At 46.0% G+C, this 54,788-nt stretch carries 46 protein-coding genes and 2 pseudogenes; 28 read left to right on the top strand and 20 right to left on the bottom strand.

What is annotated here, in order from left to right; genetic code table 11:
- The 3 genes from RIE73_RS19870 to RIE73_RS19880 all read left to right on the top strand — a co-directional run.
- The coding region (locus tag RIE73_RS19870; RefSeq protein WP_446402821.1) for a beta strand repeat-containing protein at nt 1-3,116 on the top strand (3,116 nt) is incomplete at its 5' end.
- A 208-nt stretch (nt 3,117-3,324) separates the two neighbouring features.
- Complete coding sequence (locus RIE73_RS19875) at nt 3,325-3,474, top strand: hypothetical protein (protein WP_446402822.1); 150 nt, start codon at nt 3,325-3,327, stop codon at nt 3,472-3,474.
- A 275-nt stretch (nt 3,475-3,749) separates the two neighbouring features.
- Nucleotides 3,750-6,536 (top strand): CHAT domain-containing protein, encoded by a 2,787-nt coding sequence (locus RIE73_RS19880; protein ID WP_446402823.1) that lies wholly within the window; start codon nt 3,750-3,752, stop codon nt 6,534-6,536.
- Nucleotides 6,537-6,896: 360 nt separating this feature from the next.
- Here the strand turns inward: RIE73_RS19880 and RIE73_RS19885 are convergent, their stop codons facing one another.
- The 4 genes from RIE73_RS19885 to RIE73_RS19900 form a co-directional block, all read right to left on the bottom strand.
- Nucleotides 6,897-7,487, bottom strand: coding sequence for a hypothetical protein (locus RIE73_RS19885; RefSeq protein ID WP_446402824.1), 591 nt, complete (start codon nt 7,485-7,487; stop codon nt 6,897-6,899).
- Nucleotides 7,488-7,601: 114 nt separating this feature from the next.
- Nucleotides 7,602-8,636: an ATP phosphoribosyltransferase gene (gene hisG / locus RIE73_RS19890; RefSeq protein ID WP_446402825.1), complete on the bottom strand. Its 1,035-nt coding sequence runs from the start codon at nt 8,634-8,636 to the stop codon at nt 7,602-7,604.
- A 52-nt stretch (nt 8,637-8,688) separates the two neighbouring features.
- Nucleotides 8,689-10,257: an ATP phosphoribosyltransferase regulatory subunit gene (gene hisZ, locus RIE73_RS19895; protein WP_446402826.1), complete on the bottom strand. Its 1,569-nt coding sequence runs from the start codon at nt 10,255-10,257 to the stop codon at nt 8,689-8,691.
- A gap of 152 nt (nt 10,258-10,409) precedes the next feature.
- The gene (locus tag RIE73_RS19900) at nt 10,410-11,600 is read right to left on the bottom strand and encodes a histidine kinase (protein WP_446402827.1); all 1,191 of its coding nucleotides are present in this window, start codon (nt 11,598-11,600) and stop codon (nt 10,410-10,412) included.
- A 248-nt stretch (nt 11,601-11,848) separates the two neighbouring features.
- On the opposite strand from RIE73_RS19900, the gene RIE73_RS19905 reads away from it, so the two are divergent.
- The gene (locus RIE73_RS19905) at nt 11,849-13,438 is read left to right on the top strand and encodes a glycoside hydrolase family 57 protein (protein ID WP_446402828.1); all 1,590 of its coding nucleotides are present in this window, start codon (nt 11,849-11,851) and stop codon (nt 13,436-13,438) included.
- Between the two features lie 193 nt (nt 13,439-13,631).
- Here RIE73_RS19905 and RIE73_RS19910 read toward each other — a convergent pair whose 3' ends face one another.
- Nucleotides 13,632-14,066 (bottom strand): Fur family transcriptional regulator, encoded by a 435-nt coding sequence (locus RIE73_RS19910; RefSeq protein ID WP_446402829.1) that lies wholly within the window; start codon nt 14,064-14,066, stop codon nt 13,632-13,634.
- 97 nt (nt 14,067-14,163) lie between these two features.
- Between RIE73_RS19910 and purS the strand changes: the two genes are divergently transcribed.
- Genes purS through RIE73_RS19925 form a run of 3 tightly spaced genes read left to right on the top strand, consistent with a single transcriptional unit; the run spans nt 14,164 to nt 15,463 of the window.
- Nucleotides 14,164-14,445, top strand: a complete 282-nt coding sequence (gene purS, locus RIE73_RS19915; RefSeq protein WP_446402830.1) for a phosphoribosylformylglycinamidine synthase subunit PurS — start codon at nt 14,164-14,166, stop codon at nt 14,443-14,445.
- Nucleotides 14,442-15,152 (top strand): phosphoribosylformylglycinamidine synthase subunit PurQ, encoded by a 711-nt coding sequence (gene purQ, locus RIE73_RS19920; RefSeq protein ID WP_446402831.1) that lies wholly within the window; start codon nt 14,442-14,444, stop codon nt 15,150-15,152. Before purS ends, purQ begins: the two co-directional genes overlap by 4 nt.
- A 59-nt stretch (nt 15,153-15,211) precedes the next feature.
- Nucleotides 15,212-15,463 carry a hypothetical protein gene (locus RIE73_RS19925; protein ID WP_446402832.1) on the top strand — a complete coding sequence of 84 codons (252 nt, stop codon included), beginning with the start codon at nt 15,212-15,214 and terminating at the stop codon, nt 15,461-15,463.
- A gap of 198 nt (nt 15,464-15,661) precedes the next feature.
- On the opposite strand, the gene RIE73_RS19930 is transcribed toward RIE73_RS19925, so the two are convergent.
- Both RIE73_RS19930 and dapF read right to left on the bottom strand, forming a co-directional pair.
- Nucleotides 15,662-16,081 carry a secondary thiamine-phosphate synthase enzyme YjbQ gene (locus tag RIE73_RS19930; protein WP_446402833.1) on the bottom strand — a complete coding sequence of 140 codons (420 nt, stop codon included), beginning with the start codon at nt 16,079-16,081 and terminating at the stop codon, nt 15,662-15,664.
- Nucleotides 16,082-16,187: 106 nt separating this feature from the next.
- On the bottom strand, nt 16,188-17,033 hold the full coding sequence (gene dapF, locus RIE73_RS19935; protein WP_446402834.1) for a diaminopimelate epimerase: 846 nt from the start codon (nt 17,031-17,033) through the stop codon (nt 16,188-16,190).
- 27 nt (nt 17,034-17,060) lie between these two features.
- Here dapF and RIE73_RS19940 point away from each other — a divergent pair, with 27 nt between their 5' ends.
- Nucleotides 17,061-17,405, top strand: a complete 345-nt coding sequence (locus tag RIE73_RS19940; RefSeq protein WP_446402835.1) for an Hfq-related RNA-binding protein — start codon at nt 17,061-17,063, stop codon at nt 17,403-17,405.
- Nucleotides 17,406-17,565: 160 nt separating this feature from the next.
- Here RIE73_RS19940 and RIE73_RS19945 read toward each other — a convergent pair whose 3' ends face one another.
- Nucleotides 17,566-19,914, bottom strand: coding sequence for a cation:proton antiporter domain-containing protein (locus RIE73_RS19945; protein ID WP_446402836.1), 2,349 nt, complete (start codon nt 19,912-19,914; stop codon nt 17,566-17,568).
- Nucleotides 19,915-20,252: 338 nt separating this feature from the next.
- Between RIE73_RS19945 and RIE73_RS19950 the strand changes: the two genes are divergently transcribed.
- Nucleotides 20,253-20,807, top strand: a complete 555-nt coding sequence (locus RIE73_RS19950) for a Uma2 family endonuclease (protein ID WP_446402837.1) — start codon at nt 20,253-20,255, stop codon at nt 20,805-20,807.
- Nucleotides 20,808-21,142: 335 nt separating this feature from the next.
- The gene (locus RIE73_RS19955; protein WP_446402863.1) at nt 21,143-22,123 is read left to right on the top strand and encodes a M23 family metallopeptidase; all 981 of its coding nucleotides are present in this window, start codon (nt 21,143-21,145) and stop codon (nt 22,121-22,123) included.
- 231 nt (nt 22,124-22,354) lie between these two features.
- On the opposite strand, the gene RIE73_RS19960 is transcribed toward RIE73_RS19955, so the two are convergent.
- Nucleotides 22,355-23,098, bottom strand: a complete 744-nt coding sequence (locus RIE73_RS19960) for a hypothetical protein (RefSeq protein ID WP_446402838.1) — start codon at nt 23,096-23,098, stop codon at nt 22,355-22,357.
- A gap of 231 nt (nt 23,099-23,329) precedes the next feature.
- Here RIE73_RS19960 and RIE73_RS19965 point away from each other — a divergent pair, with 231 nt between their 5' ends.
- Nucleotides 23,330-23,884: a late competence development ComFB family protein gene (locus RIE73_RS19965; RefSeq protein ID WP_446402839.1), complete on the top strand. Its 555-nt coding sequence runs from the start codon at nt 23,330-23,332 to the stop codon at nt 23,882-23,884.
- Nucleotides 23,885-24,144: 260 nt separating this feature from the next.
- Here RIE73_RS19965 and RIE73_RS19970 read toward each other — a convergent pair whose 3' ends face one another.
- Nucleotides 24,145-24,894, bottom strand: coding sequence for a L,D-transpeptidase (locus RIE73_RS19970; protein WP_446402840.1), 750 nt, complete (start codon nt 24,892-24,894; stop codon nt 24,145-24,147).
- Nucleotides 24,895-25,290: 396 nt separating this feature from the next.
- Nucleotides 25,291-25,461: a PEP-CTERM sorting domain-containing protein gene (locus RIE73_RS19975; RefSeq protein ID WP_446402841.1), complete on the bottom strand. Its 171-nt coding sequence runs from the start codon at nt 25,459-25,461 to the stop codon at nt 25,291-25,293.
- A gap of 78 nt (nt 25,462-25,539) precedes the next feature.
- Here RIE73_RS19975 and RIE73_RS19980 point away from each other — a divergent pair, with 78 nt between their 5' ends.
- From RIE73_RS19980 to RIE73_RS20000, 5 genes are all read left to right on the top strand, one after another.
- Nucleotides 25,540-26,274 (top strand): POTRA domain-containing protein, encoded by a 735-nt coding sequence (locus tag RIE73_RS19980; RefSeq protein ID WP_446402842.1) that lies wholly within the window; start codon nt 25,540-25,542, stop codon nt 26,272-26,274.
- Nucleotides 26,250-26,597 carry a BamA/TamA family outer membrane protein gene (locus tag RIE73_RS19985; RefSeq protein ID WP_446402864.1) on the top strand — a complete coding sequence of 116 codons (348 nt, stop codon included), beginning with the start codon at nt 26,250-26,252 and terminating at the stop codon, nt 26,595-26,597. Before RIE73_RS19980 ends, RIE73_RS19985 begins: the two co-directional genes overlap by 25 nt.
- An 11-nt stretch (nt 26,598-26,608) precedes the next feature.
- Nucleotides 26,609-29,416: a two-partner secretion domain-containing protein gene (locus RIE73_RS19990; protein WP_446402843.1), complete on the top strand. Its 2,808-nt coding sequence runs from the start codon at nt 26,609-26,611 to the stop codon at nt 29,414-29,416.
- Nucleotides 29,417-29,750: 334 nt separating this feature from the next.
- Nucleotides 29,751-30,407, top strand: coding sequence for a sigma-70 family RNA polymerase sigma factor (locus tag RIE73_RS19995; protein ID WP_446402844.1), 657 nt, complete (start codon nt 29,751-29,753; stop codon nt 30,405-30,407).
- A gap of 406 nt (nt 30,408-30,813) precedes the next feature.
- On the top strand, nt 30,814-31,335 hold the full coding sequence (locus RIE73_RS20000) for an anti-sigma factor family protein (protein WP_446402845.1): 522 nt from the start codon (nt 30,814-30,816) through the stop codon (nt 31,333-31,335).
- A 231-nt stretch (nt 31,336-31,566) separates the two neighbouring features.
- Here RIE73_RS20000 and RIE73_RS20005 read toward each other — a convergent pair whose 3' ends face one another.
- Nucleotides 31,567-31,968 carry a gamma-glutamylcyclotransferase family protein gene (locus tag RIE73_RS20005; RefSeq protein WP_446402846.1) on the bottom strand — a complete coding sequence of 134 codons (402 nt, stop codon included), beginning with the start codon at nt 31,966-31,968 and terminating at the stop codon, nt 31,567-31,569.
- Nucleotides 31,969-32,275: 307 nt separating this feature from the next.
- Between RIE73_RS20005 and RIE73_RS20010 the strand changes: the two genes are divergently transcribed.
- The 5 genes from RIE73_RS20010 (at nt 32,276) to RIE73_RS20030 (ending at nt 35,467) form a co-directional block, all read left to right on the top strand.
- Nucleotides 32,276-33,070 (top strand): LmeA family phospholipid-binding protein, encoded by a 795-nt coding sequence (locus tag RIE73_RS20010; protein ID WP_446402847.1) that lies wholly within the window; start codon nt 32,276-32,278, stop codon nt 33,068-33,070.
- Nucleotides 33,071-33,179: 109 nt separating this feature from the next.
- Nucleotides 33,180-33,809, top strand: coding sequence for a MotA/TolQ/ExbB proton channel family protein (locus tag RIE73_RS20015; RefSeq protein ID WP_446402848.1), 630 nt, complete (start codon nt 33,180-33,182; stop codon nt 33,807-33,809).
- Between the two features lie 97 nt (nt 33,810-33,906).
- Nucleotides 33,907-34,329: a CdiA C-terminal domain-containing protein gene (locus tag RIE73_RS20020; RefSeq protein WP_446402849.1), complete on the top strand. Its 423-nt coding sequence runs from the start codon at nt 33,907-33,909 to the stop codon at nt 34,327-34,329.
- Between the two features lie 12 nt (nt 34,330-34,341).
- Nucleotides 34,342-34,788, top strand: a complete 447-nt coding sequence (locus tag RIE73_RS20025; protein WP_446402850.1) for a hypothetical protein — start codon at nt 34,342-34,344, stop codon at nt 34,786-34,788.
- 109 nt (nt 34,789-34,897) lie between these two features.
- On the top strand, nt 34,898-35,467 hold the full coding sequence (locus tag RIE73_RS20030; RefSeq protein WP_446402851.1) for a hypothetical protein: 570 nt from the start codon (nt 34,898-34,900) through the stop codon (nt 35,465-35,467).
- A gap of 23 nt (nt 35,468-35,490) precedes the next feature.
- On the opposite strand, the gene RIE73_RS20035 is transcribed toward RIE73_RS20030, so the two are convergent.
- The gene (locus RIE73_RS20035) at nt 35,491-38,319 is read right to left on the bottom strand and encodes a phospholipid carrier-dependent glycosyltransferase (protein WP_446402852.1); all 2,829 of its coding nucleotides are present in this window, start codon (nt 38,317-38,319) and stop codon (nt 35,491-35,493) included.
- 217 nt (nt 38,320-38,536) lie between these two features.
- On the opposite strand from RIE73_RS20035, the gene RIE73_RS20040 reads away from it, so the two are divergent.
- The 4 genes and pseudogenes from RIE73_RS20040 to RIE73_RS20055 all read left to right on the top strand — a co-directional run bounded on the left by RIE73_RS20040 (nt 38,537) and on the right by RIE73_RS20055 (nt 42,299).
- Nucleotides 38,537-40,150: a serine/threonine protein kinase gene (locus RIE73_RS20040; protein ID WP_446402853.1), complete on the top strand. Its 1,614-nt coding sequence runs from the start codon at nt 38,537-38,539 to the stop codon at nt 40,148-40,150.
- An 11-nt stretch (nt 40,151-40,161) separates the two neighbouring features.
- The gene (locus RIE73_RS20045; RefSeq protein WP_446402865.1) at nt 40,162-41,610 is read left to right on the top strand and encodes a protein kinase domain-containing protein; all 1,449 of its coding nucleotides are present in this window, start codon (nt 40,162-40,164) and stop codon (nt 41,608-41,610) included.
- Between the two features lie 55 nt (nt 41,611-41,665).
- Nucleotides 41,666-41,956, top strand: coding sequence for a nucleotidyltransferase family protein (locus tag RIE73_RS20050; protein WP_446402854.1), 291 nt, complete (start codon nt 41,666-41,668; stop codon nt 41,954-41,956).
- 25 nt (nt 41,957-41,981) lie between these two features.
- Nucleotides 41,982-42,299 (top strand): annotated as a pseudogene (locus tag RIE73_RS20055) (HepT-like ribonuclease domain-containing protein).
- Nucleotides 42,300-42,482: 183 nt separating this feature from the next.
- Here the strand turns inward: RIE73_RS20055 and RIE73_RS20060 are convergent.
- Complete coding sequence (locus RIE73_RS20060) at nt 42,483-42,923, bottom strand: GNAT family N-acetyltransferase (RefSeq protein WP_446402866.1); 441 nt, start codon at nt 42,921-42,923, stop codon at nt 42,483-42,485.
- 129 nt (nt 42,924-43,052) lie between these two features.
- The gene (trpD, locus tag RIE73_RS20065; RefSeq protein ID WP_446402855.1) at nt 43,053-44,096 is read right to left on the bottom strand and encodes an anthranilate phosphoribosyltransferase; all 1,044 of its coding nucleotides are present in this window, start codon (nt 44,094-44,096) and stop codon (nt 43,053-43,055) included.
- A gap of 310 nt (nt 44,097-44,406) precedes the next feature.
- Between trpD and RIE73_RS20070 the strand changes: the two genes are divergently transcribed.
- Both RIE73_RS20070 and RIE73_RS20075 read left to right on the top strand, forming a co-directional pair.
- On the top strand, nt 44,407-46,374 hold the full coding sequence (locus RIE73_RS20070; protein WP_446402856.1) for a PAS domain S-box protein: 1,968 nt from the start codon (nt 44,407-44,409) through the stop codon (nt 46,372-46,374).
- Nucleotides 46,375-46,439: 65 nt separating this feature from the next.
- Complete coding sequence (locus tag RIE73_RS20075; RefSeq protein ID WP_446402857.1) at nt 46,440-47,120, top strand: HAD family hydrolase; 681 nt, start codon at nt 46,440-46,442, stop codon at nt 47,118-47,120.
- Nucleotides 47,121-47,155: 35 nt separating this feature from the next.
- Here the strand turns inward: RIE73_RS20075 and RIE73_RS20080 are convergent, their stop codons facing one another.
- Together RIE73_RS20080 and RIE73_RS20085 are read right to left on the bottom strand one after the other, a co-directional pair.
- On the bottom strand, nt 47,156-47,293 hold the full coding sequence (locus RIE73_RS20080) for a hypothetical protein (protein ID WP_446402858.1): 138 nt from the start codon (nt 47,291-47,293) through the stop codon (nt 47,156-47,158).
- 144 nt (nt 47,294-47,437) lie between these two features.
- Nucleotides 47,438-48,007, bottom strand: a complete 570-nt coding sequence (locus RIE73_RS20085; protein ID WP_446402859.1) for a hypothetical protein — start codon at nt 48,005-48,007, stop codon at nt 47,438-47,440.
- 381 nt (nt 48,008-48,388) lie between these two features.
- Here RIE73_RS20085 and RIE73_RS20090 point away from each other — a divergent pair, with 381 nt between their 5' ends.
- On the top strand, nt 48,389-49,933 hold the full coding sequence (locus tag RIE73_RS20090; protein ID WP_446402860.1) for a phytoene desaturase family protein: 1,545 nt from the start codon (nt 48,389-48,391) through the stop codon (nt 49,931-49,933).
- 272 nt (nt 49,934-50,205) lie between these two features.
- Here the strand turns inward: RIE73_RS20090 and RIE73_RS20095 are convergent, their stop codons facing one another.
- The 3 genes and pseudogenes from RIE73_RS20095 to RIE73_RS20105 all read right to left on the bottom strand — a co-directional run.
- Nucleotides 50,206-51,351: a YbjN domain-containing protein gene (locus RIE73_RS20095; protein WP_446402861.1), complete on the bottom strand. Its 1,146-nt coding sequence runs from the start codon at nt 51,349-51,351 to the stop codon at nt 50,206-50,208.
- A 57-nt stretch (nt 51,352-51,408) separates the two neighbouring features.
- A complete protein-coding gene (locus tag RIE73_RS20100) occupies nt 51,409-52,296 on the bottom strand; it encodes a hypothetical protein (protein WP_446402862.1) in 888 nt (295 codons plus the stop codon).
- A 13-nt stretch (nt 52,297-52,309) separates the two neighbouring features.
- Nucleotides 52,310-54,788, bottom strand: a pseudogene (locus tag RIE73_RS20105) (hypothetical protein); the annotation flags it as partial.

Genomic DNA, 54,788 nt, shown 5'->3' on the forward strand with positions numbered 1-54,788 from the left:
CCTCTTCAATTGAGGGGAATGGGGGGAATATTTGGCTCAGTGCTAATGGGACGATTAACACCGCCGATATTTTGGCTCCTTCCTTCTCCTCCAATAGTGGTCAAATTCGTCTCATCAGTAACAGTGATGCTATTGACACGAGTGCTGGGTTTATTGCTTCGGCTTCCACTGATGGCAAAGGCGGAGATGTTACGTTCATTGCTCAAGAGAATATCACGACAGGAACTATCCAGTCTTTTTCTCGCTTTTCCAATAGTGGTGAGATTAGTCTTACTAGCAATAATGGGAGAATTGATACAACGGCTGGGGAGCTAGATTCTGCTTCAACTGAGGGAAATGGGGGGAATATTTGGCTCAGTGCTATTGGGACGATTAATACCGCCGATATTTTGGCTTCTTCCTTCTCCTCCAATAGTGGTCAAATTCGTTTCACCAGTAACAGTGATGCCATTGACACGAGCGCTGGGTTTATTGCTTCGGCTTCCACTGATGGCAAAGGCGGAGATGTTACGTTCATTGCTCAAGAGAATATCACGACAGGAACTATCCAGTCTTTTTCTCGCTTCTCCAATAGTGGTGAGATTAATTTTACCAGTAACAACGGGGAAATTGACACCACCGCCGGCTTGCTAGATTCTTCTTCAACTAGGGGAAATGGGGGAGATATCTTCCTCAGTGCTAATAGCAATATTTATACCACAGATATCTCCTCTTTTTCTGGTCGTTATCATGGGGGTCAGATTAATTTTACCAGTAACAACGGGGAAATTGACACCACCGCCGGCTTGCTAAATTCTGCTTCAACTCAGGGAAATGGTGGGAACATTTTCCTCAGGGCTAATGGGAATATTTATACCGCAGATATCTCTTCTGTTTCTGAATTTTTTCAGGGTGGTGAGATTAATTTTACCAGTAACAACGGGGAAATTGACACCACCGCCGGATTGCTAGATTCTGCTTCAACTGTGGGAAATGGGGGAGATATTACATTGATGGCTCTTGAGCAGATTACAACAGGAGAAGTCGAGACGTCTAGTGTGTCCCGTAATAGCGGCAGGATCAGTATGATTAGTACCCAAGGAGGAATTGATACGACTGGAGGTTCTCTGAGTACCTTCTCTCTTTATGGTTCGGCAAGTTCTATTCACCTTGAGGCTCAAAACGAAATCACGACAGGAAATATCAGCACCTCTGGTTCCTTTTCTTCTGGTGATATTATCCTGAAAACTCGCGCCTCTATTTCTACAGCAAATAGTTTGATCAGCAGTACAACGACGGGTTCAGGAAAGGGAGGTAATATCTATGTTCGAGCCAGATCACTCTCTTTAACTGATGGTGCTACCATAAATAGTAACACTTCGGCAACAGGAGATGCTGGCAGTGTGTTTGTGATGACTGATGATCGGATAGATTTGAATGGTGGTAGCATTTTCGCTAGCTCCGACTCCACAGCGACAGGTAAGGGGGGTAACATTACGATTGAAACTGACTCACTTTCGTTAAGCAATGTGGCTTTTGTGGCAGCTAGAGCCATTGGGCAAGGAGATTCTGGAAATATAACAGTTACGGCTCAGGGTGAAGTTTCCCTATCCGATTTTAGCGCTATTGAAGCAAGTGTTGACTCGGGCAAAGGTGGAAACATTACCCTCACCGCTGATTCACTCTCCTTAAATAATCATTCTAGTATTGGTACTGACACTATTGTCCGAGGAGAGGCAGGGAATATATCCATATTTACCGATGGCACTGTCTCTTTGGCAAATACCAGCCTAATATCAAGTAGTCTTTTCCCTGAAGCTGTCGGTAAGGGGGGTGAAATTACCATTGCGGCTGACTCGCTTTCCCTCACGAATACCGCTTCCATATCGGTTAATACGTCGGGACAAGGAGATGCTGGCAACATTGTTATAGACACGAATGACGCCGTTTATGTGGAAAACTTTTCTGGAATTTTCAGTACTGTTGAACCTGAAGCTGTCGGCAATGGGGGGGAAATTCGTCTCAAAACTGGTTCATTGTCCTTAAGGGATAGCGCCTCCATAGACACTAGCACTAATGGACAAGGAAACGCCGGTGATATCATTGTCCAAGTTGATGATCAAATCCAGCTCATAAATAACGCTTTGATCAATAGCAGCGTAAATGATAATGCTGTCGGTCAAGGTGGCGAAATTAACCTAGCCTCTGACTCCCTGTATATCGCCGATAACGCTGGTATTTTGAGCGGCACCATCGGACAAGGAAATGGCGGCAGAATTGTGGTTAATGTTGATGACTCAGTTTCAATCATGCAGAATGCTGCCATCGTTACATCAAGTTTGCACGGGGATGCGGGTGACATTGAAATAACAACCCCGACTATCTTTCTTAACGATGGAGGTATTGTAACTGAAGCCTTTTCCGGTGAGGGTGGCAATATTCGGCTTCAGAACCTGGATTTGTTACTGATGCGCCACAACAGTCTAGTATCTGCAACTGCAGGTCGAGCTAATGCCGGTGGAAATGGTGGTAACATTACCATTGATGCGACTGACGGCTTCATTATTGGTCCGGCTTATGAAGACAATGATATTACTGCCAATGCCTATGAAGGGAATGGCGGTAATATTAATATCACCGCTCAACGCATTATTGGTTTAAGAGAACGCCCCAACCTGACTCCCAAAAGCGATATTACCGCGAGTTCAGAATTTGGATTACAGGGGACTATCGAAACCACTGAATTAGCCGTTGACCCCAATAGTGGATTAGTGGCGTTACCCGCACAACCTGCGCCACCGGAAGTCGCCCAAAACTGTCAACCTGGTGACGTTAATGCCAATCGGTTTTATAACACTGGATCTGGGGGATTACCTCCCAATCCTAATGAAGCCCTGGTCAGTAATGCTGTGGCTGTACCCCATTGGGTGACTCTTGATCAAGGCGATAGTGTGAGTCCTACCCCAACGACTCATATCAGCCAAAACCGGATTATCGAAGCCCAAGGTTGGGTCAAACGTGCCGATGGAACAGTGGTGCTGACGGCTGAACCGACTCCGATGACGCTTTTACCCACTTGTACTATTCGTAGCCAATCATCTGAAGCGGAAACTCCTAGTGCATCCTGGCAGAAATAACTGAACAGCTAACATCTCCCCCAGCTCCCCCTGCTTCCTCTGCTCCCCCTGCTTCATCGTATCTACGCAGCTGCTCAAGTATTTTTGCCGCGCTGCACTAGGAGCTCAAGGGAGTGGAGATAGTCAATTTAAGCCCTGTTGAAAAGGAAATCGCGGAACCAAACGAAACTTTCGTCCGCTTGACAAGGACTAACCTGTGGAAACCCCTGTGGAAACCCGCGCAGGCGGGTTTGGTTTGTGTAGCTGCGGTTTCAACCGCCCCTTGCTGTGCGATCACTGGGACTATAGACTAATCGAGGATATATTCGGTGACGCGATCGCACTCGTATTGCCTACTACGAACCAGTTAAATGGGTGACAGGTTATGACTATTTTTGATACCAAGATTACCATGGCTAGGGCGCAGGTTGGGAACAGGGCGCAGGTTGGGAACAGGGCGCACGTCGGGAACAGGGCGCACGTCGGGAACAGGGCGCAGGTTGGGAACAGGGCGCACGTCGGGAACAGGGCGCAGGTTGGGAACAGGACGCAGGTTGGGAACAGGGCGCAGGTTGGGAACACGTTGGGAACAGGGCGCACGTCGGTGCGCCCCTACGGAAACCCAATGTTAAACCTGTTTCAACGGGGTTTAAGTTGCTCTCAGAATTTTATTTCAAGGGGTTCTCTAACCTGTTAACGTTACTATTAAGCGCCGCCCTCTTCCCCACGTTCATCTCTATCCCAGCTTTTGCCCAATTTCCCCAAACTGAAACGAATCCGTCACAACTTTTACAACAAAGCCGAACTCTCTACGAAAACGGACAATTTTCTCAGGCGATAACGTCCCTCCAACAAGCCGCTACTGCTTTCCAAGCCATCGGTGATACACAGCAACAAGCCATGGCATTGACCAATCTTTCCTTAGCTTATCAACAACTACAACAATGGCAAGATGCCGAAGCCGCTATCACTAAAAGTCTGAATTTATTACAATCCCATCCCGATAACTCCTCACAAGACTTAAACCTGCTTGCCCAAACTCTGACAATTCAAGGTCGTCTACATCTTACCATTGGTAACCCAGAAGCCGCCCTGAAACGTTGGCAAGAATCAGCCGCTATTTATACTCAACTCAATCATCAAACAGGGATCACGCAAAGTCAAATTTATCAAAGCCTTGCGTTACAAGAAATAGGACGTTACCGTCAAGCCCTGAGAACCCTACTTGAACTTAATCCATCCTTACCCAACCAACCCGATTCTCTACTCAAAGCTATCGGATTACGCAGTCTGGGAAATCTGCTGCGTATTGTTGGACAGGTTGAATCATTAGATGAATTATTTCCCCAACCCAAAGATACAGAAAACTATGACTATTTAGACCAATCCAAACACCTCTTAGACCTCAGTTTAACCCTCGCTCAACAATTACAATCTCCCCAAGAAACTGGCGAAGCTTTTCTCGGTTTAGGTAACACCGCCCGCGCCGCCTATACCCGTGCCAAAGACGCCTACGATCGCCTGCAAATCCCGATTGACCGGAATCGCGCCAATGACGAGGTTACAGCCGCTCTCGCCGCCTATCAACAAGCCGCAACCACAACCCCTTCCCCCTCTACCCGTATCCAGGCACAACTGAATCAATTGAGCTTGGCGATTGACTATCAGAAATGGTTGGCAAAAACTGCACCAAATTTAGCCAAAAATGCTCCATCTCCTCCCCTAAACGCCCAACTCGAAACCTTACCCCAACTCCAGGAGCAAATTGAATCCTTACCCCTAAATCGCACGGCTATTTATGCTCGGATTAATTTCGCCCAAAGCCTGACTCAATTACTTTCGCTCACTAAGCAAAACCATATAAAATTAAATTCCTCGATCAACAATTCCGTCATTGAAAAACTCTTAATCACCGCCATTGACCAAGCCAAACACATCAACGATAAACGAGCGCAAGCCCACGCCCTGGGAAATCTAGGAACTCTTTATGAACAAAATCAACAATGGAAAACTGCCCAAACCTTAACCGAAAATGCGCTAATTTTGAGTGAAGCCATCAAAGCCAAAGACTTAGCCTATCAATGGCAATGGCAACTGGGACGAGTGTTAAAAGAACAGGGGGAAAAACAAGGCGCGATCGCGGCTTATTCGGAAGCGGTGACTAGCCTGGATTCCTTACGGGGCGATTTAATCAGTCTCAATAATCCCGACTTACAATTCTCCTTTCGGGATCATATCGAACCCGTCTATCGAGAACTCGTAGATTTACTCCTATCTCCGTCCAACGAAACCAACCGAAAACCCAGCCAAGCTAACCTAAAAAAAGCCCGTCAACTCATCGAATACTTACAAATTGCAGAACTAGAAAACTTCCTCCGTTGTCGCTTATCGGACGCAACCACCTTACCCATTGATCGGGCGATTGATGAACAAAATTTGAATGCCGCAATTATCTATCCAATTATCCTGGAAAACCGGATTGAAATTATTCTTAAATTACCCCAACAATCGGAACTTATCCACACCACCACATTTATTCCGAAAGCGGAAGTTGAACGCACTATCGAACAACTCCAAGACGATATCCAAGAATACAAAACGGGGCTAGATTCTAATTCCCGATTTCGTTTAGTTTATAATTGGCTGATTGCCCCTATTGAAAACGACTTAACCCAAACTCAACAACTAGAAACCTTAGTCTTTGTCTTAGATGGCGCGTTCAGAACAATTCCCATAGCAGCCCTGTATGATGGAGAACAATACCTGATCGAAACCTATAGTATTGCCCTGAATCTGGGTCTCCAGTTTTCCCAAAGCGAATCCTGGCAATCCGAACAATTCCAACTACTAACTGCTGGACTCAGTGAAGCCCGTCATGGGTTTAAAGCGCTTCCTTATGTGGAGGATGAATTAGCACAAATTCAATCTAATCTTCCTCATAGCCAAATCTTACTCAATTCAGCATTTACTAGGCAAACGTTTCAAAACCAAATTAATTCTCAACCCTTTGGCGTGGTTCATTTAGCCACTCATGGACAATTTAGTTCGAGTCCGGATGAAACCTTTATTCTCGCTTATGATCAACCGATTAATGTTAATCAACTCAATCAATTCCTGCAAACCCACACGGAAAACCGCCCGGATGGGATTGAATTATTGGTACTGAGTGCTTGTCAAACCGCCACAGGGGATCAACGGGCGACATTGGGAATTGCTGGGATCTCAGTCAGGGCGGGGGCGCGGAGTGCGATCGCGTCTTTATTTAATGTCAATGATAACTCTACCGCGTTGCTGATGAGTCAATTTTACCAAGAACTAGCACAACCCAATGTTACCAAAGCCGAAGCCCTGCGCCGCGCTCAGATCAGTTTATTACAACAAGAAAACTATCAGAGTCCCTATTATTGGTCTCCCTATATTCTAGTGGGAAATTGGCGGTAAGGGGGAATAATATCATGTCCGGTTGAATACCCATCATTACGGTGAGGGTGAGTAGGGGCTTGGTTCCCAAGCCCCTACCTTTTTATTAGGGGTGAGAAAGCCGGACATCATATAAAGGTATATTCAGTAAACCCTATTTATTAATCTTCCTTTAACCGTTCCCAAAATATCTGATAATTCTGAGACTGAGAACTAAATAGATAATTCGGTGACGTAATTATCGTGATTTATTTGTCATTCAGTCTCTACATATAACAATCTCCTCTTTATCTGGGTTAATTAGTAGTTTGATTTTATATTCGCCAATTATTCTTTGGATAAACCTCCGACTAAAAAACTCATCGTAAACATCTACTGGGACTATTGCCGTCGCTGAATTACTAACCTTTCCACAGGTTCATAGGTCATCCTTTGCCCTCGCCGTACAAGCCGTTGTAGATTAATTTCTAGACCAATTGCTTCAGAATCAATCGTAAATCCAGTTCTGAAAAATCCGGTTTGTCCAGGTTGGAGCGTTAGCATACTTAGAGAACTAAATCCAGCCGCAAACGTGGAGGTATAAGGAGGATATTCGATACTATAACTGGCTGATATCGATTCAACAGTGTGTTCAGTATTATTGGTCACACAGCCAATCAAATATTCACGATTTTCCAGGTCTGTTTTTTCTTGATAAAACCGTACCCGATTAAAACCAAAAGGTCTACCTGTTCCCACCGCATCAGATGCTTGACACCAAGTGCTAGCATCAATCACTTCATTAGTTCTGGGTACTTGTAGCGTAAGCTTAGAGGCAGGTTCCATCTGTGCAAAGGCAAAGAGACCTTGTGTTAAAATTGCACTGGCAATACCACTACCGAGAATACCGTTCCTGACAATTCTCCAGTAATCTGAGTTAGATTTGCCTGTTCGCAATTGGGTTTGAATGCGTTGTTCTTGGGTTTTTGTCAAAGTAATGCTCATTATAGTTAGCCATAAAGTTTACTCTAAAGACTGAAGAAACTGGATTCTTAGTTCTTTTTCTATCTTGAATTTCAATCGTATTCATCTGAATCCCCCTGTTTCTTAATTTTCCTTTAATCGTTCCAAAAATACCTGATAATTCTGAGACTGAGAACCAAATACATAGTCGGGTGACGTAATCGTCATATCACTTCCCCCCGCTTTTCTCAGATGATTAACCGCCGCGAGTAACATATTTTGCTCAACGACAATCGTCACCGCATACCAATCCTTGTCTTCCTTAGAATAAACCTTAGCAATCGTGGGTCCTCGTAACCCAGTTAAACCGCTCAATTCACTATGATTGACCAAATAATCACCAATCTCATCGGCTGATTTACCCCGAACATTTGCCGTGATTGAGACATATTTTTTGGCATTCAGATTTGCCTCAATTAATTCCAAGATCGTTTTGGTTGTGTCCAGTTTGATCGAATCCTCTTGAAGTAATCGTTTGTTGCCAATCAGACAAGCTTGGGACTTTAACAGTGTGCCACCAGTAATCCGCTTTAAGCGGTTTTCTCGTAGGGTAGTTCCCGTACTGGTGACATCGGCAATCATGTCCGCATACCCCATGCTGGGTGCGGCTTCCATTGCTCCTTGGACGGAAACGAGGGAAAAGTTGACAATTAGTTTTTCATACAACCAATCTCTAGTCAGATTGGGATATTTTGTGGCAATTCTTAGGGTTTTACCTTTTTCTTTAAATAGAAGGGTGAGTTCGGCTAAATCTTCAATTGAGGAGACATCGACCCAACTTTCGGGAACGGCTAAAACTAATTCGCATTTACCGTAACCCAAACGGTCATGAATCACCACAACATTATCATGACCCACGCCTTCTTCACAGACTACATCATAGCCAGTAATTCCTAAGTCAACACTACCTTCTTCAACTTTGGTGAAAATATCAGCCGCCCGTTGAAACAGTACATTAATTTGCGGGAGTGAAGGAATCGAGCCGAAATATTGGCGATCGCTGGGTCTAAAAACCCTCATTCCACAGGCTGACAGGAGGCTGCTTGTCGAGCGTTCCAGCGCTCCTTTACTGGGGAGAGCAAGGCGAACGGGTGATTGGTAATTTGTGTTATTCGTCATTCGTCATTCGTCATTTGTCATTTGTCATTTGTCATTTGTCATTTGTCATTTGTCAAGTTATCTGTAATTTATCGCGGATCTGCTTGGCGGCGTCACTTACAGATAGCTGCTGCTGTTCTCCAGAGTCCATCTGCTTCAGTACAACTTTTGAAGCTTTTTGTTCCTCTGAACCCACAAGAATGGTGTAGGGAATGCTTTGTTTGTTGGCGTATTGGAAGTTACTGGAAACACTTTTCCCTCTCAGATCCATGGCTACAGCTAATCCCATCTGTCGCAATTGTTGGGCAACGTTAATGGCATAACCCGCATCATCTTGACTCACAGGAAAAACCAAAGCATCCACCTGTCGCTGTACTTGCCAAACTTTGCCCTCGGCTTCTAGGGCTAATCTTAGCCGTTCCATCCCGTAGGAAAAGCCAGTGGCTGGGGTATCTTGGCGTCCGCCAAAGGTTCCCACTAAATCATCATATCGACCGCCGCCGCAGATTTGTCGCTCCTGCTTGCCAGTGCCATGATAGATTTCAAAAATCATGCCTGTATAGTATTGTAATCCTCGGCTGAGTCCTAAGTCTAAACTAATTTGACTGGAGTCTAGGTCATAGAATTCCAATGTGTTAATAATCTCACGCAGTTGTTCAAGTCCAGAATCATCGATGCCATGGGCAGAGAGGAGAGTTTGGGCTTCTTTTAAGACTTGCGTGGGTTCTCCTACCAGTTGTCCCAGTTGACTCATAAACTCTAGCGCTTTACTGACCCTCTCGGTTTGGTCTTGGCGTTTTATTTTAGTTAGTAGGCGATCTACAATCTCTTGGGCGTCGCGATTACCCGCCAGTTCAATGTTCATGCTGTCCAGGAGATCCAGAATCGTAGTTTGGGCGTCGGATTCTGCCATTCCCTGAAAGAGTTGACTCAACCGTTGGCTGTGGACTGTCTCCAGGTTCGTCTGTTCTGGACTCAGTTGGGGGTTGGAGGTATAGAGGGCAAAGGCGGGATAGATATCACACAAGCGCTGTTCAACGGCTGATTTGCCTTCCTTGCGTAAAATTTCCATATTGGTTAGCAAAAAGCTACGCAAGCGACTTTCGATTTGGAGGTTATCCAGAAATTTAGAGATTACGCCAATATGACCTAAGACGATGCGATACCCGCTTAATCCCAGGCGATTTAACCCTTGGGATGCGATCGCGATAATTTCGGCATCTGCCATTGATCCCGTCGCGCCAATCAGTTCAATCCCCATCTGGTTAAATTGACGGTAGCGTTCTTTCTGGGGGCGTTCGTAGCGGAAGGCGGAACCTGCATAGTAGAGGCGAATGGGGTGGGGGACGCCTTGTAGGTTGTCTACATAAGCGCGGACGACAGAGGCGGTAAATTCGGGGCGCAAGCAGAGGCGGCGGTTGCGGTAGATGAAGTCATAGAGACGGGGGGCGATTTCTTCACCGGATTTCCTTAAATACAGTTCGGTATATTCAATCAGTGGCACGTCAAGTGGACGATAGCCGAAGGATTGGAAGCATTGGCGCAGGGTATCTCCAATTTGTTGGCTGATGGCGTAATCGTCGGGTAAGACATCGTTGACGCCGCGTACTCGTTCAATTTTGGTCGTTCGCATTTTGGTCATTTGTCATTTGTCATTTGTCATGTGTCATTTGTGATAATTGAACGGTTAGGTCGGGGCAGGTTTAGTTATATCAGGGTAACACCAAAGGTTAACGGTAAAACCCGCCCCTACAAAAGATATTTCATCGGAACGTCTTTACATCGCTTTAACGTTTACCGATAAATAGGTAGGGTAAAGTGAAAACAACCGCCACCTTTGGGCGAGGAATCGACCCAGATGCGACCATAATGGGCGCGGATGATCCGTTGACACAAGGATAAACCAATCCCGTACCCGTCCTTGCCTTGATCGCGTTTGAGTCGGAAATGATTCTCAAAAATGCGATCGCGGTTTTCTTTTGGGATACCTGGACCTGTATCACAGACCGAGACTTGAACTTTCTGGGTGGTGCGGTGCAGCATCGAGACTTGAATTTTACCCCCTTTTGGCGTGTATTTGTTGGCATTGTCTAGGAGATTGATCAGAACTTGACGCACCAACTCACTATCGGCATGGACAGCGGGTAAATCCTGGGGAATGTCTGTTTCCACTATCTGGGATTTGGCTTGGAACTGTTCCTGCATTTGATTGAGAATCTCTTGACACAGAGGTCCTAACGCCAGTTTGCGGGGTTTAACGTAAAAGTCGGCGTTGCTGCCTTTGGCAGCTTGCAGGATCTCTGTAATCATGCGATCGATGGTACGGAGTTGGCTACGCGCTTGTTCAAATAACCGGGCTTTTAACCTGGGAGTCAATTCAGGACGGGGGGATTGATTGGGGTTGTTTTGACCTAATTCCAGAGTCTCCAAGGCGATGGATGCGGCGGTTAAAGGGCTGCGGATGTCATGGGCTAGCATGGACAGGATTTGGTCTTTAAAATGGACATTTTCCCGCAGTGCCGCATTTTCTTGGTTGAGGCGAAAAATTTCGTCCGTGAGTTGAATCACTTCGATGGCAGATGCCATGGACAGTTTGGCGGATGAGCCATTCTCACGAGAAGTATCTCCATTAGCCGATGAGATAACCTTCTGGGTTAACTCGGCTTGATAGTCTTCGATACAGCGTTGCCACCGTGACCAACAGTTCTTCAATTGTCCCACTAAATTCGTTCCCGCCAAGGTTTGTCGGGGTTGGGGATGAATCTTCAGCAGGGCTGGAGTGGCTACAATTTTAAAATGTTCGGCTAAATAGGGCTGTTCTCCCACCTCCACTATCATCAGTTCAAACGGATAGTCCTGTTTCAAGGACTCCAGATAGTTGCGGATGTGATGGATATGTTTCCGGGAACTGGGACGCTCATCGACAAACAGCAAAAGCTGTAGGGTGGCTTTCCCATCCGGAGAGTTCTCATGAGCGACCGGCATGAAATTGGGTGTTAGCACTCTTAACTGGGGCAATTATAGGAGAACATTGGACTTGACTGCCTAGGGGCTGGGGGGTCTTTGCTTCCTTATAATTTAATATCTATTTTAGATTTTCCGCAAAACTGAATGGTTTGTGAGCTGTATCTATCCTTTTATTGTCCCTTTCGTCCTAAAATCTTAAGTGACTGTCAACCTCCCAGGATATCCTAAACTTTTCGTTATCTAGCAATTCACGACTTCTATTTACTATGGCTATCGGCTACGTTGCGCTCGTCCTTCACGCCCATCTACCTTTTGTGCGGCATCCAGAAAGTGACTATGTTCTGGAAGAAGAATGGCTATTTGAAGCCATCACTGAAACTTATGTCCCCCTCCTGCATGTCTTTGAAGGGTTAAAGCGGGATGGGGTAGATTTTAAAATCACCATGAGCATGACACCCCCTTTAGTGTCGATGCTAAAAGATCCGTTGTTACAAGAGCGCTACGACAAACATCTTGCCTTACTGGAAGAATTAGTTCAAAAGGAAGTCGAGCATAACGAACACAATGGTCATATCCGCTACCTGGCTGAACATTACGTTAACGAGTTCAGCATGATTCGCCAAACCTGGAATCACTATGGCGGTGACCTAGTGTTGGCATTTAAACAATTTCTCGACAGCAATAACCTGGAAATCATCACTTGCGGCGCGACTCACGGCTATTTTCCGCTGATGAAGATGTATCCCCAGGCAATTTGGGCGCAAATTCAGGTGGCTTGTGAGCATTATGAGCAAACCTTTGGGCGTCCCCCGAAAGGGATGTGGTTACCCGAATGCGCCTATTACGAAGGGGTGGAACGATTACTCGCGGATGCAGGCTTACGCTATTTCCTCACCGATGGTCACGGGATCTTGTATGCCCGTCCCCGTCCCCGGTTTGGCACTTACGCCCCGATTTATACGGAGACAGGGGTAGCTGCATTTGGGCGAGATCACGAGTCCTCTCAGCAGGTGTGGTCTTCGGAAGTGGGGTATCCAGGTTCACCGGAATATCGGGAATTTTACAAGGATTTAGGCTGGGAAGCCGAATACGAGTACATTAAGCCCTATATTATGCCCAATGGGCAGCGCAAAAATACAGGAATTAAATATCACCGGATCACAGGTCGCGGATTAGGGTTAGGGGATAAGGCGTTATATGACCCCTATTGGGCGCGAGAAAAAGTGGCTGAACATGCGGCTAACTTTATGTTTAACCGGGAACAACAGGTGGGTCATTTGGCGGGAATTATGCAGCGTCCGCCGATTGTGGTGTCCCCTTATGATGCGGAACTGTTTGGTCATTGGTGGTACGAGGGACCCTGGTTTATTGATTATCTGTTCCGCAAGTCTTGGTATGACCAGGGGACTTATGACATGACCCACCTGGCGGACTATTTACGGGATAATCCTACCCAACAGGTTTGTAAGCCTTCTCAGTCAAGTTGGGGGTATAAGGGGTTCCATGAATATTGGCTGAATGAAACCAATGCTTGGATTTATCCTCACCTGCACAAAGCAGCAGAACGGATGATTGAGTTGGGACGTCGCGAACCCGCTGATGAACTGGAATGGAAAGCCCTAAACCAGGCGGCGCGAGAGGTTCTCCTGGCGCAGTCGTCGGACTGGGCATTTATTATGCGGACAGGAACCATGGTACCGTATGCTGTGCGGCGGACGCGATCGCACTTGATGCGGTTTAATAAGCTGTATGAAGATATCAAGATCGGTAAAATCGACAGCGGCTGGTTAGAAAAAGTCGAGGAAATCGATAACATCTTCCCCAAAATTAACTATCGGGTTTATCGTCCATTGTAAAGATTGGGGACAAACAAGGGTGAGGGGGAGGGAGTTCCAGACATAGCATGATACGTCTGGAACATCGGGGCGGGTTTAGTCACATCTGGGTGAGAGAATAAACGATAATAGTGAAACCCGCCCCTACACACCAACCAGGTTCCCTTGATCAAGGGTTGCGAAGGGTCACACGCTTATGCCCTCGCGCCAAAACTCAAAACTCTCCCCTGTGCATCCCCTTGGCACTATAACGACGGTTTTGATCAGCTTCAACCATTTGACAATCCTCACAGAGTCCAAAAAATTCTAGGGTATGATAGTAAATCTGAAAGCGGTGGTTATCTTGTAACTGGGTCTCTAAATTGTGGACAGGACATTCCTCGATGGGAATTGATCGCCCGCAATTGAGACAGGTGAGATGATGTTGATCCTGTAATAAACTGTAGAGGGATTCGCCAGTCGCTAGAGTCCGCATTTGTACCACTCCTTCAAGTTTCAAGGCATCGAGAGAGCGGTAAACTGTGGCTAGACCCATACCTTGCTTCCGCTTGCGTAACTCGATATGAATATCCTGGGCAGAGACAGCACGATTTAAGGTTTTGAGCAACTTTAAAATTCGCTCTTGAGAACGGGTGCGTTGGGCTTTCATAGATTTAGGGGTTAATCGAGGAAAAAGGATGTGGACTATTGGGGATTAGTAGTTCAAACTTTAAATTAAGGTAATCTCAAACCACTAGGGGGTGCTTGTGAATCATCAGTATCAGGCTCGAATTTATGTTACACTGCGACCTTCTGTATTAGATCCGGCTGGCGTGGCAGTCGAGTCCGGGATTGGGCAACTCGGCATCGCCAATGTTAAGCAGGTACGCATCGGCAAGTATATTGAGTTAATGCTGACGGCGGCGGATGAAAACCAAGCCAGTGAGCAACTGGATCGCATCTGTGACCAACTTTTGGCGAATCCGGTGATTGAAAATTATCGATTTGATTTGGATGAAGTACAGGTACAGTTAGGGGTATCAACATGAAATTTGGTATTGTGGTTTTTCCTGGCTCAAACTGCGATCGCGATGTTGCTTATGTCACCCAGGATTTGCTCAATTGTCCCACTCGGATGGTTTGGCATGAAGAAACGGACATTTCTGATTTAGATGTCGTTGTCTTACCCGGTGGCTTTAGTTATGGCGACTACCTGCGCTGCGGCGCGATCGCTCAGTTTTCGCCGATTATGGATAGTGTGATCACCCACGCAAAGCAGGGAAAGTTTGTCCTGGGTATCTGTAACGGCTTTCAAGTTTTAACTGAAACCGGGTTATTGCCAGGGGCATTAATCCGGAATCGCGATCTCCATTTTATTTGCGATCGCGTCCCTCTGAAAATAGAACGCACCGATCTGCCTTGGACGTCCGCCTATTCTACGGGAGATATTATCACATTGCCTGTTGCTCACGGAGAAGGACGCTACTACGCCCATACAGATACCCTGAAAGCCCTAGAAGATGGAAATCAGATTGTCTTTCGTTACGCCAATTCCAGTGGTGAAATCGACGAAACCAGCAATCCCAACGGTTCTGTGAACAACATTGCCGGAATATGCGATCGCACAGGTAAAATATTGGGGATGATGCCTCATCCTGAACGGGCATCTGATCCTGTGTTGGGCTGTACGGATGGCATCAAAGTATTCCAAGGATTATTAGCGTTCATGAATCAACAACAACTCCAACCCGTCTAGCCAAGTTTCTTTATGTTCTGTGACATCATAAATTAGATTCAATACTCCAAAGAAAGCCAGTGACTTCAAACAATCCCAACACCGGCTTGCCCATCAAACCAATCCGCTACCGAGATTGGTTAATTAGCACGAAGATGATCGATAAACGGTTATGGTTACGGTGGCAACACCCGAATGAAAATTTTGCTCGCTATAGCTATCCAGTGACGGAGCGAGGCTTGACAGATTCGCTTCGTTATGCTAGACACCTGATTGATTTGATTATCGAGTTAGAAGAGGCGGAGGCAAAAGCCGCTTCATCGCGAGAGTAAGTACACCTCGGTAGAGGGGGGAAGCAGAAGAAGCAGGGGAAGCAGGGGAAGCAGGGGAAGCAGGGGAAGCAGAGGAAGCAGGGGAAGCAGGGGAAGCAGGGGAAGCAGGGGAAGCAGGGGAAGCAGAGGAAGCAGGGGAAGCAGGGGAAGCAGAGGAAGCAGGGGAAGCAGGGGAAGCAGGGGAAGCAGGGGGATAAGTTATTCTCCGTAAATCGTCACAATAACTTGGCGACGGCGCGGTTTCACATCGCATTCTAGGTGAAAGATTTGCTGCCAAGTCCCTAATTCTAACCTGCCATTTTTGAGGGGTACGGTGAGAGAAGGTCCCAACCAAGTGGCTTGCAGGTGAGAATGTCCGTTACCATCATGCCAGGTTTGCTCATGTCCGTAATCCCGACTGGGTGGAATCAGTTTATTTAACAGTTCTGGTAAATCCCGTTCCAATCCCGGTTCAAACTCGATTGTGCCAATGGAGGCGGTACTGCCAATATTAAAGACATGAACCATTCCGGTTTGGATACCAGAGTTTTTGACAATGGCATTGACTTGATCAGTTAAGTCATGCATATCGCCATTTTTGTCGGTGGCAAGTTGAATGTAGTCTTGATGAACAGCCATAGATTGATGTGGATAACTCTTTTTTATTTAAGCAGGATGGGTGAGGCTCGTCATTTGTCATTGGTAAGCAGTTGCGGCTGTTATACACCGTGTAAAATTACGTAGGTCATCCCTGTCTAAACCTACCTGTAAACACTCGCTGCGCCGGTCCAGTCATGTAAATTCGTTGATCAACCTCTGACCATTCAATGTCCAAACACCCTCCAGGAAGTTCCACCGTACAGATGCGATCGCATTTTCCGGTCAATACCCCAGCAACAACTGATGCACAAGCCCCCGTACCACAGGCTAAGGTGGCTCCAGCCCCCCGTTCCCAGACCCGCATTTTGATATAATCGGGGCGTACCACTTGAATGAATTCGGTATTGGTTCGTTTGGGGAAGACGGAATGATGCTCGAACTGAGAACCAATAATTTCTAGGGGAATAGCACTCACGTCTTCCACGTAGGTAATACAGTGAGGATTGCCCATGCTTACACAGGTAACCTGCCAACTCTTCCCGCTAACCTCTAAAGGAACATCAATCACCTTTTGATCCCCTTGAGCCAAAGTTGTCGGGATTTGAGAGGCTAAAAGCTGAGGCATCCCCATATTCACCCTAACCTTGCCATTGCCTTCCAGTTTCGGTGTAATTACCCCAGCTAAGGTATGAATCCGATACTCCCTTGAATCGGTGACTCCCTGCAAATCGGCTAGAAACTGCGCCAAACAGCGAATTCCATTGCCACACATTTCCGGTTCCGAGCCATCGGCGTTGAAAATCCGCATACTATAGTCAGTACCCTCTTGTCCAGGTAGGGCAAAAATCACCCCATCAGCGCCGATGCCGAAGTTGCGATCGCACCATTGCACGGCTTGCTCTGAAGTGATTAGTGGGTCTGACTTTGACCGATTATCAATCAGAATGAAGTCATTCCCCAGACCGTGGTACTTTGTAAATTCGATTTCCATTATTGTCTCCCGCTTAACCATCTAATTATGAGTGAATTGTCCACCAATCTACCCAGTGTTCGTCAACTGCAAGGCTTGATTCGAGAAGCCCAAGAGGTTGAACTGAAACTCATCACCAATGAAATCTTTACAGGCAGAGTGCGTTGGCAAGACACATCCTGCTTATGTATTCTAGATGAACAGGATCAGCCGATTATTATTTGGTGTCATGCGATCGCCTATATCAAGCCCAAGGGAGGCGGTGGCATGAATCGATCCCTCCAAGTACGCCAAGAGTCTGCCGTGGCGAGTTCTGAAACAGCAGAGAGTTACGAAACAGTGGAAAGTTCAGAAACAGAGGAGAGTGCCGATAATCCCTTTGAATTTGCCTAATTTGTCATTGGTCATTCGTCATTCATCCTGACTTTTCACGGTATGTGGCGTCTCTGTAGGGGCGGGTTTCACGACTATCTTTTCGGTTGCAACCAGATGTAACTAAACCCGCCCTGACTCAGGTGTCATTGGTCATTGGTCATTGGTCATTGGTCATTGGTCATTGGTCATTGGTCCTTTGTCCTTTGTCCTTTGTCCTTTGTCCTTTGTCATTCGTCAGAGTTTGATGAAGCGGAACCTCGGTGATACTACTATCAGGCAGGGGTGTTAACCACTGCTGTAATTGATTTAGGGGATAACTTCCACCACACAATAGCAGGTGATCTTGCTCTCGAATTTCGGCATTCCCATCGGGAAAAGGGATAAACTTCCCTTCTCGACGGATTGCCTGCACCTGAATCCCATATTGACGCCGCCAATGGAGTTGGGACAGGCTTTTCCCGTGGGCTGGACTCTCTTTGGGTATCAACACCCACTGACAGGGAGTACTGGTAGCGGGAGTTGTCATTTCTCCCTTTGCCAACTTCTTAAAGGCAGACAGTTCATCGGGTTCACCCACCGCTAAAAGGTGATCACCTTCCTCCAAACTTACCCCAGCATCGGGATAATCGATTTCCTCACCCTCAGCCCGACGAATAGCCACCAAGCTAACCCCGGTTAAGCGGCGAATATCGGCTTGTTCTAACGTCATACCTGTCAGTGGAGAATTCTCTGGCAAATCATACCACTTACTATTCATCATCTCAGCCGCCGTCCGTAAATCGCGGGCAATTTGAGACTGAGGTTGTTCGGGGCGCAAATCCAAATAATGGGAACTGCGAATTTTTTCCATTTCCTGCTGAATCACCCAATTGGGTACACCAATTCCTGACATCAAATGCGTTGCTAACTCCAAAGACGCCTCAAACTCCGGTTGCACCACCTCTCGCGCCCCCAGTTGGTACAGCAGTTCGATCTCCCGATCCTTATTCGCCCGCACGACGATATCTAAAACTGGGTTTAATTCGAGCGATCGCTTCAAACATAACCGACTACTCATGGCATCCGCCAAGACAATCACCATGGATTTTGCCCGTTCTACCCCAGCTTTATCCAATACGTGTAAACTCGCTGCATTACCATAAACATAGGGAATTCCCGCATCTCGTAATTGCCCAATCACCTGTTCTGACTGCTCAACCACCACGATAGGATAATTATGCTCTCGCATCAGTCGGACTAAATTGCTGCCACTGCGCCCATATCCACAAATCACCACATGATCATTTAACTGTTGGCTATTCAGTGATACGGCTTTCGGAGTTTCCATCGGTTCAAAATACCGTTGTAAGGGCGGGAATTTCTCCAGCCAATTCAATGCCATTGGTGTTAATCGTAACAGAAACGGGGTCACGATTAACGTCACTGCGGTTGTGCCTAAAATTAATAAATAGACCGGGCGAGACACCAATCCCAGAGTTTGCCCTTCACTCGCCAACACAAAAGAAAACTCACCAATTTGTGCTAATCCCAGACCTGCGAAAATTGCCGTTTTTAACGGATAACCAAAGAGTTTCACAATGGGAGTGACAATTAACCCTTTTCCCACCGAAACTAGCAAGACCAATCCCAAAATCAACTCCAGATTCGTCCACAGGAAAATCGGATCAATCAGCATTCCAATCGCCGCAAAAAAGAGGGCAGCAAAGACATCCCGCAGGGGTTCCACATAAGTCAGGGTTTGATCGGCATATTCCACCTCGGAAATCATTAACCCGGCGACAAACGCCCCCATTTCAATTGAGAGTCCTAACTGTTCAGTCAACAAGGCAATACCCAAACATAAACCCACAACCCCAAGTAAAAATAACTCTCGGCTTTCAGTACGGGCAAGGAATCGTAATAACGAAGGAATTAACCATATCCCTACGGCTATGGCACCAGCCGCAAATAGACCAATTTTCAATAGGGCAAGTCCCACCGCTGTCCCAATCACTTCAGTGGGTTGGTCTAAAGCCGGGAGTACTGCTAACATTAATCCCAATGCCAAGTCTTGCACCACCAAAATCCCTAGCATGACTTGCCCGTGGGGGGTTTCGGTTTCGTTGCGTTCCATCAAGCATTTGAGAACCACCGCCGTGGACGACAAGGACAAAATTGCCCCCAGAAACACACCTTGGACAGGAGACGTAACCCAACCCATGCCCAGAGAGGCTAACGTCGTAACTAAGATAGTCAGAACAACTTGCAGTCCGCCCCCACCCAGGGCAATCTTTTGCACTTTTTTCAATTCCGCCAGGGAAAATTCCACCCCCAAGGCAAACAGCAAAAAAGCCACACCAAATTGAGCCAGGGTTTCAATTTGGATCACCTCTTTAATTAGACCCAAACCCGCCGGACCCACAATCATACCCCCGACGATATAGCCCAAGAGCGGAGGTTGACGGCATGAGGATGCCAAAAGTCCGCCAGCCGCTGCTGACGCCAGAACAGATACGAAGTCGATAATCAGTCGGAAGTCTTCTTGCACCGGTGGGTTATCAAAATTAAAGTGCTATATCTTTATAGAATACAAATTTTCTTAAGATTTCCAACAATTTGTTAACTCCTGCAACATTATATATTTCTTGATATACCGTAGGGTGAGCATTGCCCACATCCGTGTCAACTTAAGCCACAACCCTTGCCAATTCTGGTTTACAGCCATTCAAGGCAGACATAGCCTCGCTCCGAGGCATTTCCTTATCGAACTTGGCAGGCGAAAGTATCTCTACTTCAAGAGCTTCCCCAGCTCCCCCAGCTTCCCCTGCTCCCCATTGCCCACCCCCCTTAATTAAGATAATTACAGGAAAACGGGAGCAGATGGGCATGAGTGTAACAACCGCCAGATGGACGCTAGACGATTATCACCGCATGATCAACGTTGGTCTTTTAGATAATCGTCACGTTGAACTATTAAATGGAGAAATTATTGAAATGCCTCCAGAAGGACCAGAACATGCCCAACAGAGTACCGATACCGCTGACTACCTGAGAGAACTACTCTCCGATCAAGCCATTGTACGTGATTCTAAGCCGATTACACTGCCTGAAAGTCGCTCAGAACCCGAACCCGATTTGGCGATTGTGCAACCACTTCGCGCCCTCTACCGAACTCGCCATCCCTATCCTGAAAATATATTTTGGTTGATTGAGTATGCCAATACTAGCTTGAGCAAAGATCTGGATGTGAAGCGAAAGGCTTACGCCGCCGCCGAGATTCAGGAGTATTGGGTTGTAGACTTAAGGCATCGGCAGATCAAGGTATTCCGTGAACCTGTGGAGGGGAACTATCGCTTAGAATTAACGCTGACGACGGGAGAAATTCGTCCACTAGCATTTCCAAGTATCGTGATTTTAGTTCAACGGTTGTTAGAGGGTTAATGATAAAAGGCTAATTTCCTGATAATTTATAGAGTCCAGAAATGCATGATTCTTTCAGTTAACCTCTACAAATGCTTGATCTAAATCAGCCTCGCGTTATCTTGTTTTAGGCGCGTTCTAGTGGCGTGGCACACCTTAATTGGTGGATTAGAATTGTAGGGGCGCATGGCGTGCGCCCAATTTCACCGCCAAATCTATCCCACAATTTTAGCTGTGTCACGCCACTAGGGTTGATTAGCTTTGCCCACCCGAATAAGCGGGTCAACTGGCAAGTCTTTAAGCTAAGTGCTAGTCTATGCTCTAGGATTAATCCAGTTAATCGTTTGCCGATGCCAATGAGCGCCCTTTTAACACACTCTGAAGACATTAAACAAACCCGACTCAACACCCAGAGTTCAGGAATCCCCAGTCAATCGCTTCCAGTCACTCCGCGACGTTTCCCTGCCAAACCATTGGGGATCAAAGGACGATTGACCACAGCGTTAACTGTAGGTCTAGCAACCGTTTTGGCGATCAAGACTCAAGCCGCGATCGCGCTGCAAGTGCGCGTAATCCCAGAAAGTCCTCAGTTAGGGGATACGCTGTCGGTGATGATTGACACAGAAACCACGACTCAACCGCCAAGCGTGTCCATCGGGCAAAAAATCTATCCCGCCTTTCCTGTCACCGCCAATCGCTATCGCGCCTTACTCCCAACCACTCCTCTGGATAAATCCGGACGTTTAGAATTTCAAGTCATTGGGGATGGTGAGGTGAGGAACCTGGCTGTATTTCTGAAAAATCGCTCGTTTCCCACCCAGCGTATCCGACTATCCGGTAGTGCCAACCGATCCGCCACAGAACTGGAACTCAATCGGGTGGCTGAGTTCAAAACATTAGTGACGCCGCAAAAGTTCTGGAATGGACCCTTAGTCAGACCTAATGCAGGTCGAGTGTCTACGGTGTTTGGCGTGCGCCGTTATTATAACGGAGTATTCGCCCAGGATTATTATCATCGAGGGGTTGACTACGCCGCTGGAACAGGTTCACCTGTCGTCGCCCCCGCCGCCGGACGAGTAGCGTTAGTGGGACGAGAATCACAGGGGTTTAATGTCCATGGTAATACAGTCGGAATTGACCATGGTCAAGGGGTGTTGAGTATTATGCTGCACCTAAATCAGATCGACGTTCAAGAAGGAGATTTTGTCCAAGCTGGTCAAAGAATTGGTACAGTGGGTTCAACGGGAGCTTCTACGGGACCGCATTTGCACTGGGGACTGTATGTTCATGGCATTGCTGTAGATCCAGTACCCTGGAGATTTGACGGTATTGAATAATACAGGGTGTGAAGTACCGCTCATTCATGTATGGACAAAACTACCCAAAAGTGATAATCTGACCACATCGCATCCTAGCGGCTAGATGCTATGCCTGTTCAAAGTGCCTTACGGCTTGCCTTTGACTCGATCTGACGAGCCGATTCAATCAAAGGCTTGACCTTGAATTCCCAGTTAGAGACACTGTAGAAGTCATGGCGTGACATCCCAGTGAGGACTTTATTGAGTTGGTTAATCCCGCTCCATACGTGCTCGGAGCGGATTCACTCCGAGCAAGGCGGTTATGGAGCGGGGAAGCCGTTCAGACAAATTCATAGCTCTACGCGCTAGAACTATTGCCGCAGCTTCATCACTGCTCATACCGTACATTCTTAAATACTTTACCAGCGCCAGAAAGCTTGACCATGCTGGATTACGGCGGATGACCTCAATTCCTGCATTGCCACATTGCAACGCTAGTTGCTCAATAAATCGACTATAGGCAAAATTTGACAGCATTCGAGCGTACTTTCTACCACGCTCACGTAACTGTGATTTCTTGACACTAAAATCAAGATTTCCGCACGTTTCGCCTTTAGAGCCAAGAAAGAAGCATTCTGCCTGTGTGCTGATGGTGACGCGAATCGGAGCTGCTTTGAGTGTGGTAATTTGGCGTTCTAGATGGGTGATGTACCGTTTTTTGTGATGGATGGTGAATCGTTTACTTTGCCAGGATGTTTGGCGCGTATCCAGGTAGCAAAATAGTTTCAGATTGGTGGATTGTTTCTTGTTGTGCCACTTGCCAGAGTAATGCTTTCGAGAGTCTTTGAGTGACTTTTCCGCCTTGCGTAGCCAGACAAGTGCGGATTTCAGCTTGCCTTCTAAGTGTTTAACGTGGTTAGCGCGGCAATTTGAAGCGGAGTCAATTTTACCATCTGCATCGGCAATCACCGCGCCTGCTTGACGTTTATTAATTTTGAAAGTCTGTTGAATCAACTAGTATAACACTAAAAAACCGCATCTAAACAATGCGATTTGGAAATCTTCGTACCTCCGATTTCCCGCTGTCCATCCCCACCCTACTTCGTTGAGGGTGGGGATTTCCGCGAAGATGTTAAGTTTTTCTGAAGTTTTCCTGCATCTTATGCACTTATGGGTTTTGTTTGAGGTAAACTCTGGTAAGTCTCCCTTGATCTGAGCGACGAATGGGCAATCTAATCCAACACCATGAGTATTGAAAAAATCGTAGAACAAGCTCTGCAAGATGGTTACTTAACCCCAGTCATGGAAACTGAGGTTGGGCGTATTTGTGATACAGCATCAGAGCTTTCGATCGAAGAATATATGGCGTTGGATCGCCTGATGGGAGCGCTGTTGACGGGTGAAGTCGTCGCCGTTCCGCGCAAGCAGTTTATTAACGTGATGGAGGAGTTGGTACTCACCGAAGCGATCGCGCAAGTGGCTGAAATTGAAGCAACTAGCGATCAGGTGCTGGATGTGGGCGATATTGCCGCCTATGCTCTGAATCGACTTCCCCCTCTGTACGCTACCACAGAAGAAGGGGCAAAATACCAACGTCAGCGAGCCAAAGAAGAACTGCAAGAGTTGATTACTCAGCAAGTGGATACGGCGATCATGCAAAATCAGCATCGACCCGATTTTGGCTCTGAACGCCAAGCTCTTCGTAGAGGTAGCGGTAAAGATCTGTTCCAGCAGGTGAGTTCCTTACTCCAAGATTACGCGCCCAACTTTGAACCCAAATCTGATCTCAAAAGTCCCTAGAGGCGTTGGGAAGATGAGGGAGATGAGGGAGATGGGGAAGATGAGGGAGATGGGGGAGATGGGGGAGATGGGGGAGATGAGGGAGATGGGGGAGAAAACAAATAACGTAGCTTGCTTCTCGCTTCGTGAGTGTGGCGAATGACAAATGATATGATGTCCGGCAAATCACCCTTAATAAAAAAGCCCGAAACCCTTGCGGTTACAGCATTGCTATTATGGGTAATTCACCGGACTTGATCTGACGAATGACGAATGACAAATCATTTCCGCACCAAGATAGGCGTTCCGACTTGAATCTGTTCATACAACGCCTGAATATCAGCATTTCGCATCCGTAAGCAGCCGTGAGAAATTGGCTTACCCACTAGATCTTCATCATTAGTACCATGAAAGCCGATCTGATGGTGTTCGTCAGACCAAAATCCGATCCAGCGATCGCCTAAGGGATTATCAGGTCCAGTCGGAATTAAATCACCAGTAATCGGTTGTCGCCAGATGGGGTTGCGCTGCTTGCGGAGAACCTTGAAGCTACCCGTTGGCGTTTCCCAACCGGGTTGACCCACAGCAACTGGATAGCTAGCGAGTTCTTGCTCTCCCCAGTAACTATACACCTTGGCATCACTCAAATCCACAACTAATCGCACATCCAAAGCGATTATCGCCTGATTCAGATAGGGAGTCAGGGGTGATACTTGGGCGATCGCGTTTCGCTCAGAAGCACCTGGATGAGGTAGAATTAATCCGGCTAAGGGAACAGGCGCATCTAATCCCCATCCCCAATTAAGGGTCATTCGCTCTCTTATCCATTCACCATATTTCCCCAGTGGCTGAGGCGAATCCAAATCGCTCTGATCCTCTCGATCCAGAAATGTCCTCTGAACCGATTGGGCAATCTCCGAGGGGAGTGGTATTGATTGACGTTGTTGCCAAGCTACTGACAATAATAATCCGGCTGACCCAAAGCAAAGCAGCATCAAGCTAGTTTTTAGTGAGGATGTTCCGTCCATCATGACTTAGAAGGCTATCACAACCAGGCTAACTCTACCCTATCTCAACCAGTGAGTCTGAGTTCACTCTAGTACTGATAAGGCTTGATTTTAACGAGGTTATAGCACTACGCATTGAGGTTAGGACAATAAAATTAGGTGAAAAGGCAATAGGGAATAGGCAATAGGCAACAGAGTAATGTCCTAACGTATGCCCGTAATGCTATAACAAATAGCAGGAGATAAGGCAGCTAAATCTTTCAAACGGATATAATGAAAGCCAAATATCCCCCACCTAGACTAACGCTAACACCAAAATTAGCGAAAAGGCAGGGGATGATCTTAAATTTTTGAATTAATTGAAATTTTTAGCCAGCAAACTAGGCAAATTTCAGTGAGTTAGTTACTCTTGGTTTCTACCTAGCTGCACTTACGTTTTAGTGTTGAAACAGCACCGAAAGTACCAACCAATGCCAAACCTAGCATAGACGCTGGTTCAGGCACAGGTTCAGGCTCAGGTGGCATTATTTCTCCGACAAGTTTCTCTTCAATCAGTGGCAACATTGCCCATCTAATCCTGAAAATCCCCATGTTTTAATCCTTACCGATACCAGTACGCTAGACCAAGACTCCTCTGATATCGAACCCCCAGCAGCGGATTCCCCAGAAGTGCTGCGCTTTCCGATCACAGAATTCCGCCTCCAAGGTAACACCTTGCTCTCAGATGCTGTATTGCAAGCTCAACTTCAAGACTATATAGGTGATCATCAAACCCTTGCTGATTTAATTGCAGCACGGGAATCCCTAATTGAAGCTTATCGTCAGGCTGGTTATTCCCTGGTGAGCATTAGCCCGCCTCAACGCTTAACACTCGATGGTGTGTTTCTGATTGACATCACCGAAGTTAAGGTTTCTGATATTACGATTAGTGGCAATAGCCACTTCAGCGATGAGAGTATCCGCGCTGCTTTACCGGAACTGCAAGAAAACCAGACTCCTAACCTGAATGTCCTCTCTCGCCAGTTATTTCTGGCAAACGACAACCCCTCCCGCGAACTCATCCTGGATTTTCAACCTGTAGCATCAGGACAAACCAACATCGAAATCAACGTTGAAGACCAAAACCCCCAACGTTGGTCACTACGATTAGATAATACTGGTACTGAGGAGACAGGCCAGACTCGCTTGAGTCTGATCACCCAAAATAGCAACGTTTGGAACAGAGGTCATCTTGCTGCCTTCAGTGTTAGCGTGTCTCCAGAAAAGTTGGACAGGGTAAAGCAGTTGGGATTATTCTACCAAGCCCCTATTCCCCGGTGGGGTGATGTAATTAATTTCAGCACCTTCAGGGGGAAGGTCAATATGCAGGAGAACCCCTCATTTCTGGGGAACAGTTTGGGTTAGGCGGGTTACGTTCTATTCGAGGATTGGAGGAACGCGAGATAGCCGGGGATAACGCCCTGCGAGCAAGTCTAGAAGTTTACACCCCAGTTTTGGGAAAGGGTCACCGCTTCTTGGCTTTTACCGACATTGGGCAATACTGGCGTGAAAATACCTTGCCGGGAGAACCGGATCAAGACAGTATTTGGACTGTTGGGTTAGGCTGGCGTTGGGATGACCAAAACCGTTTCAGTAGTGCTGTGGATTTAGGTTATGTACTGGATGGAGCTGTGATTAGCGATTCCGGTGATCTCCGCGTACATTTCAGCCTAGTGTATTCGTTTTAGGAGTAAGAATTATGACAGGCTACGCCAAATTTAAACGTGTACTCATTGCTCTAATACTTGCTAACCTCTGCACTCCAGCTCATGCCAATCCCACCAACCCCACAGTTGTCAATGGCACCGCTACTTTCGCCAATCCCAGTCCTGAGATTCTGGAGATTACGAACTCGGCTGGAACAATTATCAACTGGCAGGAATTTTCCATCAATCTGGGTGAGATTACCCGTTTCCTCCAGCCAGATTCTAGTAGTGCTATTCTCAACCGTGTTATTGGTACTGACCCATCCCAGATTTTAGGGACATTACGGTCTAATGGGCGAGTATTTCTGATTAATCCTAACGGTATCGTTTTTGGCGCTGATGCTGTGGTAGACGTGCAGGGGCTAATTGCCTCGACTCTAGACCTATCTAACCAGGATTTCTTGGACGGAAACTATCGCTTCGGGCAAATTGGTGGTGGCACTCCGATTACGGTGGAAAATGGAGCGCAAATTACTACCGCAACGGCTGGGGATGGAGGTCAGGTGTGGCTAATGGCTAAGACTATTCAGCAGGCAGGTAATATTACGACACCGGGCGGTCAGACGGTTTTAGGAGCGGGTACAGAGGTCGTCTTAGCTGAATCGCCTCTGGGCAATATGATCTTCACTGTAACCACAGACGGTACTAACGATATCCAGAGCTTAGGAACCATTGCTGCCCAACGGGGAGTCGCTGGATTATTTGCTGATAACATCACCCATAGCGGTACGATCAACGCTCAGAGTGCAGTTGGGACTCAAGGACTGGTAACCATCAATGCTGAGAATAACCTCACTATCCAGGATGGCGGTGTCATTAACGCTAATAGCAGCGATGGTAGCAATGCCAGCCGTATTAACCTGAATGCAGGTAACCAGTTAGAGGTGCAGCGTCTTGCTGAAATTTCAGCAGATGGTCATCCCAGTGGTGGAAATGGAGGGGACATAACCCTGACAGCTTGGGATTTGCGGATCTCGCCCGTAGCCAATAGTTACAGTAATTTACACGCTAGCGATCGCGATGGTAATGGTTCAGGAGTTAGCGGTACAGTTATGCTCAACCAAACAGGTGATTCCACATTACAACCTCAAGGAGAATTAACCATCACTGACGCGGTGGAAGTCCAAGAATTTGCCAGTATCACGACTCTAGCTGATGGCGGTTTTGTTGTCGTGTGGGATAGCAACCAGAATTCGCAAAGTAGTAATTTTGACATTTATGGGCGACGCTACTATGCTAGTGGTAATCCTGTCGGAGCGGAATTTGTCATCAGCAATGCAGCCAATCAAGAGTTATTTCCTAGCGTCACAGCCTTAGTAGACGGTAGCTTTGTGGTGATATGGCAGGACAACGAAAATGCTTTGCAAAAGGACATTCACGGGCGACTCTTCCGAGTAGACGGTACGGATTCAGAGTTTGTTGTCAGCGATGCAACGGGTACTCAATCAAATCCTACCGTCACAGCATTAGCCGATGGCGGTTTTGTCGTGGCTTGGGATGACTCGCAAACTAACAGTCCAAATATTTACGGACGGCGCTATGGGGCAGATGGCATCGCCAGTCCAGAGTTTATCATCAGCAATACGGCGACGAGGCAGGAATTTCCTGATATTACGGCATTAGCCGATGGCGGTTTTGTCGTAACCTGGGAAAATCGTGAGACTGGCGACCTAATTAATATTAAGGCACGGCGCTATGGAGCAGATGACACCGCAGGTGAAGCGTTTGTGATCAGCGAGGCAATGGATTCTCAGCGCCATCCTACGATCACGGGTTTAGCGGATGGCGGTTTTGTCGCCACCTGGCTGAGGGATCAGGGTGGTAATCGTAGTCTTTACGGACGACGTTATCAGGCAGATGGAACGTCAGGTGAAGCGTTTGCGATCGCGGATACACTAATTGGTGACGTGATCAATTCCACGGATGTTACGGCTCTAGCAGATGGAGGCTTTGTGGCAGCGTGGCAGAGTTCTGGTAACGATAGTGATGTGTTCGGACGGCGCTACAGCGCAGATGGAACCGCAGGTGAAGCGTTTACCATCACCAGTGCAACGGATTTTCAGTTCAACCCGACGATCACAGGTCGAGCCGATGGTGGGTTTGTCGGAGCTTGGCAAAATGGCTCGCCTGAGACTAGCAATATCTCCGGTGACGTCTTTGCTCAAGTTCCGGCTCCTTTGACTCCACCAGACAATCGGGTTACTGGTGAAGTCGGTTCAGTAGCTAGTTTTAACACCCGTCCTGGTTTAAGTAATGGTGTATTAAATCCTCCCCCAGATGATGGTGGTATGATGCCTCCCCCAGATGATGGTGGTTTGGTTTCTACCCCCCAAGAGGACAGTAATAGTAATGCAACCACTACCGAAATGTTCTTCCGCCAATCCCCGGAAATTGACCAAGAACTCACTCTGGCTAATGGTGTATGTCAAAATCTCATCCAGGAACCGAAACGAGGACCATTGCCAGAGGATGGAGTTTATGAGCGCGTTTTGACGACAACCGCAACTGAATTAGACTGCCGAAGACAGTGGGACGATCAGATGCACCCGGAAGCCTTGGGTAAGGGATGGAACAATCTGAATCAACTGCCAGCAGAAGAGCAAGCCTACGCCCAAATGGTAGGTGAGGAGGAATATACCCTAACCCAACAAATGTCTTGGAGAGCCAGACAAGCCTACTGGAGTGAACGCGCTCACAAGCAAGCGTCCTTAAATCCAAAGGAGTTTGCCAGTTATATCAACCAGATACGCAGTCTATCTGAAACCGAGCGCGTGCAGTATTATGAAGAACTGGCTAGGTAAACCTTTTTTCTGATATCTTGCACCTTTGTCAGTCAACCCAGATGAGGGAGATAAGGGAGATAGGAAAGCAGTTTAATGCAAATGGTGCAAGATGTGAGTTTTTCCGGATAGGATGTCTTTCCTCTAGAAGAATGATGATAGGCTTTTCCAGATGCCATATTGAAACTTGACGGGAAACACTACCCGTTTGGAGGATGTACTTGGTAGGTTTGAATAGAGATAATTAAAATTTAGTTTATTCACCCCAACCAAGCCTTTGCTAATCTAAGCGGGAACTCTACGTGAAGTCAGGCGTCTGTGAAAAGTAAGGATGTTCTAGCACCCATTACCATCCATGAGCCAATCGATTTCTCTATCCTGGTCACCGGTTGAGGTCACACCCGATAATGTGACGGTGCAACCTGAAAAACTCTCGAACTACGATTTAATTTTGCGCTGTCAGGACGGTATTACTCCTGACCGAGCAGCTTTTGCTGAACTACTGCGCCGCTATCAGTCCCATGTGGAGAAGGTGTTATACCATCTGGCTCCAGATTGGCAGGACAGACCGGACTTGGCGCAAGAAGTTTGGATTAGAGTTTACCGGAATATTAAGCGCCTCAAGGAACCCGTCAAATTTAAGGGTTGGTTGAGTCGTATCACGACCAATCTTTTCTATGATGAGCTACGCAAGCGCAAGCGGGTAGCTCCGCCATTGTCCCTGGATGCACCGCGTCGGATGGATGATGGTGAGATGGATTGGGAAATTGCCGCTGATGGTCCAAGTCCGGAAGACAATATGGCAACGCGGGAATTTTACGCCCAACTACGGGAAGCCATTAAAGACTTGCCAGAAGCATTCCGCACGACGATTGTCTTGCGAGAAATTGAAGGGATGGCTTATGAAGAGATTGCCGAAATTACAGGCGTATCCCTGGGAACCGTCAAGTCGCGTATCGCTAGAGCCCGCTCAAGACTGCAATCTCAACTGCAACCCTATCTAGATGTTTAATTGTCTCCGGATTAGAATGGGGAAATTGTTCCCCTAAACCAAAGTTCATTCTATGATGGGATATATAACATCTTGGAGCGAGTAATTCCAAACACTTGAGGGCAATGGAATGAAGGGTGTAGTCGTTCACTCAAGTCTTGCGTTACCCTGGCTAAGGTCAACTTTCAACTACTATTTGATTTGCCAAGCTGCAAAAGCTGGCAAGTTAATGGTCAAAGTTAAACCTTATCAGCCAATACAACAGTGGGGCTGGGCATCTCCTCACTATAAAACGCCAACAGCGTAATTGATCAGATTACGACCAAGGAAGCCCATACGCTCTCTCGAATAGAGTCAGTGTGGGAGGATGTCACAAACGATAACGATCCATAATTGAGCGCTAGTGAAGACTCGGTGGTGATCTAAAATGAACTCTAATTTTGATGCTCATAACTGTTCCGGGCAAGAAGCTGCCAGAGACATGGATAGTCTACAGCGCGATCGCTTTGAACTTATCAGTGCCTACATTGATGGTGAGGTGACAGCAGCCGAGCGCTATCAAGTGCAAGATTGGTTGGCAAACGATGCCAATAGTCAACACTTGTATACTCGACTGATGAAGCTACGCCAAGGACTGCACCAGCTCCCTGTACCTGCCACTCAGGTAACCGCTCAAGAGACGGCAAATCAGGTGTTTACCCGCATTGATCGCCGCCGCCTACGGAACACCATGGTTTGGGGGGGTGCCGCGATCGCCGCGATGTTTGTCAGTGCCTTTTCTGGGATACTCCCTGGTAGTCAGTTGATGCCACGGTTAGCTCAAACTCCTGTAACCGAAGAGGCGGCGGAACCTCTGATGATCGCCGTGAACCGTCCAGTTATCCAAATCCCTAAGGCTAAAAGTGCCTCGCCGGAAAATTTCGTTGATTCTGCCATCTTCAATCCCTAACTATCCTGTCGCTGGCAAGAAAACAGAAAAATATCTCTCTATTCAATATTCAATGCCCCATTTCCTTTCAGATGGGGTATTCATCATTTAGGGCTTGCTGCACAAAGCCAAAACCCTTAGCTATCAACACTTGGAGCCGTAGAGCTCCCCCTGCTCCCAGACGTAGCATGCTACGTCTCTACATTGCTTCCCCTGCTCTCTAACCCCACCACAAGACTTATTCAGCAGACCCTAATTTATAGGACTCCACCAACCGGAAGCAATGAGTGTACCCCCTAAACGCTGCACTCGCTCAGGTTGCATCAGGTAGATCCAAGCCTGTCCTAACGATTGGTTCGCCAGATCATAAATCGTCACTTGTTGCCGATAATATTCATTGTCCTCTGGGTTTCGCTGGGAATTGTAGTCTTCCAGCTCATCCAAGACGGTTAAAAGGGTTGGCTCAGTCAACGTCAGTAAAAATCCCCGCACCGGACTATTTCCAGGGGTCATTGCTGGATAGCCGATGGGCAAATTAAACAGTTGACCCAACGCGATCGCAGGTTGGGCGGCTACCACTTTGCCTTCACAGTAGCGTTGATAATTGACTTCCCCAGGTTTGAGAGTCCCGTAAACAAACACCCGGATGGACATACTCCCCTCCTAATCTTTTGACCATCTTGGACTAAGCTTTGAAAATAATTGATCAGAGTTCATGGTAGAGTTTAAGGGTTGAAGTTACCAAAACTGTTCCCTGTTACCTGTTCCTGTCCCTCGCCTTAACCAAAACTAATCATTAACTTCAGAAATTCTATTCCTATAGCTAGACCCCAAGTCACCCTTAGGTCTATGCTATGTGCCAATTTTCAATATCCATCAATATTCCCACTGTGAGATTGCTGAAGGCTTCACATTTTGTTACAAATGTAAAGAGACAACTCACGTGGATAACAGGACTACTATGCTCGGTGGCTTTGCCGGTTTTACCAACCCGTCTGGTACAGATTGGGGCGAACGGATGCTCAATACCGTCGCCAGCAATACGATTCGCCACCTCTTTACTCGCAGTGAGTCTGTCGAGGTTTCGGTGCGCTGCAATCCCTCCAGTAAACTGTTGCAGGGTAGCATTGATAGCTTTAAGATGCAGGGGCGAGGCTTGGTGATCCGTAGACAGTTTCGGACCCAGGAGATGTCCTTTGAAACAGACGCTGTGTCCTTGGACTTCAGTTCTGTCCTCAAGGGTCAGATCCACCTGAAGCAACCCACCCAAGCGATCGCCCAAGTCGTGTTGACAGAACCCGATATCAACCAGGCGTTTAAAGCCGAACTGGTGAGAAAGCGGTTAGAAAATATTTCCATTCCCGAATTGGAGGATATCACCGGGGGTAAACCAATTTCCTTCACCGACGTGCAACTCAAGCTGCTTCCCAATAACCGGATTCAGCTTTTTGCCAAAGTCAACCTTCCTGATCAGGAGTTAGTTCCAATTAACATGACTTCAACTCTGGCTGTGGAACGGCGGCGGCGGATTCTCTTCAAAGACTCTCAGTTTGAACCGGATACGATTCCAGAGGAAATGCGCGACACCTCTGAAGCCTTAACGAATGCTCTGGATAAGATTTTGAATAACATGGTGGATCTGGATCGCTTCAATCTTGATGGCGTGACGATGCGAATCAATCGCCTGGAAACCCAAGGACAGCAACTGATATTTAGTGGTTATGCCCAAATTGACCGCATTCCTAATAATCCGTAACCATTAAGGGGGTGTAGGGTGTAGGGTGTAGGGTGTAGGGTGCGGGGGAGACAAGGCGAACAAGGAAAAATTTGCCCTCTTTTCCTCTTCCTCCTAATTGAGCAACTGCATGTCATTGAACGCCTTCTTTTCCTTGGGTGGGGTAGTTATGTTGCCCCTATTAGTGCTTTCTATCTTAGCGATCGCACTAATTTTAGAACGGATCAATTTTTGGCGACGAGTCACTCAGCGCCAGAACCGTTTGATGCGAGAAGTGCTGCACCTGTATCAACAAAATCCCCCCGAAGCCTTTCTCAAGCTGGAACAAAATAGTGATCTGCCGATCGCCCGAATTTTTCTCGCGGCGTTGGAACTCAAACGTCCCACTCCCGAACAATTTCGCCTCGCCCTCGAAAGTGCGGTGCAAGCGGAGTTACCGATTCTCAAGCGGTTCAACACGGCATTTGAGACCATCATTAGTGTCTCACCTCTACTGGGACTTTTAGGTACAATTTTAGGATTAATTGACGCCTTTGCTGCCCTACAGATTGGGGATATTGGCGGTCAAACCACGGTAGGTGTGACAGGTGGGATCAGTGAAGCCTTAATTTCCACCGTCGCCGGATTGAGTGTCGCGATCGCGACTCTAATCTTTGCCAACACCTTTCGCGGATTATATCGGCGTCAACTTGCATTGATTCAAGAGTATGGAGGAAAGTTGGAACTGCTTTATCTCGGTTATTACGAGCGAATTAAATAGCGATGGGCGCATCAAAATTTAAAACCCTTCCCCCTTTACCCGGTGTAGAAACAGAACCATAATCATGTATAATTAAATAGATTTAATAGGACTCCTGATGAGCGAATCCTATGTAAATAGAAACCCTAGAGCAACATCAGACGAAATTAAAATTGGCGAATTTTTGAATCGTCAAGCTCAATTGGGTCAACTTTCAGGAGTCATCCGGGTAGAAGGTGCAGCAGAAATACCAGGTAGTCGCCGTGGAAATTATCGCTTTATTCATCCAGACGGTAGCCAAACCTCTGCTGACTTAATGCAGCCTCAAAGCAAACGAACTAGGAGTATCGCCCAAAATATCATAGAAAAAAGCAATCAAGCGAAGATTGTCGTGATTGAACTAGCTAGAGGAGAAAGTAACCAAATTACAATTGATCAAGCTCAAAACATGGCTGATGGTGTTCTCTCCACACCCGATTGCGGACTTATCCGAATTATTATTATTAAAAACAATCACATTATCGTTGATATCTTCCATTAAGAGGAATTCTCCATGCCCAAGCTCACTTGTTTATGCGGTGAAAACATCAATTTATCACCAATTCCCAATCCCCAAGGATTCAAGCTAGTCTGGGAACCTTTACGGGAAAAATTAATTGAGGAACTGATTACGGCTTACTCCGTCGCCAAATCTGAGCAAGAATTTGAAGATTTAATCTACAAACTACTTTATCCTCGGAATTCAGAATTTCCCCAAGTTTATGAATGTTCAAATTGTCAACGAATTGCGGTATTTGCTAGTGCATCTGATAGTCAAACTACAGTTTGGTACGAGCCAAAATTTAAGGAAGGAACAATAAATTCAATCCGTTCTCTAGTAGAAATTTCCCCAGACGAAGAAAAAGCCCAATCACCCCAATCAGATTATGATAATCGAGCAACTCCAACTCTCAAAAATAAATTGTCAAGCTTTTCAAGAGGAAAAAATCGTGATAAATAAATCTGATTTGTTAGGTCTTGGGCTAAGTTTTTCTGTTGTTGTTTCTACAACTCTACCTGCATTAGCTCAGTATTCTGTTCCCAGTCATCCACAGGTGAGGAATCAGGGCATGACACAACCCCAGCCAGCAATGGCAATTGTTGTCAGCTTTCCAGAATCCGTTGTTTTTGATATCGGTCAAAATCAAACAGTACCTATCACTCTGTATCTAGCTCAACCCCTTCAAAATAGTGCTGGGAATGTAATAGTTCCTGCTAATTCTCCAGTTGAAGCTTATCTGGTTTCCCACGAGAGTGGTGCATTTATTGTCGCTCGCTCTCTGGTTGTGAACGGTCAACTTATTCCAATTCAAGCAAATAGCAATTTCTTGGAAGGGAAAACAGTCACTGTAAGAAGCGGAACTGACAAAGCTCAAGTATGGGGATCTACGTTCGCTCGTATCGCCCATGGAGTCGTAGCACCTCTGAGTAATGGCAATCTTAATGAAGTTTACAAATATGCTGCTATTGCCGATGGAGTTGCTCATTTAGCGGGAGCATTTTCTACAGAGAAAGCACGAGTGGTAGAAATTCCTCAAGGAACAACGTATATACTAAGATTACAAACGACTCCTTCATCCTCCACAACTGCTTCTCCCCAAGTTGAAGCTCAACCCATTCCAGGTAACATTTTCAATTGAGGTCAAAACTCTCAATTAATGACTCATGATTCATTTCTCAATTGATCAATAAAATACCAGGTTTTGACTAAATTCCCTTGCATCAGGGCAGCAACTCCAGAAAGGGCTTGAACTTCTGGCAGATTTGGATTGAGACTTAAAGCAGGCTTGAGCGCAGTTTGGGCATCTTGACCCCGCCATTCATATAAATAAACGAAAGCCAAATAAGCATGAGCATAAGGATTTTGGGGATCAAGCTGAACGACTTGCTTTAACGCTGCGATCGCACTCTGGGAATCTACCTGTAAAACCCTAGACAAAGCTTGAGCATAAGCCCAGTCTAACCGTTTTGGTTCCAACTTTAACCGATGAGTTAACGCCAAATCTGCCTGCACCAGATAGTCTTGAATTGGGTCATACTGATTAATTCGACCCGTTTGTTCAAAGATAGCCTCCAGGGAGTCAGCACCATTGGGCAAAGTCGCCGCTAATGTGCGAAATTGGGTAATTAGGTCTAATTCTGGTGCAGGTGTTGTAGACGCTTTGGGATCAATTTTTATTTGAACGGCTGGTACTGATAGGGGATAGGTTTCCCCCGTCTCTCGATTCAAATAGGTGGCGTTTAATGTATACGCTCCCGCTGGAATATCTGCCGGAGGTAACATCGCCATGTCTTCAACAACTTTGTACTTGGACGATTGATTGGTGACGGTTGATAGCCGACGGTTGTTTGTTGACTTCGGAAACAATTTTCCCATGGCAATACCATGATCATGTAACCATTGATATTGATCTCCTGCTTCCAGCGAATGCCAGGTTAATAACACAATTCCCGATTGTAACGGTTGCCAATCTCCTGTCCATTCATACGTAACAGGTACAGGGAAACCAGGGGGCGCTGTCTCTGGGACAATCACCTGATTTAATTGAATTTTATCTAACCCTTCGACTACGCTTAAGGGCAGGCTGTTGAATAAGGGGTTATTTTGTTGTTCATTCATTGGCGAAGAGGGCGGGTTTTGTTGAACATTTATTGGTGGGTAGGGTGGGTTTCGTTGTTCATTTATTGGTGAGTATCTGAATTGAGTTCCTAAACCCACCCCTACAATTGGGTCTAAACCCACCCCTACAATTGGGTTTAAATCCGCCCCTACAATTGACTGTTTACTGTTGACTGTTGCGACCTCGAAAAATGGCTGATGTCGGTGATAAAGCTTGAGCAGACTACCATCCGGTAAATCCCACGTCTTCTGAAGTTGGAAGTCTCCGCCTTTTTCAACCTTCTCTACTATAGCCGTTTGCGCTTCAGGAACAGACCCTTGATCCCCTGTTTTTGTCACAAACCAAGATAGTGATCGCGCATCCTGTTCAACCTGCTTGTCTCGTACTCCCACCTGACGCCCATACACCTGAAAATCCCGCAACGCCCCATAATAATTTAAATTATGCTGATTAATTTCCGGCGTTGACGGTAATACCCCTAACGTTGTCTGTAAATTGGGAGAAGTTTGGATAATTTCATCAATCACCTGAGCCAGCGGAACAGGTTCTCCCAAATAAGGAAAATGTTGAACAAGCGGCGCAAGAACTTGAGTTAAAAAACCACCGCCCAAAGGAAACAAATTCAGCACCATTAACACCAACGCCAACCCCACCGTTCCCCAGCGAACCGACTTACCCCAACCCCCTTGCCAAAGAACCAACCCCGATGCTAAAACTACCGAAAATACAGGTAACAATGGCAAAATATACCGTGCATCCTTATTCACATTCAGAGAAGACAATAAATACCCCCCAACCAAAAACACAGCCAGCCAACCTAACCCACCCAACCCATATCCTTTATGAAACCCTCTGCGCCCCTCTGCGTTAACCTCTGCGCCCCTCTGCGTTGAAAAAACATCCTCCCCTTCCCCACCCCAAACCTTCTCTTTTTTCCGCCAATAAAGAATCAAACCCACAATCGGCACAAGCAACAGAACCCACGACACCAAATAAGGTAAAATCTTCCCATAATAAAGCCAAGCCTCCAAAGTATTCAGCGCCGGATCACCCTCTGCGATCGCGGAATCTAACGTGGCTCGTTTGCCAGAGGTTAAAATGAGTAGCCAGTTGGTGCGATACCAGGGATAAAATACCAACCCAGACACCAACAATCCCACAATTAACTGAGCGAAGCGTCCCCAATTTCGCCGTCGAATTGTTCCCGCCATAACCCAGATAATCGGTATAAATAGAAAGAATAGCGCCGTTTGCTTGACCATTAGCGCTAATCCCAGAGATAAGCCAAAGATTATTGCCCAGAGTATAGATTGGTGATTGGTTGGGGATTTAGCAATTACAGGTTTTAAGCTTTGATTTCGCCAAACCGTGAGACAGAAGAAACTTAGAGTAACAACAGCAGTCAGTGGATAATCCAGCAGAAATTCTAAACGATAACGATAAAGTCCCGGTAAAAGCACCGTTAATCCAGTCGCCCATAATCCAACCCGACGATTGAAAAGTTGGACACCCAAGCCATAAACCGAACCAATAAGAATAGCATGAAAGAGTAACAGAACCAGCGTCGCTTGATCCGTTCCCCGACCAAAAACATGTTGAATAATCGCCGTAGCGATATACGTAAACGGCGGTATTTTAGACGAAAGTTGCCATAAATTCGTCCACCATTCCCCAGAGAACCATTCAGGATGCTGCAACGCTTGCCAATAATTTAACGAACCCGTCAAATAATCCGCCTGATCCCAAGCTGGGACAGACTTGTCCAGCGCAAACCACAGGCGATCGCACAACGCGCTGGCTAGCCAAATTAGTCCCAAAATTCCCAGATATTTACCGTTCCCCGTTTTCCACCACTGTAATCGGTTGTTCATGGTTGATTGTTGATTGTCTGCTTTCTTTGTCCAATAACCAGCAACTACTCACTATAGCGGAGTTTCTTAAGTTACCTTAGAGAGAAAGCTGCCATCTTAACTAGAATGGCACTGAAAATTTGCATTAGGGAATCGCCGAAACCTTTGATATATTGTAGGGTGGGCATTGCCCACCAGCATACCAGTCAGTGGCACTCATCGTAACCGAGGTGTGAGGATGCTACAACTCCCAGATGTCGTGCATCAGCATTATCAGCTTCAACAAAAGCTGGGTCAGAATGCGAGTCGTCAAACCTGGTTGGCGATGGATCTCTCGACTCAACCCAGCCAGCCAGTGATTCTCAAACTCCTCGCCTTTAATCCTCAGATGCAGTGGGAAGACTTGAAACTCTTTGAACGTGAGGCTGAAGTTCTCCAGCAGTTACAGCATCCTCGAATTCCCCGGTATCGAGACTATTTTTCCCTCGACAAGCAATCAGGAGGCGGCTTACCGTGGTTTGGTCTCGTCCAAGATTACATTCCCGGTGCTTCCTTGCAACAATGGTTAGACCAAGGAAAACGCTTTACAGAAGTTCAAGTGCGCCAGATTGCGACAGAGGTTCTGGAAATTCTCGGTTATTTACACGCTTTAAATCCACCCGTTCTCCATCGGGATATTAAACCCAGTAACCTAATTTGGGGAGAAGATGAACGAGTATATCTCGTCGATTTTGGTGCGGTGCAAGATCAGACTGCGGTTGAAGGCGTAACCTTTACCGTGGTTGGTACGACAGGTTATGCTCCCTTAGAACAGTTTTGGGGTAAAGCTGTCCCGGCGTCTGATTTATACGCTTTGGGAGCAACCTTAATTCATCTTGCTACAGGTGTGGCTCCGGCTGATTTACCCCAACGTCAAATGCGGGTTCAATTTCGCCATTACACCAGCCTCAATTCTACCTTGGTTCACTGGATTGAAACCCTAACGGAGCCTGAATTAGAGCCACGCTATAGCAGTGCGAGTCAAGCGTTAGAAGACTTGAAATTTAATCGGGTGCGCCAGAGTTTCCCACCTGCTACCCGTCAGCCTCTACATTCACGGATTCGCTGGAGAAAATCTCCCCAGCAGTTTCGGATTCAATTTCCCGCACGCGGCGGGTTATTAACAACAGCGATAAAATTAGGGTTAGGGCGAATTTTGCAGAAAACTTTTCCTCTGTTTCTCAGTGTACTAATTAGTGCCGAGATACTGATTTTATGGGGTATGCCAATCCTCTTTCTCCAAAGTAATCCCTTATTCTTTGGGCTGCTAGCGCTGACGATTATTCTGGCTTGGTTGGGGACGATTAAATTCCGAGTTATGCAGCACCTAGAACCGAAACGAGGTCATCAGAAACTGGCAAAAGTAGGCGTTCAGTTGATTTTTCGCCTAGGGTTTGGTTTAACGGTGGGACTGGTGGGAGTTGGATTAGTGGTTTTGGCAGTAATTTTTGCCTTTACTAGTGGTCATATATCCTTAGGGTTTGGGTTAGCGATCGCGGTTTTATTCGGATGGCTGATTATCAGAGGTTCGACAAAACTGGCAACCCTCTCAAATCCAGTCAGCTTTTTCCTGTTTGGACATCATCGCCTTGACTTAAAACGAGATATATTGAACATTCAACGCTTTTGGCTAGGATTTTGTTATGACACTAAAACTATAGACATTTCCCAGATTGAAACAATTAAAACAATCCCCTTCCAAGAAATCTTGATTCAAACCGAATCAACTCGTTATACGGTGGCGCAAGAATTAACTGAACCTGAACGAGACTGGTTAGTTCAGGAAATTAAAGACTGGCTAAATGAAGGATGAAGGCTAACACTATGCTCAAAGCCCAACAGATTATCAACGGACGGTATAAACTCAGACAACAGCTAGGACAAAACGCAGGGCGTCAAACCTGGTTAGCTGAAGACTTAGAAACTCAACCGCAGGAATTAGTTGTGGTTAAACTATTGGCATTTAGTCCCCAAATCCAGTGGGAGGAGTTCAGACTATTTGAGCGAGAAGCGCAAGTCTTGCAACATCTAGATCATCCGAGAATTCCTCGCTATCGGGATTATTTTTCCATTGAGGAGACAGAATCCGAGTTACCCTGGTTCGGATTAGTCCAACAGTACATTCCCGGTTTATCTCTACGCCAAAGATTAGATAAAATTCAGATTTTTAGTGAAGCTGAAGCCCAAAAGATTGCGACTGATATTTTAACTATTCTTATCTATCTCCATGAACTTAGTCCACCTGTGCTGCATCGAGATATCAAACCGAGTAATTTAATTTTGGATGATGATAGACAGGTTTATTTAGTCGATTTTGGCGCAGTCCAAGACCGAGCCAAGGCAGAAGGGGCAACGTTTACTGTAGTAGGAACCAGTGGTTATGCGGCTCCCGAACAACTGTGGGGACGGGCAGTTGCGGCGTCTGATTTGTATTCCTTAGGGGCTACGTTAATTCATTTAGTGACAGGGATAGCTCCGGCTGATTTACCCCAGAAAAATTTACGTTTACAATTTGCCGATAGAGTCAACCTTAATCCCCAATTTAGCTACTGGTTAAAAAAACTAATTGACCCCGCAACAGAACAACGATTCAGTAGTGCTCGTCAAGCGTTAGAAGCGTTAACTGCAGCGGTTGCTCCTGAAACTTCTACGAGTCAGCAGCCCCTTGATCCGGTAGCTGTTTGGGGTTTTATTGCTATTTTTATGGGAGTAATTGCTAGTGGAATTGGCATTTATTTTCCCATCGCAAATTACTTTGGAAAATCACTCATTCAATTAAAATTTGCCGAATGGGGAACACACGAAGAGGCGAGAATAGTCGTAGAATTTATGAATCGCGCCCAACAAGCTTATTATATGGACAATAATATTTTTTCAACTTCAATTAAAAAATTAAGACTAAGACTTGGCATTGGCTCAGAAACGGAATATTATAAGTATTATACTCGTGTTTTCACCGTTAATACTCCACTCCCAATCGCCATAAAAGATGACAAGACAGGCAATTTGTTTTTTAACCGTAACATCAATCAAACCTCTAGCGATTCCCATCAAATTGTCGTCAATTATGGAATATCTCGCCAGGATAACCTGAGAAGCTATGTAGGATTTGTGTTTGAGGCTGAAGTTCCAGAGTCAAGTTACCTACAACCACACATTTTTTCAATTTTATGTAAAGCAGATCACCCCGGTACTATCTATCCTTCTATCCCAACGTATAAAACTGGTCAATTAGCCTGTAGTCCTGGCACAAGTAAGGTTTGGCGAAAATAGTTATAGCCAGTGAACAAGACGCCAAAACCACTGATTTAATTTTAGGAAACAAACCATGAAACGAGATAAGGTACTAGCCATTCTCGCCGCACATCGAGAACAATTACAGGACATGGGCGTAAAATCACTGAATTTATTTGGCTCAGTCGCACGAGATGAGGCTGAGGAAAATAGTGATGTAGACTTTTTGGTAGAGTTTAATCGACCAGGGGGGTTGTTTCAACTCTTGCAGGTGCAGTATTATTTAGAAGATATTTTAGGGTGTGCTGTGGATTTGGGAACTCAGGAAGCGTTAAAAGAACATTTGCGAGACCCTGTACTTAAGGATTCAATTCGTGCCTTCTAGAGATTGACGGCTACGCCTTCAAGATATTCTACAATCCATCACTGGAATTGAGCAACGTACAGCCAACATAACCTTTGAATACTTTCAAAACAATGAAACCATTGTTAAAGCAGTTCTCTATGATTTTGTTGTGATAGGAGAAGCCACTCGAAATGTTCCTGATGAAATCCAGAACCGCTATCATACTATTCCTTGGCGTCTGATGGCGGGGATGTGAAATGTTGTCACTCACGAATATTTTCAAATTGATCTAGCCAGAGTTTGGGAAACCCTTCAAGATGATCTACCTGGATTAGTATCCCAACTCCAAGATGTGCTAGAGTGTGAAGCAAGGCAAGAATAGTTAATGAGATTAGCGTTTCTATCTGGGGGCTTGTAGGGGCGACCCGCTTTTCTTTCATGAACAACTGGAATCCACTCAATTTGCTCGGGTCGCCCTATATCGGCGTGACACAGTTAAACAGGTGCAATAATTTTTACGTTTTTTTTTAGATGCAAGGCTAATCCATTCTATTAAAGGTTAAATCTAGGATTTAAGTAATTTTATCATCTTCACATGAGCAATACCTGCTTCTTCAAATAGTTCTCCTTCGGGGAAAAAGCCGAGTTTCAGATAAAGCGATTTCACATAATCTTGAGCGTGAATAACCACTGTATTGATTTGCTGGTTGGCTGCAATGTTGAGGGCTTCTTCCATCAATCGCTTACCAATTCCTTGTCCTCGGAAATCCGATACAACAGCAAGACGTTCAATTTTAGCCGTTTGATGATCCAAATATCTCACCCTGACGGTTCCCACAGGCTGATTCTCGACATACGCCAGAATATGATCGGCGGTTTCATCTTTGCCATCCAAATCCAAACTTGGATCAACGCCTTGTTCAATGTGAAAAACCGAGCGTCTCACCCCTTGAATAGCGGCTGAATATTCTTTATAATTAGCAATCTTGAACGTGATATGGCTCATCGCGATCGCTCCATCGTTCGTAGTCAGGGATGCAAGCCTATTCACGGTAACAATTTGAGTAAAGGGCGACCCGAACAAATTGAGTACACGCCGTTGTTAATTAAAGCAAGCGGGTCGCCCCTACAGGACTTAATTCTGCAAGAACTGTATCAGTTGTTCCAATTTCGACCAAGCCGCCCCACTTTTGAGAATATCCTTTGCCTGTTCAATCCCAGCTTGGTGATCCTCCAACGCCACAACCCCAGCCACTTGCAGCGCTAACGAAGTATTTAACGCCACCACATCCTGTTGGGCGGCGGTTCCTTTCCCCTGTAAAACATTCGTTAAAATGTCCACATTGTCCGCCACCTCGCCGCCACGCAACGCCCCTGTTGGTGCTGACGTTAAGCCAAACTGTTGCGGATTCAGCGTAGACAGTCGCACCCCACCATCCGATAAAAGCGCCAAGTCGGTTTCGTCAGCCAATCCCGCTTCATCCAGATTTTCTCGTCCATGTAAGACAATTCCCTGAGGAATTCCCATTTTCTGTAAAGCATGGGCAACTGTAGATACGACATTGGCGTCAAATACGCCAATCACTTGACCTGTGGGGCGCAATGGATTGACTAGCGGTCCTAATAGATTAAATACTGTCCGCACCTTCAGAGTTTGTCGCAATGGGGCTACCGCTTTCATCGCGGGATGCCATCCCCGGGCAAACAGAAACGTCACACCCACCTCATCCAAAGCGGACTGGACTTTTTCTGGTGGGGCAGATAAATTGACGCCCAACGCCTCTAAAACATCGGCTGAACCCACTTTCGAGGAGGCGGAACGATTCCCATGTTTGGCAACCCGCACACCCGCTGCCGCCGCGACAAACGCTACCGCCGTCGATATATTGAAGGTGGATGCACCATCGCCACCTGTGCCACAGGTATCAATAACTGGCGTTTGATGGTCAATGGCGTCCTGCTGTAAGGATTGCTCCTGCAAGACTTGAGCCATTCCTGCCAATTCCGATGGAGAGACGCCTTTTGCCTGAATCGCAGCCAGAATCGCTCCCGATAACACTGGCGGAATGTCCTCGTTGAGCCATCCCTGCATCAGGTGTGCGGCTTGGTCACGGGATAATGATTGTCCGTCGAGAATCTGTTGCAGCAGGGTAGACCAGTTGGTAGGAGTTTGGATCATGTGTATCTAGAAAACTAGGAGCTTGGTTAATGACGGCTATGAAAAACTGTAATATCGTACCGGATATTATGGAGGACGATTACTGGACTAAATAAAGTTTTATTAGAGTACAAGCGTTAACATCCTCCCCCTGCCCCTCTGCTCCCCTGCTTCTGTGCACCTGTACAGGGTCAATCGAAAACGTTTCCATCTCCTGAATGTTATCATAGGCATTCAAAAACCTGACGGTACGTTAACTGAGTTGAGCGTTAACTCAAAACCCTTGCTTTATTCCCACCCCACCCGACCCAATCCAGCTAGAACCTCTGTTGTGGACACTCCATCCAAACCTGTTGAGGCACAGCTAAATGAACGTGAAGACCGCTTCCGCGCTACCGTTGAGCAAGCGACAGTTGGCATCAAACACGTATCGACGGATGGCAAAGTCATCCAGGTCAATCCCAAATTTTGTCAGATTGTTGGTTATAGCCGTGAGCAAGTTCTCACCTGCACCTGGCAAGACCTAACCCACCCTGATGACTGGGCAAGCGATCGCGCGATACTAGAGTTACTCTTAGCGGGTACTCTCGACTGTCATTGCCAACAAAAACGCTACCGACACCGAGATGGCAGTATTGTCTGGGTACAAATCACCCTATCGTTAGTGCGAACGCCTCAAGGTGATCCGAAGTACTTTTTGTTTGTCGTTCAAGATATCAGTGGCGGTCAAGGGGCTGAATCAGCATTACCACCCTCAGCAGCCCACTTGCGCGAAAAAGCTCACCGAGAAGCGTTGCTCAATCGCCTCTCGACGCAAATCCGCAACAGCTTAGACGTAGATACGATTCTGGACACAATAGTCCTGGAAATCCGCCAGCTATTGCGAATCGATCGCTGTCAGTTTATCCGGTATCATCCCGATCAAACCCCCTCTTATTGGGAAGTCGTTACCGAAGCTCGCACGTCTCAGCTTCCCGATTTGACAGGCTGCTATTGGGCGGATACTAACGACATTCTCACCCAGCAGATATTGCATCTGGACATTGTACGGGTTGATACCGTGGAAACCGTGAGCGATCCCTTATTACAAGAATTTATGCGATCGCTCGACTATCAATCTCTGTTGCTTCTCCCCCTGGAAACCCCCTCCGGAATCACCGGGGTGATTAGTTGCAGCCACACTCAGGAGACTCGCCCTTGGACAGATAGCGAAATCGAACTTCTGCAAGCAGTAATCAGTCAGCTACTCATGGCGCTCCAACAAGCTGAACGTTACGCTGCTAGCTGTCGAGCCACAGAACACGCCCGCAAACAAGCTGCCCAATTATCCAAAGCACTCCACGATTTGCAGCGCACCCAATCCCAGTTGATCCAAAGCGAAAAAATGTCCAGCTTGGGTCAACTCGTGGCAGGTATTGCTCACGAAATTAACAATCCGGTCAATTTTATTTACGGCAATCTGATTTATGCCCAAGAATATTATCAAGACCTCATCGCCCTGGTGCAACTTTACCGCACCGCTTATCCTAATCCTCCCTCTGTTATTAAAGAGCGGATGGATAGTATCGATTTGGACTTTATCTTAACCGACTTCGCCAAACTGCAATATTCGATGAAAGTTGGCGCTGAACGGATTCGGGAAATTGTACAATCGTTACGAACCTTTTCTCGCTTAGATGAGTCAGGGCGCAAGACGATAGACATTCATTCGGGTATTGAGAGTGCTTTGATGATTCTGCAATATCGACTCAAGGAGAAACCCGGATCAGCCGGAATTTGTGTGATTAAAGAGTATGAAAATTTACCGCCAGTCGATTGTTGGCCCGGACAGTTAAATCAAGTGTTCATGAATATTTTGACCAATGCGATTGACGCGATAGAGGAAAAGGAAAAATGTTATTCGTCTCCAATGGCGGCGGACAATACTGTCCCATTTTCACCAACGATTACGATTCGTACAGGTCTGAGCAAAACCGAGTCGGCACATTCCCCAATGGCTGATGGTTTAACCGACAAACACTCGAACGAAGAAATCGATCATGCTGAACCGGATAATGCTTATCTGTTTATCAGCATCGCGGATAACGGAATCGGCATGAGTCCGCAGACCCGAAAACGACTCTTTGACCCCTTCTTTACGACCAAACCTGTGGGTTTAGGGACGGGTTTAGGGTTGGCAGTTAGTTATCAAATTGTTGTCGAAAAACATGGCGGTAAGCTGTGGTGTAATTCTACCCCCCAAAACGGGTCTGAGTTGGTGGTTGAGATTCCACTTAAACAACCGCCGAACAAGCGGTGATTGGGGACGGTTTAGATCCCCTTGGTCTCCCCCGCAAACGTTCAACAGCTACTATTCTATCGATTATGCTTCAGGCATTATTATTTGATTTAGACGGCACATTAGCCAATACTGATCCAATCCATTTTCAGACGTGGCAAGATATCCTGCGTGACTATGGCTTGGAGTTTGATCACGCCTTCTACCAAACCCATTTTAGCGGTCGCCTCAATGCCGCGATTGTCAAGGATTTATTACCCCATTTATCCTTAGAAGCCGGGAAACAGTTAGGGGATGATAAAGAAGCAGAATATCGCAAACGTGCTGCCAAAGAATTAAAACCGTTAGCTGGATTGCTAGAGTTGTTAGAGTGGGCAAATCAAAAGCAACTGAAGCAGGCAGTGGTGACAAATGCGCCGAAAGATAATGCCCAATTTATGCTACACGTTCTCGGTTTAAACAAACATTTTGCCACAGTTGTTTTAGCGGAGGAACTGGAAAAGGGTAAACCTGATCCCATGCCTTATCAGGTGGGGTTAGAATTATTGGATGTATCCCCCGTTTCAGCCGTAGCGTTTGAAGACTCCCTGACTGGCGTTCGTTCCGCCGTCGGTGCGGGAATTTTAACCATTGGTGTGGCGACGACTCATGAACCAGAGGCGTTAATGGCGTCGGGGGCGAAGTTGGTGGTTAATGATTTGACTGATCCGAAGCTGGAAGCATTATTATTAGGTTTTGGACAGGAGATAAACGCCATGGCATTGTGACCGATGGGATAGGGATTGCCTTCCTATCTTAACACTTAAACCGATGATTCATTTTGCGATCGCATCTTACTATAAATATGCAAGGCTCCCATAAAAAAGAATAGCATCGCTAAACAATCTTTCCAGGTTTGGGGAGATTGGTTCATCTGAGGATGATACTGTCGATTTGCCATAACGAACTTACTGAATTCAACAGGTAAATGTCACTTAAATGTAACGCTACATTGCCAAATATAAAGAAATCTTGCAGTCACAGGTGTGATTTGACTCTTATTACGCGGTGATGCCCGTCACCGAATAAATAATTGATCTTGCCATTACAACAATAATTCATTGACGGGACAACTATCAGAACCACTATTGACACAAAACGCAAAGGCGAAAAAAATACTTTTATCTTCTCCGATAGCTTTATAAATGGCATCAAACTTATGGTAAATGTGACCAATGTTAGCCTGTTCTTGAAGCGACTTTTCGGCAAAGCCTTCACGGGAAGCAATGATATTGAAAGTCATGTCTTGACTCTTGGCATATTCTAAAGTTAGCCAAGAAACCAGTTTTTGTTCTGATGACGATAAGCTTTTATACCACGTTGCATAGAGTCTGAATAATTGTTCTGTCTTATGGGAATCCTCTTCATCCTCTTCATCCTCTTCGTCCTCTTCATCATCATCTCCATCAATCCCTAAAAAATCCGTAATTTCATCTATCGTTTCCCCAGTGCGATTAATTTCCTCAATTCCATCATTTATGCTGTCTATAATATCGTCGATCTCCTCCAGGGGAAGTGCTAAGACTGAAGTTTGATTAAACGTAACTGAGCCAATAATACAAAAAAATATAAAGCTTAATAAATATAACTTGCTAAACATCATTTCTTGTTTCATGACAATCCCGAAAATAAAACAGGATAAAACGTTGCCAGTTTTTAAGGATATATATCCTCCCAATCTAGTTTAATTTTAAAACACCCCTCGCATTTGAGTATAATTACTTAAGAATTAGGTGATATCATGTCCGCTTAAACAGTCATTATTCCCTTGTGCCTTGCAACCTTCCTCCTTTCCTTGGAGCCTTCTGCCCTCTGCCCTCTGCCCTCTGCCCTCTGCCCTCTGCCCTCTGCCTTGTCTCCACCGATAATGTAAGTATTCCACCGGACATGATATGACTCGTGATTGTCAGCGGGTAGAGTACCTAATTATATTGACAAAAGAGCCTTTTGTTATTAGGCATCCAGTCCCTCAATTAGTTCGCGATCGCAATCTATAATGAGTTGTCCAGGTATTATTGTTATTGGTAGTGGTATCGGCGGTCTAAGCTGCGCCGCAATGCTTTCCCGCTATGGTTTTGATGTCACGGTTTGTGAAAGCCACTCGATTCCCGGTGGGGCGGCACACAGTTTTATCCGCAACGGTTATACCTTTGATTCGGGTCCCTCGCTATACTCTGGCTTATCCTATAGTCCTTCGCCGAACCCCTTACGCCAAGTTCTGGATGCGATTGGTGAGGAACTCCCCTGTTTGACTTACGATACCTGGGGATGCTGTTTACCAGAGGGGGATTTTGACACCTCGGTGGGGGCGTCGCAATTTGCTGACGTACTGGCAAAGTTACGCGGGAATCAGGCGGTAGGGGAATGGCGTTCATTACAACAGGTAATGGCACCATTGGGACAAGCTGCGATCGCAATTCCCCCAGCAGCAGTACGCTGGGATTTGGGGGTAGCGTTGACGGTGGGGCGATTTGCGCCATCAATGTGGCAACATGGGCTAAATGTGATGAAGCTGACGGGACCCTTTAGTCAGATTATGGATGATGTGGTGGTTGACCCCTTCCTACGCAACTGGTTAAATCTCCTCTGTTTCCTCCTATCTGGACTTCCGGCGAATGGCACCAGCGCCGCTGAGATGGCGTTTATGTTTGCGGATTGGTATCAACCGGGTGTTGTCTTAGATTATCCCGTGGGGGGAAGTGGCGCACTCGTGGAAGCCTTGGTACGGGGACTGAAAAAACACGGGGGTCAACTGAGGCTGAATGCTCATATCGAGCAAGTTTTGGTGGAGAATAATCGGGCGGTTGGTGTGCGATTACGGGGGGGTGAGGAAATCCGGGCGCGTCAGGGGGTGGTGTCCAATGCCTCGGTTTGGGATACGCTGAAACTGATACCTGATGATGCCGTTCCGAAAACGTTTCGCCAGTCTCGACAAGCTACACCCACTTGTGAGAGTTTCATGCATCTGCATTTGGGGATTGACGCCCAAGGATTACGTTCAGATTTAGCCTGTCACCATATTGTGGTCAACGATTGGGATAAAGGGGTGACGGCGTCGCAAAATGTGGTGTTGATCTCAATTCCTTCCATTCTTGACCCCTCCCTCGCGCCACCGGGAAAACATGTAATTCATGTATATACACCGGGGAATGAACCTTACGAACTTTGGCAGGGACTTGATCGCCGTAGTGATACCTATTTACAGCAAAAGCAAGTGCGATCGCAAGTCATGTGGCAAGCCTTGGAAAGAATTATACCCGACGTGCGATCGCGGTGTGATCTGACGTTAGTTGGCACACCGTTAACCCATGAACGGTTTTTGCGACGGTATCGGGGTTCCTATGGACCGGCGATTCAGGCGGGGGTTGGTTTCTTTCCCGGAGTGGGTACACCTCTACCCGGATTATACTGCTGTGGCGATTCCACATTTCCTGGAATTGGGTTACCCGCAGTAGCAGCGAGTGGGATGATTGCAGCGAATACCCTTGCACCTGTACAGAAGCATTTAGATATGCTGAGGGAGATTGGTTGTGTTAGATGATAGTTGGTGGTTCATTCTTCATTCGGTTGATAACAATTAGCATTATGGCTCTTTACATTATTTAAATGTCTGGGATACAAGGGAAATTCGGCAAAACCCGTCATAATCTGACTTTTCGCGTTATGTGGCGCAACGTTAGTTTTAAGTGTGTAGGGGCGGGTTTCACAACTATCTTTTTGGTTGCACCCAGATGTGACTAAACCCGCCCCTAATCAGGTCTCTAGACTTCCCGTGAAAAGTTAGGTCATAATCAGTGAATCAGCGATCGCGAATTACCGCTTTTCGATTTGTGCGATCGCCTCTTCTGGTGATGCATCTCCCTGAATCACAGACTTGATTCCCGGTAGATATTGATCCATCATTGTCACGTTGGTATCAACTAAGCGCTTCATTTGAGGAAACGTGAGTGTTGACCCTTCAACGTCAATGCTGGTTTTGTAGGCAATTTCTCCCTCAGCAAAGTCTAACTCAAAATTGCCGATAATCATGCCATAATTGGCTCTAGCGATGAATTCTCCTAAACCTCGACGCTTGGATTTGGGGACTGTAACTGGGCAAATTGAGTAAAAGACGAATTGCTGTTCGTTTTCTCTGGCTCTAGCGTAGCAAGTCCATTGACCATTTTTTCCCTGGAATCCCATTTGTAATACAGGTTGTCCTTTTATCTGGTAAAAAGACCAATCATCCTGTTTAAAGAAATTGACCATTTCCTCCAAAATCTGGATGCTGGATGGTTCAGGTTCAGCGATGGTGCTGGGTACTTGCTTGTCTAGGGCATCCAGACTAACATCAGCTAATTCATCGAAGAAATTGGTTATTCCTTCAAGCAACTCAGACGTGGTTTTCTGTGTCACTTCCGATAGATTAGCCTCCGTCCAATCTTTGAAGAAGGTGGTAATTGCTTCTGCAATTTCTTCGCTTGAACCTGAAGTGGTGGCTTGAGCAAGGGCGGCTGGACTAATATAATCCCAGAGGGTACGATAGCCTATCTCGCCTGCTTCCTGTTGCTGTTTTACGGACAGTGCTAACCAATTCTCAGTAGATAGTAATGGGTGATCGGGTTGTTCTTGGCTGAGATTCAGGATATAGGTTGCAGCTTCGTCAATGGTTGTAGTGTGTCCTGCTAGGTGAGGCAGCAAATCGGGCTTTAAAAGGGTTTCGATTATGATGTTGGCTTCGGGGAGGAAGTCTCCAGTCGAGAGGGGATTACGCACTTCCGGCTTGAGATTGAATAATGCCTCTGTGTCGATGCGCTGGTAAAGTTGGGGGTTGACTTGGAAGGTGAGACGACATTCAATGAGTTCGTCGTCTTGTATGGTTAGGGCTAGGGTGACGGCGTGGATGGGTAGGGGGGTGGTGGTGCGATCGTGTAACGTTAACTCACTATTTAGGTGATAATGTTCAGTATTGGTAGTCATGCGTCACATAAAAATCCTCATCTGGAAAGTAGGTTAAAAATTCGGTTCAATTGTATTCTAAGGCGTTGTAAATACTACTTCTGTACTCGGCAAGTTAGCCACTATTCGTTCTCTTTCTTCCTGAGGAGGCAGTTCCTCTGCAAAGGTAAATCTTAAATAATTAAGATGCTTGAGATGGTGTATAAAATCGGGAAATTTCTGAAATGGTTCATCAATATCAAGCTCCAATTTTTCTAATTGTCTCAGCTGAAGCAGGTTAGCTGGTAAAAATTCAATATTTTGAACTTGAATTCCAAGTAATTTTAAACTTATCAGCGATGACAACATATTCACTAATTCGTGTATGTTCAGTTTATAGGAACGATAAATTCTCATCTTTTGGAGAGAAGATAAAAGTGTGAAGTCTCTGGGAATCGAACGCAATCCCTTTCCTTCCTCAATCTGCAATATTTCTAAATTAGGCAATGTGCAAATATTCGCCGGGAGTTCCTCGGCTCTTCTTGACATGAAATGTAGTTCCTTCAAAGATATCATAGAAGCTAGAGAAGCATTAATATCTATCTTTGCATTTTGCCTAATATCCAAGCGCTCTAGCGTTGCCAATTGGCTCAGGTTATCAGGAAGATGAGTTATTTCATTGAAGTATAACCCTAGAGAGTGAATAGAAAAGGCGGAGAGTTCTGCAAAAAACTGTTGATAATCAATGCTGGGGCTTTCATATACATAAACGGAGCTAAGCTGCTTCAGCTTTTTTGCCGAAACCCCTAAGGTCTGTAGCTGCGTCTTTTTGAGTACTAGCTTTTCCAGACGATGAAACCTGCTGATCAGAGGAGGTAGGCGCTGGAGCGGGAGACTTAGTACAACTGATCTAACAAACTCTGGATGCTCTACTCGGTCATTCAATGCTTTCAGAGCCTCAAAATCTTCAAGGATGACTTCCTTCATATCAATACTTCAATTATGATTCACTTTTTAGCACTACTGTTTTATTCTGTCGCACTCCCAAGTCAGAAAAATGCTTTCTTTGAATCGTTGATGTCTTAGCAGTCAAAGAGTATTGGCTTCTGACCTTGTCAATGTCCCTTGGAAATTCAAAGGTAATCCGCCCTTGGCTTGCCAATTCTCTCCATAATAACTTTGCCAACTTATCTTTTTCACTTAGTGTTTCCCCGCTATTTTCTTTTCGTTCCACTTCTTTCATAGCTGTTTCCAGCTTAGCAGAATCATAACTATAAGGTTCTCTCACCTCTAGCTGATTTTCCTTTTTTAAACTGTTGATAGCGTTTTGAACAGTTTTTTCGGCAATTTTCTTGTTAGTTAGCTCAAGTACTAAAGCTTCGTAAGATATATTTCCTCCTTCTCTTCTCAACAAAGTCATCACCATGTCCTTAGTAGAAGGAGCTTTTTCGCCATATATCTCATCTAGCAGTTCATTTGTTTCATTTTCACCCAAAGCCTTTTTTAAGGTTTCGCGATTGATCTTTCCATAAAGGTCAGTTCGATTGGCAGCCTGCCCATCTTTCTTAAGATTGCTAATCCTCTCTCTGTACTTCTGTTTGATGAAGTCGATATCAATCTCGTTTTTAGCTGGCAGACTAAAATCAAAGCCTCCTTTAAAAGAACTCTTGATAACTTCTTGATTGTCGGTTTCATTCTTAAGGTTTACGGTGAGAGCTGCTGGAAAATCACTATCTAATACACTTTCGTTTTTTGGAATAGAGTCGGTATCCTTAAGAATACTAAACAACTCATTTTCCTGGGTTGATGAGTGGTATTGTACTACCATTTCAAAATACATTTCTTTGTTCTTATTTTTCAGCTCCTTTATTTTATTTTCCACATTATCTCTTAGTAATGTGTTTACATTTTTTCTCGCAGGTATAACATTCCAATTGGTAAAAGGTCCATGAGCTTCCGCCGTCAACAAATGCACCCTCTCCCACGAATTTTTATTTTGCATATTGATTTTTGTGCCAAGCTCCCAACCTTTTGGATTCGGTCCTGTGCTTCCCCCAGCAGACCGTTCTCCGCTTGTATTTCCTGGCCATTTTGTCAATGGTTGTGCTACAACTTTACTGGATTTACCATTTCTCATTGTGTAGGTCACCTGCGTCAATGGGAGTTCTTCTGTATCAACTCCTCCCTTTTTAATAAGTTCCGCAAGTTCTTGTAGCTTAGTTTCAAGTAGGGCTTTAATTTCTATTTTGTTTGTATCTTCCCTGTCTTTTGTTAGTTCATCTATTTCTTCTTTCTTAGCTAAGGCTTTATCTAATGCACTATTTTCTTCTGATGTTGGTTTTGGCTCAGCATGCTTTCTCCTGCTCACCCACTTCTCAATACTTTCTGGATTGCTTGCTACCATCAGGGTTGCAGCTTCGCCTTCTCCAAGGAAAAATAGTTTGTGAGTTTTACCATCCTTAGTATTAAACTGCTCACTAACTTTCCACCACTCTACTAATGTGTTCCCTTCACCGAACAGATCAAATAGCTTTTGGAGTACATCCGCTAGAGTCTCTTCCGCTGCTTCAGTTTGATTATCCGCCTGTTCCGCCTCATTAATAGCTTTCTCATCCGCTGAGTTTTGCTTCGCCTCCTCCATTTCTTTAGCCGTTTTTTGGGCTTTCTGCTCAGTTGTACCCAGATGCTGACGAGCAGTACCCAGCAACGATTGAGCCTGTGGACGCTTATCGTCTGGTAGAGAATCCAGCTTTCCTTGCCACTCATTCAGCTTCGCCTCAACAGAAGTCGGGGTACTGGCAACCATGACAGTAGTTGAGGTTCCCTGCGTTTTTATCCACAGACGATGACTTTCATCTCCACCACTGAAGTTAACGGTTTTACCAACTTCACTATCCTCAAGCTGCTCACCTTTATTTTCACCTTGCTTTTCACCTTCTTTCTTACTCTTACCCTTGCCTTTACCAAATCCAAGCTTCTTACCAATCTTCTTGGCAAACTTAACCGCTTGAGCAATCAGCCAATCAATCGCCTTATCAATTGGCTCTTTCACCTTCTGAATGATTTCTTGAATCTTCTTACTAATACCACCTAAGCCCAACAGACTCGCCATGAAGCTAATCACCACGGGTAGCGCCTTAGACAAAGCATTCTCAATTAACTTCGCGGCTCCACCCAGCGCCCCATTCGCAATAGCTGTCACCGACTCCATCACCGCGTTCACCAATTCCACAATCTGGCTACCGCGCTCAATGAAGAACATGATGATGTCGTAAATCATTTTACAGGCTTTGGCAAACGCCGAGGCTGGATTCAACAGGCTAATCACCCACAGCACACCCTGTTTAATCACACTCTCAATCACAAAATTCTGGATGGTATCAATTACCATCACTTTCAGGTCACCAATCTTATCCTGAATGAACTGCCACAGACCCGCTAATCCTTCATTCTTCAAGATAACGAAGATTTCAAAGGTC

The sequence above is a fragment of the Coleofasciculus sp. C1-SOL-03 genome (assembly GCF_040220555.1).
Taxonomy (GTDB): Bacteria; Cyanobacteriota; Cyanobacteriia; order Cyanobacteriales; family Coleofasciculaceae; genus Coleofasciculus.

Coding starts and splice junctions, on each gene's coding strand:
- hisG (WP_446402825.1), bottom strand. CDS start 8,636: ATGACGAATAACACAAATTACCAATCACCCGTTCGCCTTGCTCTCCCC.
- hisZ (WP_446402826.1), bottom strand. CDS start 10,257: ATGACCAAAATGCGAACGACCAAAATTGAACGAGTACGCGGCGTCAAC.
- RIE73_RS19900 (WP_446402827.1), bottom strand. CDS start 11,600: ATGCCGGTCGCTCATGAGAACTCTCCGGATGGGAAAGCCACCCTACAG.
- RIE73_RS19905 (WP_446402828.1), top strand. CDS start 11,849: ATGGCTATCGGCTACGTTGCGCTCGTCCTTCACGCCCATCTACCTTTT.
- RIE73_RS19910 (WP_446402829.1), bottom strand. CDS start 14,066: ATGAAAGCCCAACGCACCCGTTCTCAAGAGCGAATTTTAAAGTTGCTC.
- purQ (WP_446402831.1), top strand. CDS start 14,442: ATGAAATTTGGTATTGTGGTTTTTCCTGGCTCAAACTGCGATCGCGAT.
- RIE73_RS19930 (WP_446402833.1), bottom strand. CDS start 16,081: ATGGCTGTTCATCAAGACTACATTCAACTTGCCACCGACAAAAATGGC.
- dapF (WP_446402834.1), bottom strand. CDS start 17,033: ATGGAAATCGAATTTACAAAGTACCACGGTCTGGGGAATGACTTCATT.
- RIE73_RS19940 (WP_446402835.1), top strand. CDS start 17,061: ATGAGTGAATTGTCCACCAATCTACCCAGTGTTCGTCAACTGCAAGGC.
- RIE73_RS19950 (WP_446402837.1), top strand. CDS start 20,253: ATGAGTGTAACAACCGCCAGATGGACGCTAGACGATTATCACCGCATG.
- RIE73_RS19955 (WP_446402863.1), top strand. CDS start 21,143: ATGAGCGCCCTTTTAACACACTCTGAAGACATTAAACAAACCCGACTC.
- RIE73_RS19965 (WP_446402839.1), top strand. CDS start 23,330: ATGAGTATTGAAAAAATCGTAGAACAAGCTCTGCAAGATGGTTACTTA.
- RIE73_RS19970 (WP_446402840.1), bottom strand. CDS start 24,894: ATGATGGACGGAACATCCTCACTAAAAACTAGCTTGATGCTGCTTTGC.
- RIE73_RS19975 (WP_446402841.1), bottom strand. CDS start 25,461: ATGGGGATTTTCAGGATTAGATGGGCAATGTTGCCACTGATTGAAGAG.
- RIE73_RS19990 (WP_446402843.1), top strand. CDS start 26,609: ATGACAGGCTACGCCAAATTTAAACGTGTACTCATTGCTCTAATACTT.
- RIE73_RS19995 (WP_446402844.1), top strand. CDS start 29,751: ATGAGCCAATCGATTTCTCTATCCTGGTCACCGGTTGAGGTCACACCC.
- RIE73_RS20000 (WP_446402845.1), top strand. CDS start 30,814: ATGAACTCTAATTTTGATGCTCATAACTGTTCCGGGCAAGAAGCTGCC.
- RIE73_RS20005 (WP_446402846.1), bottom strand. CDS start 31,968: ATGTCCATCCGGGTGTTTGTTTACGGGACTCTCAAACCTGGGGAAGTC.
- RIE73_RS20010 (WP_446402847.1), top strand. CDS start 32,276: ATGCTCGGTGGCTTTGCCGGTTTTACCAACCCGTCTGGTACAGATTGG.
- RIE73_RS20015 (WP_446402848.1), top strand. CDS start 33,180: ATGTCATTGAACGCCTTCTTTTCCTTGGGTGGGGTAGTTATGTTGCCC.
- RIE73_RS20020 (WP_446402849.1), top strand. CDS start 33,907: ATGAGCGAATCCTATGTAAATAGAAACCCTAGAGCAACATCAGACGAA.
- RIE73_RS20025 (WP_446402850.1), top strand. CDS start 34,342: ATGCCCAAGCTCACTTGTTTATGCGGTGAAAACATCAATTTATCACCA.
- RIE73_RS20030 (WP_446402851.1), top strand. CDS start 34,898: ATGACACAACCCCAGCCAGCAATGGCAATTGTTGTCAGCTTTCCAGAA.
- RIE73_RS20035 (WP_446402852.1), bottom strand. CDS start 38,319: ATGAACAACCGATTACAGTGGTGGAAAACGGGGAACGGTAAATATCTG.
- RIE73_RS20040 (WP_446402853.1), top strand. CDS start 38,537: ATGCTACAACTCCCAGATGTCGTGCATCAGCATTATCAGCTTCAACAA.
- RIE73_RS20045 (WP_446402865.1), top strand. CDS start 40,162: ATGCTCAAAGCCCAACAGATTATCAACGGACGGTATAAACTCAGACAA.
- RIE73_RS20050 (WP_446402854.1), top strand. CDS start 41,666: ATGAAACGAGATAAGGTACTAGCCATTCTCGCCGCACATCGAGAACAA.
- RIE73_RS20060 (WP_446402866.1), bottom strand. CDS start 42,923: ATGAGCCATATCACGTTCAAGATTGCTAATTATAAAGAATATTCAGCC.
- trpD (WP_446402855.1), bottom strand. CDS start 44,096: ATGATCCAAACTCCTACCAACTGGTCTACCCTGCTGCAACAGATTCTC.
- RIE73_RS20075 (WP_446402857.1), top strand. CDS start 46,440: ATGCTTCAGGCATTATTATTTGATTTAGACGGCACATTAGCCAATACT.
- RIE73_RS20080 (WP_446402858.1), bottom strand. CDS start 47,293: ATGGCAAATCGACAGTATCATCCTCAGATGAACCAATCTCCCCAAACC.
- RIE73_RS20085 (WP_446402859.1), bottom strand. CDS start 48,007: ATGAAACAAGAAATGATGTTTAGCAAGTTATATTTATTAAGCTTTATA.
- RIE73_RS20090 (WP_446402860.1), top strand. CDS start 48,389: ATGAGTTGTCCAGGTATTATTGTTATTGGTAGTGGTATCGGCGGTCTA.
- RIE73_RS20095 (WP_446402861.1), bottom strand. CDS start 51,351: ATGACTACCAATACTGAACATTATCACCTAAATAGTGAGTTAACGTTA.
- RIE73_RS20100 (WP_446402862.1), bottom strand. CDS start 52,296: ATGAAGGAAGTCATCCTTGAAGATTTTGAGGCTCTGAAAGCATTGAAT.